The sequence below is a fragment of the Paenibacillus sp. PAMC21692 genome (genome assembly GCF_014303795.1).
Taxonomy (GTDB): Bacteria; Bacillota; Bacilli; order Paenibacillales; family Paenibacillaceae; genus Pristimantibacillus; species Pristimantibacillus agaridevorans.
Map to the genome: position 1 here is coordinate 57,672 of NZ_CP060293.1, position 47,329 is coordinate 105,000.

Sequence of the window (47,329 nt, forward strand, 5' to 3'; positions counted from 1 at the left end):
TGCGCGTCAAATCGTTTTCGTTTGCCCGGTTCATCGTCGTATGCCCGTACATCTCCCAGCATGTCGTTGCTCCATTGTCGATCATGAAGCCATAGTTGTATCGCATATCTTCGAGCATGCGGGTTACGTTGCCTTCTTCCTTCATAAGCGCTTCATAATAGAAGAAAGACATGAACGGGCTTCCGATCTCCACGAAGCCGTCCGGCGTTTCCGACAGATATCCGGTCAGCCGCCCTTTGCGCTCTCCCTTGGCCACGCCAGATAGCAACGCCATCACCTGCGTCTGCATGCTGAATATATCGGAGCGCCTTCCGTCCATATGGATGCAGTCCAGATAAGCCCCGCGCTCCTCGCTCCACAGATGGCCATTAATAGCTTCAGCCAGCTTCGCGGCTGTCTCCTCGCACCAGCGCCCGTCCTCTTTCGCGCCTCCCGCCCAAGCAACCAGACCGGCTGTTTGCCTGAGCACTTGCTCGAACAACAAGTTCTGATGCGTGACGACACCATCGTTCGGCTGATCGATCGGAGCCCAGTCGAGCAGGTTCCATCCTTTGATCTCGAGCAGCCCCTCTCGGTTCAGCCGCTCCGCGTAATGGCGAAGCATGAACAAGATGTGCGGAAGCATCTCTGCGCCGAACTTCCGGTCGCCTGTATGCTCCGCATATTCCACGCAAGCAGCTGCCCAGAAGAAGGTCCAGTTCGGAATGACGCTGGTCCATCCGCTCGGAACCTGATCCACGTACAGCGGCGTCTGGAAGGCGGATCCCGGCACCAGCCGCAGACAACGCTCCGCAAGCTCAGTACCCCCGAACAAATAATAACCCACCAGCGCTTCGTTGCGGCTGTCGCCTACCCAGAACGTCTGCTCATAGGCAGGGCAGTCGACAAACGTGTCCTCCATGCACAGCTTGGTCGTATGTCTGGCCATTTCCCAGATCTCGTTGAGTTTGGCATCCGAGCTCTGGAATGCGCCGATCTGCGGCGCCGGATAGTTGCTTTGCAGCACGCGGACGTCGTGGATACGCACTGGCTTCGTCGCGCCGCGGACCGTTACGATCAAGTAACGGAAGCCTCGGCGGATAGGCGAGCTATACCGCTGGTAGCCTTCGCCAGTTATATATCGCAGCGTATTATCTAGTCCGTAGGTGTGTTGAACGTAGTCTCCTTTGCGATATTCCACGCCGTACCAATCGATCGTCACGCCCGGTTCCGCCTCCAGCTCGAACTGCAGGTATCCGCTCCATTCCTTGCCGAAGTCCAGAGTAAACTCCGTATCGCCATCGGCGAATACCGGCACGATTCCCGGATCCGCCGAAGATACGGCGGCTTGAGCGAGAGATAGCGGCACGGCATAAGGCTCCGACACCCGCTTCGCGAATTGAGGGGCGAAGGCGTCCTCGTCATTGGCGTATAAATAAGGGATAGGCTGGGCGGGGAATCCGCGGCCGGCCAACTCCTCCAATGTAGCGCATTCCGCGACAGCCTCCGAGAGGGCCGAACTTGCCGCCTTCCACTTGGAGAACAACTCCGTCTGGTCCTCGAAGTCGACGATCGTGAAGGCTCCAAGCGAACCAATGGATGCGAACTGTGATGCTGTTTCCTCCCGCCATGTCGATGCAGTTTCATCCTTAAGAGGTTCTCCCGTCGCGATCAGACCATCGCGGGCGGGAAGCGGCTGATGCCACTCGATCGGTTTGTCGCAATCGATGCCGATACGCTGCATGCTGCCGTGATCCGGACCAAACGCCGTGTACAGAAGGAGATGATCGCCCGCGGGCAGCGTCGTTCGGAAATGTCTTAGCGGCGGAGCGAGCTCCGGCTCGAGGATTTCGTTGCCTATTCGCAGAGTGCCGCGGACCTCATTGCCGATGTCGAAGCCGCCGACGTTCAGCATGATAAGAACCTCTGCTTCTTCCTGCAGGCGCAGCGTCGTGGCGAATGCTCCTGCATAACACAGCGCGTTGGCATTCTCCTGCCCTCTCGGCTTCATTAGCGCATAATTATCGATGAAAGCCGTCAACCGGTAAGGCTGCACCCTGTTCAGCGACAACACGCTGACAGGCAAGACGGGCTCCTCCGTCAGGAAGGGAATATCGCGAGGCTGCGGCGACGTCCAAGGCTCCATGCCGACCTCCCCGATGACGTCGGCTCTCGCCCATGAGCGATCATCATAATCGTTGCCGCTCCAGTTCGCATCGTATTGCCGGGCATCGATACGCTCCGCGAACGCTTGCTGACACGACATGCGCGAGATGCCCCGTCCATGGCCGCCGTGCCTTGACGTACGCCATTCTCCATCAGTTGCGGCTAGCGTCTGCGGCTCCCCGCCTTTATGAGAAACGGACAGCTCCGCCAACAATCCGCCTCTGCCGCGCAAATAATAAAAGTTGCTGATGCCGAAGTGCATCACCTGGACGGCAATCGTATTCCGTTCCCCTTTGCGGAGCAAATGCCCTACCTCATAAGCATCGTAAAAAATAGTAGACGGGTAATATCGCGCCGGTCCTCGTCCGATGCGCTTCCCGTTTACGTAGATTTCGTACCGCGAATCCGCGGTGATCCATAATGTCGCTTCCGCCTCCGGGGACAGCCCGGCAGGGTAATCGAAGGAATGGCGGAACCACCTCCATTCGTTACGGGGACTCTCCTCCTCGCCACCCCAGATCCACTTCGCCTTCCATGCCCCTTCTTTGAGCACTCCAGTCATGTTGCGTCCTCCCTCTCATCGATTCCACGAATGACATCGCTTAGTTTCCATTGTAGAATGGGTACAAAGGCATTTTTATCCCCTATTCAGACATTACTAGCCGTCAAACGGACATACGAATGAAGCTTTGGAGGTCTTGGACGTATGACTTCGCAACGAACCATTCAACATTATATGGAGCATCATTTCTTTGGTCGGCATCCCGACATCTATGTGCAGGAAGCCGTAGAAAACCTGTGGCTGTCCGAACACGATCACGACTTCGTCGAGCTGGTGCTCGTCACCGGGGGAAGAGGTACGCATTACGTGGACGGCGTCCCACTGCAAGCGGAGCGAGGCGATCTGTTCGCGATACCTGTAGGCATCAGCCATATTTTTCGCCCTTCGGCGAGCAGCCTCCGTTCCTCGCGGAGTTCTTATGGCGAGAGGTTGGAGGTGCTGAACTGCCTGATCAGTAAGGCTGCGCTGTCCAGACTGTCCGCTTTTCTTGGCGACGACGGGATAGCGGAATTCCTGAATTGGCTTTCCGGGAACAGCTATCATGACCATGGCCAAGACCATGACGCCAAAAGACGGAGCTGGCTGCGTGTCCGGGATGACTCCGACGAGCTTCGCGGCCTTTTCACCCGCCTTCATGCCGAATACATGGGCCCCGCAGAGCCCTTGTCGCTATGGAGCGGCGTACTAAGTCTGCTCGCCGCCGTCTACCGCCATGCCGACCTTCTTGAGGACGGCGAAGTCGCGGCGTCATCTGCCGAGGCTGCCACCTTTGCGAGAAGCCGCCCTTCTGCCGGCGCACCCGTACGCAAGGCGCTCGCCTATATGCGGGCGCACTACGCGGAGCCGTTGACGGCCGCCGTCGTCGCTCGTGCGGCAGGCATCGGCGAGCGGCAGCTGTCGCGCTTGTTCGCCGCGGAGACAGGCCGTCCGTTCCGCCGGCATCTGGAGGCCATGCGCATCGACGCCTGCTGCCGCTATCTTCGCGAGGGCAGCGTGGCTATCATGGACCTGCCTCCCTTGGTCGGCTACGAGCAGTGGAAGTCGCTGAGCCGCGTCTTCCGCCAAGCCATGGGCTTGTCGCTCGGCGAATACCGCAAGCAGGCGATGCGCAACGAATAATGCGCCCGCACCGGAAGTTTCGACACGTCTCTCTTCCAATTTATCAAGATGGTGATTGCAAATGCGATCGATACGTATAAAAACCGCCAGTCCATCCCGGAATCGGGTTGTACTGGCGGTTTTTGCCGTTATAGCTCGTTATAAACTTCGATCTCTCCCAGCTGAAGAACATAATGCCCGTTATTGTCCGGGCGCAGCCCCGATGCGGAAATTCGTATTTTATTCGTCGTATCGGCGTACCCCCAAGTATAGGCAAGCGCCGCTCCCGAGACAGGCTGAGCTTCGTTGGTCCGGATTACCCGATCCTGCCAATTGACTCCATCCCACACTTGAATCTTAAAGTCTTTCGGGTATCCGTAAGGCTCGGTACGGCCGACAAGAACGACCTTGTTAAAGGCGACCGGAAGCCCCATATCGATTTCGATCCATTCGGCATGGTCGCTCGTTATTCCCGTCTGAGTCGAAAAATTCGTCATTCTGTTTCCGTCCGTAAGCCTGCTCTTCGGCCAGCCCGAATATTCGCTGCTTACCGTGACCACGGCATGAAGGGCCAGGTTCGAAGGAGCTATCGGCAAAACGTACAATCTGCCTTCTCCCGGAGCAAAGGCAGACGACATTGCGCCCGTGGCCGGATTGTAATTCGTGGCCACTTCGCCTCCCGTCGTTTTGGAGATTTCCGTGACCGTGCCCGGTTTGGAAGAAAGCGTGAACGACACGGTTCTCGAATTGACCGTATCCCGGTTAGTCACCATGACATATCGGCGTCCGTCGGCGTCCGTCGAGTATCCGATTACTAACGGATCCGAAGGATTGGACGGCTGAAGGACAAAGCTCGAAGGCAGCGCGGTCGTGCCCGCAGGCAGCGTTCCGGTATGGTAAACGGCCTGAGAGGTCAGCGACAGTAGCTTAGGCCCAAGTTTCAATACCTCCGCGTTAATATTTTGGACATGCGTATACGAAGCGTTTTTGGTCCCGTCCGGCAACAAAATGCCGTCATGGAAAGATTCTCCTTGTCCGGACGGGGTCTCGTAGGTGAAGTAATTGATCCCCTTAGCCCCATAGGCTAGGCTCGTGTATACTTGGTACCTCATTTCTCCTTCCGTAGGCGCCCGAAGCGCCCCGGCGATGCCGACCGATTGAATATAGGTCCAGAAGTCTATCGATGCCGCCAGGGACTGCCTGCGGATGATTTCCATATTCGAATAATAGTCGGCGCTGATCCCGCCGCTTAAGCTGAACGGATAATGATCGTACATCATGAAATCGGGGTCTTTGCTAGCCCAGCGGTAAACGTAATCTTCGTAGGAGAAGGCCGTCAGGTTTTGATTCAACGTAAACCAGAAGTCGCCATCCGTGGAGCTCCCCGCCACGTAAGCCGTGCCGTCTTTCTCCCATTCCGTTCCGCTCGCCGACTTCACGACCCAACCGACCGAATTGTCCCCGCCGCCTCCATGGGTAAGCTCCCAGTAATAGGACGTATGCGGGCTTACGGATGCATTTAAAGTAAACAGCGGATAATCCGTGCTCGCCCCCGACAGCGTCTGCTGCGCGATCAACGCCGTTTTGGCGGGAGAATTCCACAGCTTCAGAGTCAAGGGTTCGTTCGCCCCCCATTGGCTCTTGTCGATATTCAATTGAATCGTGGTTATCTCGGTCGTCTTCGAATTGGTCTTGAAAGACTGTCCTACCGATTGGGCCGGACTTGCGAATACGCCCGTCCGCCCGCCGAAACCGAGGTTGCCCGCATAGGTAGGAAGCAAGTTCACGTACGTCAAATGATTGGGATCTGCCTGCCTGAAGAGCTCTGCCGTTCGTTGCAGTCCCGTCATGGCTTCGGCCGAGGGTTCGTCCATGAGATTATATCCGAGAAGCGCCGAATTCGTTTTGTAATGATCGGCGATTTCCTGAATTTCCGCAGCCGAAGGCTCCGACCCGCCGCTATACATCTTCTGGCCGTAATGCAGCTTGAACCAGAAATCATAAGTACTGATCGGCGAGCCGCCCTGATAAGCCATACCCCCGCTATACACGTCCGTTATACTTCCGGCCACCAGACCGATGTTAGCGGAGTCGTTGCTCGTAAGCTCCATATAATACGAAGTACTGGGGCTCAACCATTTGTAAAGACCGAATATGGGATAATCATCGGCTACGGGCCCCGTAATGGAGGCGCTGCCGATTAGATTCGTCTTGCCCGGAGAATCGTAAAGACTTAATGTAAGTGTTTTTCCGGCCGTCCACTGCGTTTTATCGATATGAAGTTGAACGGTATCGAGAGCCGTATCCGGATGCGCCGGAGTCGTAAACGTTTGCCCTAACGACTGAGTGTTCGATACGAACTTTCCGTCGTTGCCCAATGTTTGTTCCTCATAGAATTTATGCGAGCCTAATCGATTATCCTGGATGACGCATTTCAGCCCTGCCGCCGCGCACTGCGTTAATGCCGCGTCGGTCAGTTCATAACCGTAAATTCCGTTAGACAGAAGCACGTAAGTCGCGTTCATATCCTTGATCTCTTGATATTTCGCGCTCGTGGTGTTCGCGGCATCCGGAGACCAGAATATGCCTATGGGAAACGGATCGACATTGGGCGCAACCGCATGGGCGAGAGGCCCGCCGATTCCCGTCGCGAGTACGCAAACGGCCAACGCCGCGCACCAAATAGAAATCCTCTTCCTAACGCTAAAAGATACGGCTTTTCTCATTAATAATTCCTCCTCCATGTTATAATAGCGCTTTCATTTATTGCGGAAAGAGATGCGGAGTTCTGCGCTTGGAGAAACCCCGCATCTGAATCATAAACTTATTCCAAATCCGGAACCGTTTTCAAATTGTTCGTTCTTTCCTCCGAAATCTCTTCGTACCCCAGTTTCACTTCCGTTTCTTGCCACTTCGCGATAATGTCCCGGATTTCATCCTCGGATTTCGCAAGCACGCCGGACACGACCATGTCTTTCCAACGGGTCGCGTAACCTGCGCCCTTCTTCAGTTCGATCGGTCCCGGGAGGACGTACGGGGCTTTATCGGTTATATAGCTATAGACCGGCTCGCCTTCGACATAACCCATATTTTTTAACGTTTCTACGACGTCCGGCCTTTCGTCGTACGCGGTCGGAGCATAGTATTTCACCTGAAGATCAAAGTTGGGAGAAGGGCTGTAATAGTAGATCCCTTCCGGAATTTTAGCGACGAGGCTTCCGTTGAATTTTTCGATGCTGGCCTGGGTATCTACGATTTTATTGTTCGCATCGTACTCCCAATCCTTTCCTTCTTCTCCGAAGGTGGTCAACTTCCAACCCTCTTCTCCCATCGTGTATTCCATAAACTTGATAAACGCATTCAGATCTTCATCGCTGATGCTCTTTTTAATAATCCAGTACGAGTTGACTCCCAACAAGGCTTTCTTAATAAACGTCGGGTCTAGCGATGGGTTCGTCTTACTGCTGAACACGGTCGTTCCGACGAACAAACCGTCTGGATCCACGCTCGCCAAACTATCGTTGACCGTCATGACGTGCGTGCCCCATGTTCCGAACAATCCCACACGGCCGCTGGACGCCTTCTCGATATATTGTCCGTACTTCATCGTCAAGCTTTCCTTGTCGATCAAGCCCTCTTTAAAAAGCGAGTTGTAATAGGCCACAAATTCGAACAAATTATCCGAGAAAACCATGTCATGCCGTTTGACTTTACCGTCTGTTTTATCCGTAAACCAATCGTTTAGGCCAACCGTAATGTTGCCTGAGCCCGCATACGAGTATTCCGGATTATCGAACATGTACTTATTGTTCCAGAACATCTCTCCGAAATCGATCGAAGGAATGACCTTCTGCCCGTCGGGCAGCTTGATGTTATCCCTGAACGCGATCAACGTATCCCGCAATTCGTCCGTTGTCTTAGGTACGGGCAGGCCAAGCTCATCGAGCCAATCTTTCCGAATGAGCGGCGCGGTAGCCGGCTTGGTCCCCTTGGGCGATTCATACCCCTGGGGCACGCGGAACAGCTTCCCGGTCTCCACGTCTTTGTTTAACGGCAGCAGTTGGCTGACTTGGGCTTTATACGTCGGCATCCGGTCCAGGATCTCGTTCCAATCCAATAGAATGTCGTTTCGTCCCAACGCATCGATCGTTTGCGCCGCCAGCGTGGAGCTTGTCGTCATTAAGATGTCCGGCATGTCCGCCGCTTTCGTGGCCGCCCACAATTGAAGCTTCTTATCCGCTTCGTCGGAGCTTCCTACTTTGAATACGTTTAGCTTCACGTTGAAGCCCAGTTCTTTCTCGAGCACGGGTCCGATTCTGTCCTTCGATTCTTCGACGGTCGGCCATCCCCAGTTGAACATGGACACGGTAAGCTCCGACGGAAGGGCCTCCTCCGGGGGCTCGGCCGAAGCGGTCGCCTCCTGTCCGGACGAAGACGCCGCGGGGCTGGACGCTTTGGGCGCATCGTTCGTTTTGGCGCAGCCGGCCAGAACGCTTGAAGTCGCGAACGCCAGCATAGCCAGCGAAACCAACATTTTCTTTTTCATCGTCATGCTAACCTCTCCCTTTTGATTTCATTATATATAAATACCGTGAGGTACTCATACCGCCTATCCGATTAACCTTTGACCGATCCTAGCATCATGCCTTTGACGAAGTACTTCTGAAGAAAAGGATAGACGACGATAACCGGAACCGTCGTGATGACCAGCATGGCCATTTTGACCGACTCTGCCGTCACGGTCGCTTTGAAGCCCGCATCCATCTTGGAAATAGACGCGATGTTGGACGCTTCGTTGGTCTGAATGATTTTCAGCAGCACGTTCTGAGCGGTCCAGAGATCTTCGCTGGTCATATAGGTAAATCCGGAAAACCAATCGTTCCAGTGGAATACCCCGATAAACAGCGCAACCGTCGCCAGCACCGGCGTGCTCAGCGGAACGACGATTCGCCAGAAAAGGGAAAAATCGCTCGCTCCGTCGATAACCGCGGATTCTTCCAATGCGGCCGGAAGTTCGTTCAAAAAGGTTCGCAAAATCAAAATATGAAAGGTCGCGAGCAAATGGGGCAACACGTAAACCATAACGTTGTTGACCAAACCCAGCATATCCATAACGACGTAAGTCGGGATAAGACCGCCGGAGAAATACATCGGAATCAACATCCACCAAGTCAGGAATTTGCGGAATACGAAGTGCTTCTTCGTTAGGGCAAAAGCGAACATCGCGGTAAGGAGCAAATGCAGGACGGACCCGACGATGACCCGGAACAACGTAATTTGGTAGGCGTTCAACAGCTCCGACGTTTGGAAAATCGCTTTATAATTTTCGAAGGAAAAAGATCTCACCCACAGATAGAGGCCTCCGCGCTGCGCGTCCAGCGGATCGTTAAGGGAAACGATCAAGACGTAGTAGAACGGATAGATGCAGGCCAGCGTGAAGAGCAGCATGACCAGGCCGTTGATCACGGCGAACAGGTCTGGTTTTCGTTTGTTCATAGCCTTGCCTCCGTAATCATATGATGGAATCGCTTTTGGCGGCTTTCGCCAAATAATTGCAGACGATGAACAAGGCCAATCCGATAAAAGCTTGGAAGATGCCCATGGCCGTCCCGATCGAATACCCCATTAAGCCCATATCCTTCAAGTAGCGGAGAACGAGAGTGTCCAGAATTTCGGCCTGCTGCTGAACGGTTACGTTCGACATCGTCCACATTTGATCCTGACCCGCCCTTAACAGGTTCGAAGCATTGAGAATGAACATGAGCACGATCGTGTTTTTGATGCCGGGAAGGGAGATGTGCCAGATTTGCCTGAACCGATTGGCTCCGTCCATCTTGGCCGCCTCGTACTGCTGGACGTCGATCGCGGACAGGGACGCGATAAAGATAATCGCGCTAAACCCCATGTTTTTCCACGCTTCGGTAAATAGAATGATCGGATAGAAAGCGTCTTTATCGGCCATGAAATGAAACGGCTCTTTCAGGATCCCAAGGGAGACGAGCAGGTCGTTCACCACTCCGCCGTCTATGGACAAGAGTTTGTACCAGATTCCCGCCGCGATGACCCAAGAGACGAAATACGGCAAATAGGAGGTCGTCTGAACGAATTTCCGGAACCATCCCGTGCTAATTTCATTGATCAGGAGGGCAAAAACGACCGTCGCCGGGAAGAGCAGGATTAATTTCAAAGCGCTGATCAGGATCGTGTTCCGAAGCGCGTTATTAAAATCGGGCATATCGAATAACGTTTTGAAATTATCGAATCCGACGAAGTCGCTTCGAAATACGCCTTTGAAGACGTCGAAGTCCTGGAACGAAATGACGATGCCGTACATCGGAAAATAGGAAAACACGAGAAAAAACAGAAATCCGGGCAACGCGAACGCGATCAACCATTTTTGACGATAAAGCTTGTTCATACCTTTCACCTGCTTACTTAAAGAATAGTTCCACCGAAATGTAAGCGCTTTCTTAATGAGCTGAGAAGAATCCGCCGTTCCTCGCATCGCCTTGGCTCTTCTAAAGCGATGCTTGTGACGGACTCGACTCCTCGCCGTTTGCGCCTTGCTTATACTTCTACTTTAACGCATCGGACAACCGCTTATCTTGCACGAATCTTACGCGTTTTTTGGACTTTTTTTACTCTTGTTCCGCCATTCGCTCGGCGTCGTTCCCGTTGTTTTTTTGAACACCCGATTGAAATACTGTTGGTCGGAAAATCCGAGTCCGTGGGCAATTTCCGCGATTTCCAGCGCCCCGTTCCCGAGCAGCTCTTTCGCCTTGTCGATCTTGAGCCCGGTCACGTATTTGACGAAGCTCTGACTCGTGGCGGCTTTAAAGACGCGCGAAAGATACGAAGGATTGATGGAGAATTTATCGGATACCGTCTGCAGGGTGATCTCTTCCTCGATATTTCTGGACACGTAACCGATGATTTGATCGATGACCGACGAATGGAGAGCGGCATTCCGAAGGGTGCCTCCTTCCGATCCCGGAGCGGAACGAAACACTCTCTCGATCATCGTCTCGATCGACTTCACGATCGCGCCGCGATCCTCGAGTTCGTCCAGGGCTCTCCCCGATAGAACGTCCGGATCGATCCGATCGACGAAATCGTAGCCGTTTTTCAAACAGAACCGGATGACCAGATTAACGTACTCGTTAAACAGGTAGTCGATCGAAATCTCTTCCCGGCATTCGGCTAGCGAACGTACGAATACATCCTCCGCGGTATGGCGGAGAAGGTCGATCGTTTTCGCAAGACTTTTGTTTTCCAGGCTTTGTTCGGCCAGCTTGAATTTAAGCGCGAGCGATTGCGAAGCGCTATTGCTGCGAGCCTCGTTCGCGGCATACGGGAAGATGCGATCCGTTCCGAAACAAAATCTGTTTTTCAGCGCCATGGCGGCTTGCCGGTAAGCCGTCCTCGGATCGCCGCAAGGTCGGCTTATGCCTATCGTAACCGCCAAGCCGTGCCGGTCGCCGAGCGATGCGCGAAGCCGATGCGCTTCCTTGGACGCAACGTCGGCTAGCTGATTTTCGTCCTCGCCGCCGAATATCAGAATGAACGAATCCTTGCCGAAGTAATTTTCCATCATCCAGCCGTATCCCGTTTCATCGTCGAATCGATTGCGCAATTCCCGGTAAACTTCGCCATCGACCGGTCGTTCTCCGGCATGGAGCTTAACCGAGGCAATGAGACAGGAACCGTGTCTGAGAATGGCGTTTTCCCGTTCCGCATCCTTCTTCTCGATCTCATCGTCCCGTCTGTCGGTCAACAGATGATAGATTTCCTTTTCCATCGCCATGCGGCGATTTTCCCGGCTAACCGTTTCGATCCGAATGCTCTCTTCCTTCGCCTGACCGGCTGCCGCGATCGCGTCCCGCATCGCCTCCACCACGGAAATGAGGTCTTGGGCCTTGACCGGCTTGAGCACGTAATCCGTCACCCCGTGCTTCATCGCTTTGACGGCGTAGTCGAAATCGGCATACCCGCTGGTCACGATAAACCGGATGTCCGGATATTCTGCCTTTACGGCCTCGATCAATTCCAACCCGTTCATGACAGGCATCCGGATATCGGTCAGGATCAGGTCCGGGATTACGCCGCCTTTGATCAAATCCAACGCTTCCCTGCCGTTGCCCGCCGTTAAAACGCTTTCGAACGAAACGGAGCTGCCGTGCAAAAAATAAACGATTTTGTCCTTGCTCAATTCTTCATCGTCTACAACCATGACCTTCATCTGGATGCACCTCATTTCATTTTGCGACCGGTAATGACGACCTTTGTCCCGCTCCCCTTGGCGCTTTCGATCGAGATTCCGTAATCGCCGCCGAATAACAACTTAAAACGCATGTTCACGTTTTTCAGTCCCACGCCCCCGCGAGTCTCGGAATGAGACAAAAAGGCTTCTCCATCGATATCCTGCATGATCTTGCGAAGCTTGGACTCCTCGATTCCGATTCCGTTGTCCGTCACTTCCAGAACGATCGTATCCTCCGTTTCGAAGGCTTTGATCTCGATGACGCAGGCCATGGACATTTCGTTAAACGCATGTTTGATCGCGTTCTCCACGACGGGTTGAAGCGTGAACCGAATCGTGCGGTAGCCCGACATTCCTTCGTCGATCTCATAGATCACGCTTAAACGGCTGCCGTAACGAATTTGGATAATTTCAAGATAGTTTTTGACGTGTTGGATTTCGGTTCCGATTTCCACAACGTTATTGCTGGCGATGTTCATATTGTAGCGGTAAAAATCGGCCAGCTTTTCCACCATTCCGTTGATTCGCACGTAATCCCGTTTAATGGCCAGCGAGCTGATCGCGTCGAGCGTGTTGTACAGGAAATGCGGGTTGATCTGGTCCTGCAAACTTTTGATCTCGGCCTCGTTGCGCAACACTTGGTTCTCGAGCACGTTCTTGATCATCGCATTAAAGCTTCGGCTTAGATCGCCGATCTCGTCGTTCCGGTTAATGTCGCTTCGGATCTGGTAGTTCGATTTCTCTATGTTTTTCATCGTCTTGGACAACCTTTTGAGATCCCGCGTGCTCCTCGTCACGAATAGATGAACGGCGAGAATCAGGATGGCCATCACGATGATTCCCGTCAGCATGATGATGATTTTCGAATCGTTGATTTGTTTGTCGATCTTGTTTTGGTTAATCAAAGAAACGACGTACCAGCCCGTCGTCGCGGAATTTTTAACGTTGGCGTAATAGCTTGACCCATGGAGACGAAGCGTGTCGAATTCGGCTAACCGGCCGATGTCCTTGTTGCTGAATTCGTCGTAAGCCGAGACTTCGGAATTCAGGCTGAAAATGACCTTCCCGTCCTCCGTCGTAATTAAAATATCGTCGAACGCCTGGTTGTTGACCCCGTTAAGGAATTGCGAGAACAGGTCTTTGTCGGCGCTCAGCACCATGAAGTCTTTTTCCCCGGGCAGGTTGTCCCATAACTTGATTGCCTGGGAAAATAACGTATTGTTGTCCTTGCCCGGCAAGAGGGAGAATCCCGGCAGCAGCACCATCGATTGCTCGGAATCGGTGATCTCGCGGTACATGTTCGTATTCAGGGCATTGCGAATATACTTGAAATCCTCGCCGTCGTTTAAATCCGTCGTCAGAATTTCCTGCCTGTCGAAGAGGATGACCGATAACGATTTGTAGCCTTTGAAAAAAATCAGCGATCGGATGTTATCGTAAAAACGATTGTAAGCCGTATACCCCTCGAAGGTTCCGACGAATTTCTTGTCCGCGATCACGGGGAGGTTCGCGTCCTCGGAGAGAATCATCAGCACTTTCTGCATATCGTCGACGTAGCGGTCGATGCTGTTGCTGATCTGCGCGTTCAGGCTCGTAACGTACTGATTGATGTTTTCCTTCGCGTACTTTTCCATAAAATGCGATAATAGAGCGCTTAAAACGGTAATAAACACGATGCCGATTATCGTGTTAAACAGGATGAATTTATTGCGTAAGCCAAAAAAGAGGAGTTTAATCCTCTTTTTGATCGTGTCGACGCTATTCGCTTTTATACGATGACCTCCCGGAAAACAAACGTCCATCTCTTCTTGCATGCTCAGAGAGACGTAAGCAGCGTCCCTTTTCTGTCATTATATCATCGTTTTTGCCATCGTTAATCGAATCGCAGCACGATTTCGGCATTTCCGTCGAATCGTTCGATCAAGACGGTTTGCCCGGTAGGGCAGTAGGTTCCGCCGAAGGTCCGAGAGGGAATCGCGCCTTCCGGATGCGGGAGCCGGATGCTCACGGTGTTCGGTTTTCGGTCCGACCGGCAGACGACTTTCGCCACGATCTCATGTTGCTCCAAATTCGATTCGACGCTCAGCGTGACGGCTCCGAAATAAGTCGCGATTCCGTCCAACTCGATGATATTGCCGTTCTCCAGCCATTTGCTCGGAATTCCCGGCAACAAGTTCAACCGATCCTCCCCGTCTTCCATGTAAAGCATCCAACGGGTCTGCATGAGGAACCAGCCTTCCTCGTGCGTCTTATGCGGGCTGGCGTGCCAGAAGTGCTCCCAGAACGTATACGTCTCCCGGTCGGCCAATCCGGAGAAGCCGTTATAGTAGGCTTTCAGGAACGCTTTAACCTCGCCGCGTTTCAGATGCACCCACGGATGAATGCTGTAGTAGGGCTGGCTTAAAGCGACGTTGCGCGTACACATCAATTCCTGATGGTAATGCAACATGAATTCCGCCGCGGCTTCGTCCGGACGAACAACCTCTTGAAAGACGAGATATAGCGGGCCGAGAAGGGAATCCCGAGTGGCGACCGAACCGTGCGTCAGCCATTTGCCGCCTTCCCCGTTAACGGAAAGCGGTCCTCTGTGCTCTACCCAAGGAGGAACGGTCGGCACCCAGCTACCGTCGGCCAGAGGGACGACCGGGGAGTTCGCCATCGCGACGAACAAAGCTTGCCGGATATCCTCTTTCATGGCCTGCGCCTCTTCTTCGATTCGCGCGGAACGGTCGGGATCGGCGTTCGCGAGCATCTCCGACAGCCGGCTCATCCCCATATACGCATACCCGTTTAACATGAAGGAACGGAACGGGTCCTCCGGATCCGCCGTCTTCCCTTCCAGCATGCCGTATCCTTTGCCCCGAAGCGCCTCCGTTTTATTGCGTTCTCTCCACCTCGCCAAATAATCGAACGCCTTTAGCAGACGGTCCTTGATCTCCAGAAGCCAAGCTTCGTCCCGGGTATAACGGTAGTGCTCTCCGAGGCTCCATAACGAGGCTCCCGTTTCCAGCATATATCCGCCGTAGTTTTGAATCAGGCCATCCTCGTGCTGCTTATCCAAGAAAAACCGCAGCGCCCTCTCCGCAACGTCGTTCCAACCCATGGACTCCATGAATTGGATAATCGGCGAGCTCTCCGAGCCGATCGCCGTATACACGCCGATCGTCGGAACGATCGTCCCGCCGGGCTCCAGGCCGTAAGAGACAAGATCGAGATGGAGCAAGCCGGCCTTGACCATCTCTTCGATCCGCTGCTCGGGAAGCTTTACTGTCGCCGCTCGGGAAAGCTTCTCCCGCCAGAAAGCGCGGCACTCCGTCCATCTCTCTTCGAAAGATTGCCGCCGCAACCTTTCGGCGCGTTCCTCGGAGATCGGGCGGTGGGGCAAGTAGAATTCGAAAGCGATCGACTCTCCCGGAGCCAGGAGAACGGCCGTCTCTTCCGTTCCAAGCGGTTGTCCGCCCAGCTTGGATACGCAGCAAACCCGATTCTCCGAGTAGCGGACAAACCCGTTGCATCCGTCGAACTCGTATTGCTTGTCGTCGTTTAAGACGAAAGCGTTGGGAACGACGTTCTTGAACCAGGCGTATCTGGGCACTCGGGCTTTATTCGTAGCCATCGCCCGGAAGTAAAGCACCGTCTCCTCTTCCTGGTTCATCTCCTCCGGAAGGAGCCGTTCCCGCATCGCCGCCTGCTCTTCCGTCAGCATATGAAAGTGGCCAAAGCCGTCGGCGGCCAAAAAGTGGGTGCCCCTTAACGTATCGACCTTCAAAGGGCTGCTTTCGTAAGAAGCGAAGGATACCGTGTCGTAGACCACGTCGTTATCCGCGATCGTGGCGTGCAGAATGGGGAGCGATCCGTCCTCGAGCCTGCGGGAGACGCCGTCCACGCAGCCGACGCCCCGGCCAAGCATATACCGATAGCAGACGGGCTTGTCCTCGTTCTCCGGCAGCTTCGCTTCGAAACCGTGAAATCTCGGCTGCACCCAATCCCACAGCCTCTCCTCTCCGCCGACTCCGCGAAACCCGACGCCGAAAATCCGCATATCGCGCGACAACCCGAGCCAGGTCTGCGAAGCGAGCTCCCGGGTATGTTCGGCGGCGTTCTCGTAGGTTTCTTCCGGTTCGTCCTCGATCCTTTGCAGTTCGGTAACCAGGTTCAACGCCTTGACGTCGCGTTCGATTTGCCCGTATGTCCGATCGTCTTCGGCTTGCGTAACGGCGACTCCGTAAGCGGGGATGTAGATCGGATAAGCCTTGTTGACGTCCCTCAGGAAAAAACTGAACGGATGCTCGGGCGTATCGATCTTCACCAGAATCCCCTGCGAGCCGGTCTCTTCTTCCGTTTCAATGGTTACTTCCAGCCGCGCTGGGCCGCCGTCCGTGGAGAAGATAGCCTCATCGGACTTGCCGCTCCCCCGTACGATTGCCGTAACGACCGTGCCGACGGTCGCCGTAACAGCCCCCTCGATCGGCGCTATCTTCCATTCTACCGCGAATCTCGCAATCATCTTTTCCAGTCCCCCATTATCCCAAGGATGAACGGCTGCGCCCGTCGATTCAAATCTGAAAGCGCTAACACCAATACTTCTACTATAGGCCGCGAAGGACGTATCGGATAGCACAAATCTTGCGATTTCTTTTGGACTTTTTTGACCTGCATGATTAGATCAATCGGCCGTTAGGGCGAAGCATTTTTTCATTTGACCTTCTTTGACTTTTTGAAAACAATCCGTTATGATAGGAATACGAAATTTCTACTTATCGTTTCATGATGAGTTTATGCTTACGAAGATGCGTTTGCTGCGCAAACACTTAAGGAGGATTGGTTAAGAATGAATTTTGTGCCTATGGTAATTGAGCAAAGCAACAGAGGGGAACGCTCGTACGACATCTACTCCCGCCTGCTGAAGGACCGCATTATCTTCCTTGGCTCCGGCGTGAATGACGTAGTCGCCAACTCCATCATCGCGCAAATGCTGTTCCTTGCCGCGGAAGATCCGGAGAAGGACATTTCCCTTTACATTAACAGCCCTGGCGGCTCCATTACAGCTGGCATGGCCATTTACGATACGATGCAATATATTAAGCCGGACGTGTCCACGATCTGCGTCGGCATGGCCGCTTCCATGGGTGCCTTCCTGTTGACTGCCGGCGCCAAGGGCAAACGTTACGCGCTGCCGAACAGCGAAGTCATGATCCACCAGCCGCTGGGTGGAGCAGAAGGCCAAGCGAGCGATATCGAGATCCGCGCCCGCCGCATTCTAAAGATGCGCGACAAGCTTAACAACATTCTGGCGGATCGTTCCGGCCAGCCGCTTAGCCGCATCGAACAGGATACCGACCGCGACTACTTCATGAGCGCTGCCGAAGCGCAAGCATACGGACTCGTCGATAAGGTTATCGAGAGAATCTAAAGTAAGGCATCACCTAGAAGAAGCAGATGCTCCATTCGTCTGCTTCTCTTTTTTTTCATCTGTACGCCACATCTGTGACAAAGATCACTCCCCGCCATCGTGCGGCAAGCTATTATGGTTTTAGCAGGATGTTCCATCGCCTGTGGCCACAACCAGCCCATTATGCATCAAGAGGTGGTACTCATGGAAGTAGAAGCGTTAAGCAAGGTCGAGCAGCTCGCCCTAAAGAAGCTGCGCATATACAAAAATAGCGTCTGGCGTTATCTGTCCCGCTCCATGCTGGCCAGTATGTTTATCGGGTTCGGCGTTATCGTCGCCTTCAAGACGGGCAGCTTCTTCTATTTGGAAAATTCGCCGCTGACCTATCCCATGGCCGCAATCACGTTTGGCGCAGCCATCATCCTGATCAGTTACGGCGGAGGCGACCTGTTTACGGGTAATACTTTCTACTATACCTACGCTGCTTTGCGCAAGCGCATGAGGTGGTTGGATACCGTCAGGTTGTGGGTACTTAGTTACTTAGGCAACATCCTGGGCGCCGCCGCGTTCGCCTTGCTGATCTGGACGACCGGCTTGTTCTCAAGCCCCGACGTTCATGCTTTCTTGCTCGAGGTTGTGCACAAAAAGATGACCGCGCCGACTTCGGAGCTGTTCTTCCGGGCCATTCTTTGTAATTGGCTGGTCTGTCTTGCATTTTTCGTCCCCATGTCGATGAAGAGCGACGGAGCCAAGATGTTCGCCATGATGCTGTTCGTCTTCTGCTTCTTTATCTCGGGCTACGAGCACAGCATTGCCAACCTATGCACCTTCGCCATCGCATTCGTGTTGGATCCCGGAAACTTCTCTTATTCGGGAGGCTTCCACAACATCATCCCCGTCACGCTGGGCAATCTGATCGGCGGAGGCATCCTTATGGGATGGATGTACCATTACGTCAACAAGCCGTTCTACGAGGATTAAACGCAGTATCGTACGGCGATTGCCGTAAATCCCAATACAAGGAGCGAATTCATTCCATGAAAAAATCCAAAATCGTTATTATCGGCACCGGAGCCGTCGGCTCGACAACGGCATATACGCTTCTGCTTCGCAACCGCGTGGACGAACTGGTGCTCATCGACGCCAACCATAACAAGGCCGCCGGAGACGCGCTCGACATGAATCACGGCATGCCGTTCCTCGGTCAAGCCTCCGTCTGGGCCGGCACTTATGAGGACTGTGCAGGCGCCGACATCATCATCATTACGGCAGGCGCCGCACAGAAGCCAGGCGAGCCTCGCACCGAGCTGCTAAAACGCAACGTCGCCATCTTCGACAGCATTATCGAGCAAGTGCTTCCGTATAATGGAGACGCCATCCTGTTGATCGCTTCCAACCCTGTCGATATTATGAGCTACATGGCGTATAAGAAAGCAGGGCTGCCGATACAGCGCGTCATCGGCTCCGGCACGCTTCTCGACAGCGCGCGTTTCCGATACCTGATCGGCCAGAAGCTGGATATCGATCCTCGCAGCGTGCATGCGCATATCGTCGGCGAGCATGGCGACTCCGAGCTGCCGCTATGGAGCTTGGCCAACATAGCCGGATCGAAGCTGACATTGTCCGAGGAGGACCGCGAAGACGTATTCGTCAATACTCGCGATGCCGCCTACCAGATCATCGAAGCCAAAGGCGCGACCTATTATGCCATCGCGCTGGCGCTTGATCGGATCTGTACTGCGATCCTGAGCGACGAGGGCGCCGTACTTAACGTCTCGACCTTGCTGAGCGACTATCACGGCGTATCCGACGTCTACCTGGGCGTACCTTGTATCGTCGACCGCAGCGGCGTCAGACAAGTGATGGACATTACGATAACGGAGCAGGAGCGGGAACTCTTGCACAAGTCGGCGGACAAGCTCAAGGGGCTAATTTCCACGCTGCAGATTTAAGGACATCCCCTCATAAACGCAGCAATGGCGGTGAATGGGTTATGTTGCTACCCGTTCACCGCCATTTGTTGTCTTCATGGATTGTTTAGGCTGCCTTAATTGCCGAATACGGACTACATGGACGCCGGAGCGGCAACGATGCCGCCTTGGTGCAGAACGCTTTGCGCGTGCGCGTCCAGAGGTCGGTATCCTTTCTCCAGCAGTTCCTTGATGTACATCTTGTTATAGATGAACGAGAAGATGATTCCGGGAACCCAGGCTCCGAGGCCCAGCGTAAATATCCCGATCGCCGTAGCCGTAATAAACATGATCGCGGCCCACTTCAGATCTCCCCTAAACAACGCCGGGAAAAAACCGAAGAAGAAGGTTGTCCAGCTGAATCCAACCTTTACTTCCTTCACTCCGCCTGCCGCATTTACCAATCTTACGTGCATGTTCGTCAACTCCTTCTATGTATTGACATTATTATAGGAAATATTACCTAAATTGTCGATTGTTTTTTTGGTAACTAATGCGCTTACATGTAAAATAATTTACAAATATAGTCCCGCTGCCAGGGTGTCTTAGAGCCCGCCCAACGCAACCCCTGCGCACGCAAATAAGAGCCCTCTATGCGACCCTCTGCGTCGCACAAAAGACTCCCTTGCTTTGCTCATGAAAGGACGGAAATCCCGTCCGAGCGTACCCTTATTGGTTCTCGAGCTCTTCTTTGCTGACCAATGCGACTAAAGCGTTTACAGCCTGTTCCGCATCCGATCCTTCCGCACTTATGGAAATTTCAGTTCCGGAGCTGATCGCAAGGCTCATAATGCCCATAATGGATTTAGCGTTTACTTTCTTATCGTCCTTCTCTACGAATACCTCGGAGGAGAATTTGTTCGCTTCTTGAACGAATAGCGCTGCAGGCCTAGCATGAAGCCCAGTCTTCAACCGAACGACAACCGGAAGCCTTGTCATGGAAACATACCCCCTATATTATACTGAATCATCTAGCGGAAACGCTTGTCTAAGCCCTTTATGCGGGGACGTCGTTCCGCGTTGAATTCTGAGGCTAACATAAGCGCCGTGCGCTTAATGACAGCTTAGAATTGAACATATACCGTCAGAAAAGCCAATTACAACTTATTATATCATTTTACAGGCTGTAGCACTAGGCAAAAGTTGAACCGGACCGTATTTTTTCGGCCATTTCGTCAATTTTGCGAAGACGGTGATTGACGCCGGACTTGCTTACTTGCCCTTTCAGCATCTCGCCTACTTCCGTGAGGTTAAGGTCGGGATGCTGCATCCGAATGACCGCGACCTCGCGCAGCTTGTCAGGCAGGCTGTCGAGTCCGATCTCCTTCTCCAGTAGCTTTATGTTATCGATCTGCCGAACGGCAGCTCCGATCGTTTTATTCAAATTGGCGGTCTCGCAATTGACGATCCGATTGACGGAATTTCGCATGTCGCGCATAATCCGAACGTCCTCGAACTTGAACAACGCTTGGTGCGCGCCGATGATGTTCAATAGTTCGATGATCTTCTCGCCTTCCTTGATATAAAAAATAAAACCTTTTTTTCGCTCGATGCATCTCGCGTTCAAATCGAATTTATTCGCCAGATCGACGAGAGCGCCGCAATGCTCTTCGTACATCGAAGCAATTTCAAGATGGTAAGACGAACCCTCCGGATTGTTAACAGAGCCTCCGGCAAGGAAGGCGCCGCGCAAGTAGGAGCGTTTGCAGCAAGGCTTGCGCACGATCTCTTTGTCGATACCATCATTGAACATAAAGCCTTCGGAGACGATTCGAAGTTCGGCCAGCGTCTCCTGCACCTTGGCGGGGAGACGTACGATATAGACGTTATTTTTCTTAAGCCTCATCTTCTTGCGCACGAGCAGTTCTACATGCAGGTCGAAGTGCTTTTTGATCAGTGAATATATTCGGCGCGCGATCGCGGCATTCTCCGTCGAGATGTCAAGAACGACCTTGCGGCTGGATAAGCTGACCGAACCGTTCATCCGTATAAGGGCCGATAATTCGGCGCGCTCACAGCAGCTGTCCGCTTCTACCATCGTCAGCTCTTTTTTTGTTTGGGCCGCAAAAGACATTCTGCCTCACCTCTTTCGTAACATCCAATTCTCCACCAGCTTGTAGATATGGTGGCTTAACCGCTCCGCGTCGTGACGCAGGAACGTACGGAACAACACAAGCTTGTCGGCGATAACCTTGTACCCTCTGCGGGTGACCTCGTCAATGTCCAACTGGACGGCCTTGGCCCCAAGCTCGGCGTACTTGCTCTCCACCTGCGGCGGAATCTCGCCGTCGTTTACGATGACATAATCGAATAAATGATGGCCGATATGGGCGTGAATGGCGTCCAGATGATTGCTGACCGTATAATTATCCGTCTCGCCCGGCTGCGTCATCACGTTGCAGACGAACAGCTTGACTGCCTCCGACTCCACGATGGCCTGAGCCAGCTTGGGAACGATCAAGTTCGGCATGATGCTCGTGTACAGACTGCCGGGGCCGATCAAAATGGCGTCGGCCTGTTCGATGGCTTCCACAGCTTCCGCGAGCGGCACGACATCGGCAGGCTCCAGGAACACGCGCTTTATCGCCTTCCCCGCTTTGGGAATTTGCGATTCCCCCGTCACGATAGTTCCGTCTTCAAGCTCCGCCTTAAGCACGATTGCACGATTTGCCGCCGGCAGCACACGCCCGCGTACGGCCAGCACTTGGCTAAGCTGACGAATGCCCGTCACGAAGTCTCCGGATAGATCCGTCATGGCGGCCAGCATCAGGTTGCCGAGGCTGTGTCCCGCAAGTCCGTTGCCATTTTTGAAGCGATACTTCAGCATGTCGGCAAGCAGCGGCTCCACGTCGGCGAGCGCCATCAGTACGTTGCGGATGTCACCCGGCGGCGGAATCTGCAGCTCATTTCTTAATATGCCGGAGCTGCCGCCATCATCGGCGACCGTAACGATCGCCGTTATGTCGAGCGGCTTCTCCTTCAATCCTCGCAGCATGACGGAGAGACCCGTGCCGCCGCCGATGACGACGATCTTGGGACGACGAACAATCTTTTGGATCGTCTGCATGTTCTCCCCCCGAATCAATGCTTATCACGCTCCGAATCCCGATGACTTACGCGTACCCGCTCCGTGTCGCTGCTCCCGAGCACCTTGCCCAAATATTCCGCAATGGCTACGGAGCGATGTTTGCCGCCTGTGCATCCGATGCCGATCACAACCTGGCTCTTGCCTTCCTTGCGGTATAACGGGATGAGGAACTGCAGCATATCGATCAGCTTCGCGAGGAACTGATGCGTCTCCGGCCACTTCATCACATACTCGTAGACATCGGGATTCTGGCCCGTGTTGGGACGCAGATGCTCGACGTAATGCGGATTGGGCAAAAATCGAACGTCATAGATCAAGTCGGCATCGATCGGAATGCCGTACTTGAAACCGAACGAGGTTACATTAACGGAGAGGTTGCTTTGCTCCACATTCGTGAAATGGGTGATGATACGTTCCTTGAGCTGCAAAGGTTTCAGGCTGGTCGTATCGATAACCTGGGAAGCCGAACCTTTGAGATCCTCCAGCAAGCGGCGCTCGTTATGGATGCCATCCAGCGGAAGTCCCTGAGGCGCCAACGGATGCCGGCGCCTGCTCTCCTTGTAGCGCTGGACGAGCACTTCGTCCGTAGCGTCCAGGAACAGGATCTCGCAGCTTATGGTATGATGATCTTTGATATACGCCAATGATTCCGACAGCGCCGTGAAAAATTCGCGTCCCCGCAGGTCGATAACGAGCGCAACTTTGCCGATCTTGCCGTTTGACTGCTCGATGAGCTCCGCGAACTTGGGAATGAGCACCGGCGGAAGGTTGTCGACACAGAAGAATCCAAGATCCTCCAGGCTTTGCACCGCAATGGTCTTGCCCGCGCCCGACATGCCGGTAATGATCACTAGCTTAGCAAGCGTTGCCGTCGTTTCCATGCGTACACCTACTATCCTCTAAGAATGAGTCCTGCAGCGCCTACGACGCCCGCATCGTTGCCCAGCGTAGCCGGTACGATCTTGACGCCTTCCTTGGCTTGATCCTGCGTATATTTCTCGAACACTTCGCGAATCTGGTTAAATAAGAAGTCGCCGGCCTTCGATACGCCGCCGCCAATAATAAAATATTGCGGGTTTAATACGATGGAGAGCATCGCCATCGATTTGCCGAGATAATAAGCAGCGCGGCTCACGATGCGCGCAGCCACCTCGTCGCCGGCTTTCGCCGCGTCGACAACGTCCTTCGCCATAATGTTCTCCACCTGCGCAAGCGTCGTCCGGTCGCCGCGGGCCACGGCGTCCTTCGCCATACGAATGATGCCTGTCGCGGATGATACGGTCTCCAGACAGCCCATCTTGCCGCAGCCGCACTGGATTGCTTCCAAATCCGGAACGATCGCGATATGGCCGAGCTCGCCCGCCATGCTGTTGAAGCCCTCAACGATCTTGCCGTCTATAATAATGCCGCCGCCGACGCCAGTGCCGAGCGTATAACATACGCAATGCGCTACGCCTCTGCCTGCGCCTGCCCATGCTTCGCCCAGCGCCGCAACGTTCGCGTCGTTGTTCACTTTAATGGTTTTGCCAAGTTCCCGCTCAAGGAAACCCTTTAAATCCGTATTCTCGATGTACAGGTTTGCCGAATATTTCACGTAGCCCTTCGAGATGTCCAAGAAACCCGCGATACCGACGCCTACGCCGTCCACTTGCTCCCAGTCGTAATTAGACTGTTCTACAATGTTGCGCGCGTACCTCGCGATATTATGAAGAATAGCGTCCGTACCTTTATCCGTTTCCGTCGCCCCTTCATAGGTATGAAGGAGTTGCCCTTCTGCGTCGCACAGGCCTACCTTAATGGTTGTGCCGCCGACATCGACGCCCACGTAAATCTTCTCAGACATGACAATAGCCACCTCGTTTACATAATTAACATTCTCTGTTCCAACTATAAGCGTTGTTTCCGCGTCGGTCAAGGTGAAACGGCTTTCCCCATCCTATGGCGGGCAACGCGTTTCGTCGCCAAAATGAAGAGGACCGCCGCCTGATTATTGCCGACTTCTCAGGTGCAGTCCATCTATGCGGCCGCGGCGAGGACAGCCCAAGCTGCCTGTTGTGCCCAGACGAGCGTCGCGCTGGTCACGCTTTAACGTTCCTCGTCGTTCCCGCCGCCGCATGGTTGATTACAGCGACTGGCTCCAGTCATGCGTAATGGATCCTTCCAGGAACCGTTCGCAGTCGAGCGCGGCCATACAGCCGCTGCCCGCTGCCGTGATGGCTTGACGATACTTGCTGTCCTGCACGTCGCCGCAGGCGAATACGCCCGGAACATTCGTCTCCGAGGAGCCTGGCTTGACCTGAATGTAACCATATTCGTCCGTGTCAATCTGTCCGCCGAGGAATTTCGTGTTCGGCGTATGGCCGATCGCGATGAAGATGCCGTTCGTTTCGATAACCTCTTCTTCCCCCGTTGCATTGTCGCGCACCTTGAGGCCCGTTACTCCCATGCCGTTAGCCACGACTTCCACTGGCGTGCGGTTAAGGCTCCAACTGATCTTCTCGTTCTCGCGGGCGCGCTCCTGCATGATCTTGGAGGCGCGCAGCTCGTCGCGGCGGTTGACCAGCTCAACGTTCGTAGCGAAGCGCGTCAGGAAGTTTGCTTCCTCCATGGCGGAGTCGCCGCCGCCGACCACGATGATCTTTTTGCCCCGGAAGAAGAAGCCGTCGCATGTCGCGCAAGTGCTGACGCCTTTGCCCACGTTGTCCTTCTCGCCCGGAATGCCGAGATACTTAGCCGACGCCCCCGTGGAAATAATGACGCTCTCTCCGACGATCTCGCCCTGGCCTTCCACTTGCAACTTGAACGGACGCTGCGACAGGTCGATGGAGTTGACCCAACCCGTCAGAAATTTCGCGCCGAAGCGCTCCGCTTGCTTACGCATATTGTCCATGAGCTCAGGGCCCATAATACCTTCGGGGAAGCCCGGGAAGTTCTCGACCTCCGTCGTCGTCGTCAACTGCCCGCCCGGCTCCGGTCCTTCGATAATGAGCGGGTTCATGTTGGCGCGCGCCAGGTAGATGGCAGCCGTTAGTCCGGCTGGTCCCGTGCCGATAATAATGGATTTGTACATTGATTCTCACCTCATGCCAAATTTAGTCTTCGTTGGGTTCGTGCGAGGAGAAAAACGAGCTGATGCTCTTCATTTTCTCCTTGATGCCGCATGCGCTGTCGATCAGCTTTACGTGTTTGCTTACCGTCGCGATCGATGTTCCATAACGAACGGACACCTCGTGGTAAGAGATCGCGCGACGATGCATCTTGGCCGTCAAGTATTCGAGAGCCGCCGCCCAGCCTTCCGATTTCGTCAGCTTGGGAACGTCGGGATAGACGCGCGACAAATACTCCACCCATAATGTCATCATATCATGCTGCTGGACGAGATCATAATGCTTGCTCATCCGGCTCAGCGCGGTTTGGGCCACTTCCTCCCACTTGTCATGCCATTCCGGCAGCCTCGACGGCACGCGGTTCGGTTCGATGGTCGTCTCCTTGCCTTCCAGCACGACCTTGAGCGGCTCCTGCACGCCGATCGTGCGCAAGACGAAAATCGCGATTTTTTTCAAATAATCGTCTTCGTCCGACTCCAGCAGGAATGCGCGCAATACGTCCTTCACTTCGTTATCTGCAATCATGCCGAACGCCTGAATAACCTGCAGCTTCGTATGCTGGTCCCCATGCCGCAGCGCCCAGAAGAATGAGGAACGGACAAGCGGATCGCTCTTTAGATGATCGGGAATGCCGTCCGTCGACTTTTCCCATAGCTTGAACTGCTCCTCGAAGGGCAGATGGTAATGATAGCTGATAGGCGCAGCGGCGCGTCCCTGACGGAGCTGTTCGAGCTGCTGCATGTAATAATGGGGAACATCGGAGCTCGGGTCGAGCTTCATCGTCGTCTTCCACAGCCGCTCGGCGTCGTTAAGTCTGCCTATGTTGCATGCCGCTACCGCGGCGTAATGGAACAGGCACGGATCTTGCTGTACCTCGGAGTCCTTGGCGAGACGGATGAAATGCCGGTAGGCAATCTCATGTTCGCCCAATATGCCCATCGTCGTCGCCAGCTTGAACACATGCTCCTGATGAAACGGCACTGTCTTGGTCAGCAAATCCACCAGCTCCGCGAGATTGTCTTTGTCTCCTTCGTGCTGATAGAAAATCGCTAGATTGCAAAGCGCGTGCAAATTGCCAGAATCCTGGGCTAGCACACTGCGAATGGCTTCCTTCGCCTTGTCGAACAATCCCATATAATAATAAGCCAGCGCAAGATTATTGCGAGCCGCAAGAAATTCGGGCTGCCCCTCTACGATATCCTCCAGAATGCGCACGGCCTCGGTAAACTTGCCTTCCTCCAGCAGCGCGCGTGCCTGGTCGTGCTCCACCATGCCTTCGCGAGCCTTAATGCTCTTAAGCGCCATCGGCCGCTCCAGCTCGAATTGAAGCAGATCCATCATCTCTTCGGCTTCATCCAGGTATTGTCCTTCGGGATCCTCTTGCAGGTATTTAACGAGCGATTGCTCGGCGGCCTCATACATTTCCATGTTGGCGAAGTTATTGGCCATATAGAAGTGGCATTCCGTCATCATAGGGTCAAGATCGTCCATAATTCGGCTCAAAATCTCGTTGGACTCCTTATAGTTGCCCATCTCCGACAGAATACCCGCCATATTGCAATGATTCACGGGATTGTCCGGTTCGTATTCCACGGCTCTACGGAAATATTTGAGTGCCTTGTCATAATGGAATCGGTCCAGCGAGCGTACCGCGCGCTCGAAGAAGAATGTGGCGTCCCACTGTATAGAGATAATGTTCGTATTCGCGCCTTCGCCGACCGCCATTCTTTTTTTGTTCATTTGCAAGGCACCTCCTTTTCTATCCTTCGTCAGCACGATTATACCATAGCCGGGCATGTCCCAACATGCTAGAATATGTGGGAAAATCGCGGACAGCCTCCAGGCCGCCCGCGATTTTCGCAATTGGAATACTTATAGAGGTTGTTCAAAAAGTCCGCTTTTGATCACGAAGTATGCCACGAGGCCTACTCGACATCGAATCTTGAATTCAGGCGAAACTTCCGGTGCTCACGTAGCTTCCACTACGCTCCGCTCCTCAGTTTCTACCTTCATCCAATCTTCTCGGTGCTGAAAACCGAACTTTTTGAACTCTTACTTATAATGTTCCGATTATACGCCTTTGTTCTTGAACAGCGTGCTGATGGAGCCGCCGTCCAGAATGATCCGAGTCGCTTCCGCGAGCAACGGCGCAACGGACAAAATTTTAAATCGTTCCGGCGTCTCCTCGGGCAGCATGATAGAATCGGTCACGATCACTTCTTTTATAGATGGATGGTCTAAACGCTCGATGGCCGAGCCGGAGAACAGCGGATGCGTGGCGCAGACATATACATCCTCGGCCCCGCGTTCCTTAAGGCTTTCGACTACGTTCACGATCGTACCGCCCGTATCGATCAAGTCCTCGATAATGATCGGCGTCTGCCCTTCGACGTCGCCGATGACATGCGTAATGGAGGACTCGTTGTGCGCGGAGCGCTTCTTGATCATGATGGCGAACGAGGTGTCCAGGTAGTTGGCGAGCTTCTCCGCCGTAGACGCGCGGCCCGCATCCGGAGATACGACAACCGGGTTCTTAATGTTCTTGGACTTCAGGTAATCGCTGATCAGGTCCAGCGCCGTCATATGGTCCACAGGAATGTTGAAGAAGCCCTGGATCGCCGGAGCATGAAGATCGATCGTTATGACGCGAGTCGCTCCGACCGTCGTCAGTACATCCGCCAGCATCTTCGCCGAGATCGGCTCTCGTGGCGCAGCCTTCCGTTCCTGACGAGCATATCCGTAGTACGGCATAATGATGTTGACCGTCCTTGCGGAAGCACGCTTCGCCGCGTCGATCATAACCAACAATTCGACAAAGTGCTCATTGATGGGATGCGAGAACGACTGAACGAGAAAGACGTCGCAGTTCCGAATCGTCTCTTCGTAGTGAACGTAGATCTCACCGCTCTTGAAACGGGACAGTTTGATGGAACCTAGGTTCAAACCAAGCTCTTCGCTAATTTTCTGAGCCAATACCGGGTTTGACGAACCTGAAAAAATACGCACCTTGTCGCTTAACATGATACCCTCCTGAGCGTTTCGACCAAATAATTTATTACTCCAATCAAGCTTACCTGTCCTATTATACATTGATTTATGAAGATTTCAAAAATGTAAATGCACTATTTTTCGACAAAGTCATGAATTTGGGCGATTTGACTGCCCTTTTATCGCATTTTGTTCGTCGTCGGTTTACCGTGACGGTTGTTCAGCTCGCTCATAATGTCGTCGAGAGGCAGCCCTCGTTCGCGCAGCAGCACCATTAAGTGGAAAAGCAGATCGCCGGCTTCGCTGCGAAGTTCGTCGTTGTCCTGGTTCTTCGCTGCGATAATAACTTCAGCGGATTCTTCTCCGACCTTCTTGAGAATTTTATCCACGCCTTTATCGAACAGGTAGGTCGTATACGCGCCTGCCGGACGCTCCGCATATCGCTGAGCGATGATGGTCTCCAGCTTGCCGAGAATGCCGAAACGGTCGGAGGACTCTTCTTCATCGGCGGAATCGGCTTGCTGCGCGCCTGACTCAAGCTCGATGCCGTTATAGAAGCAGCTATACCGTCCCGTGTGGCATGCAGGCCCCTGCTGAGCTACGCGAACCAATAGCGTATCTCCGTCGCAGTCGTAGCTCATCGACTCGATGCGCTGCGTATGGCCGCTTGTCGCGCCTTTATTCCACAGCTCGTTACGGGAGCGGCTCCAGAACCAGGTCGTCCCGGTCGAGACGGAGAGCCCCAAGGATTCCTCGTTCATGTAAGCGAGCATGAGCACTTCCTTGCTTTGCGCATCCTGGACGATCGCGGGAACGAGGCCGTCCTCGCTCCACTTGATGGCAGCCTTCAATTCATTCATGTTGCTTGTCGTCACCTGACCTCAACTCCTTTGCTCCGCAGATCGTTCTTCACTTGCGCTATCGTGAGTTCTTTGTAATGGAAAATCGTAGCCGCAAGAGCGGCGTCCGCCTGCGCATCCTGGAAAACTTCCGCGAAATGCGCAATGTTGCCGGCACCGCCGGAAGCAATGACCGGCATGCCTACGCTCCGAGAGACGGCCCCCGTCAGCTTCAAGTCGAAGCCGTCCTTCGTGCCGTCGGCGTCCATGCTGGTCAGCAAAATCTCGCCCGCTCCCAGACGCTCTACCTCGCGCGCCCATTCCAAGGCCCGGATACCCGTCGTCTGCCTTCCGCCATGCGTATAAACTTCCCACTCGCCCCACTCGGGATTATACTTTGCGTCGATTGCGACGACGATGCACTGCGATCCGAAGTGCCGCGCTCCGTCTGAAACGAGCGTTGGATTTTTGACTGCGGCCGTGTTGATGCCGATCTTGTCCGCCCCCGCTCGCAGAATCCGTTTCATGTCGTCGACATGAGAGATGCCGCCGCCCACGGTGAACGGAATCGTAATTTCGCCCGCCGTACGCTTCACGACCTCAATCATCGTCGCCCGTCCTTCCACCGACGCCGATATGTCGAGAAACACGAGTTCGTCCGCTCCCTCGCGATCGTAGGTCGCCGCAAGCTCTACAGGATCGCCTGCATCGCGCAGGTTCACGAAATTAACGCCCTTCACTACTCGCCCGTCCTTCACGTCCAAGCACGGTATTATTCGTTTCGCCAGCATAGGATATCCCTACCTTTCCATCTTTCATCGAAATGCGCGACAATGGCCGTCTCACCGAGTTAACATTGTTTCGCTAACGGACACAGGAGTCGCTATTTCGATAAAAACGTATGTTTTGTAAATCTAAAGGACACAAACGACGCTATTTCATCCAAAATGGGGGATACACCCTCCGGTTAAAGTCAATAGGGTACCTGATGTCCGTTAACTATTTCAGTTGATTGAATTTGACCAATTTAGCGTCTAATGTGTCCGTTGTCCGTTGGCAATTAATCCCCAAGAAGGACAGTTTTCCTTATTGTCGGATTAATCGCTTAATCGGGACCCGCTAACGATGCGTCAGCCGGAAATCATTGGCCTTCGTAGCATCGGTCATTCGTTGTTTCGTATTTCGTTGTTACGACACATTCGCTACTATTTTGGGGCTGCCCGTCAACGCCAGGAAATTATCCAGCAGCTGCATGCCGAGCTCTCCGCTTTTCTCCGGATGGAACTGCATGCCGTAGACGTTATTCCGACCTACTATCGCGGTTACGTCGCCATTGTAGTCTGTTGTCGCCAGCAGGTCGGAAGCTTGCTCCGGCTTCGCGTGGAAGGAGTGGACGAAGTAGACATGCCCCTCTTCTAGTCCGCGAAGCAACGGCGATTCGGTTTGTCGGAACTGCAGCTTATTCCAGCCCATATGCGGAATTTTGTAGCTGCCGTTGAAGCGGATGACTCGGCCCGGCAGCAAGTTCAGCCCTTCATTGCGGCCGTATTCCTCGCTTTCGCCGAACAGCAGCTGCATGCCGAGACAGATGCCCAGCAGCGGCTTGCCCGATTCGGCATAAAACTTCACCACGTCGTCGAGCTTCGTATTACGCAGGTTCTGCACCGCGTCTCCGAACGCGCCGACGCCTGGCAAAATTGCGCCCTCGGCCTCCACGATCGTCTCTGGATCCGCCGTCACGATAGCCTCGTAGCCGAGTCTTTCTACTGCCTTGCTTACGCTGTGCAGGTTGCCCATCCCGTAGTCGATGATTGCGATCATGCTACAATACTCCCTTCGTCGAAGGCACTCCTTGCACGCGTGGATCGATGCTGGTCGCCTCGTCAAGCGCGCGTCCCAGCGCCTTGAATACGGCTTCGATCATGTGATGCGTATTTTGTCCATAGTGTACGATAACGTGCAGCGTAATCCGCGCCTCAAGCGCCAGCTTCCACAGAAACTCGTGGACAAGCTCCGTCGAGAAGCTTCCGACTTGGGCGGATGGATACTGAGCGCGATATTCGAAGTGCGGCCGGTTGCTGACGTCGATCACCACTTGCGCAAGCGCCTCGTCCATAGGCACGAACACGCTCGCGTAACGCTTGATGCCGCGCTTGTCGCCCAGCGCTTCGCGCAGCGTCTGCCCCAGGCAGATACCGATATCCTCGACCGTATGGTGGTCGTCGATATCGATGTCGCCTTGCGCCTCTACGCTCAGATCGAACTGTCCGTGCTTCGCGAACAGGTCCAGCATATGATTCAGGAACGGTACATCCGTCTCCAGCTTCGCCGCGCCCGTACCGTCTACCGCAAACGCCAGCTTGATGTCCGTTTCATTTGTTTTGCGCGCTACCGACGCTTCACGTTTGTTATTATCAGTCATCTTCGTATCCTCCTGCTTGGTATATGTTTTATCTACTCTATATCTGACGTGCGGCGAGGTTTTAAGTCGGTCCCGACGACTTAGCTCCCCTCATACGCACCATCCGAGGCATTTAAGTCGGTCTCGACGACTTAACTCTCCTCGTACGCACCATTTGGGGCATTTAAGTCGGTCCCGACGACTTAACTCCCCTCGTACGCACCATTGCGGGCATTTAAGTCGGTCCCAACGACTTAACTCCCCCTCATTCGCACCGTTCCGGACATTTATGTCGGTCCCGACGACTTAACTCCCCTCGTACGCACCATTGCGGGCATTTAAGTCGGTCCCAACGACTTAACTCCCCCTCATTCGCACCATTGCGGGCATTTAAGTCGGTCCCGACGACTTAACTCTCCTCGTACGCACCATTGCGGGCATTTTAGTCGGTCCCAACGACTTAACTCCCCTCGCACGCACCATTGCGGGCATTTAAGTCGGTCTCGCCGACTTAACTCTCCTCGTAATCACCGTCACAGGCATTTATGTCGGTCCCAACGACTTAGCTCCCCTCGCACGCACCATTGCGGGCATTTAAGTCGGTCCCGCCGACTTAACTCTCCCCGCACGCACCATCCGAGGCATTTAAGTCGGTCTCGCCGACAAACTGCCCCGCCAGACGGCCTTTTCAAGCAACTATGTCGGGCCCACCGACATAGAGCCTCGCCAGTCGGGCCGACCTATGCGCCCGATCCGCCTTCCTTCTCCAAACGGATCTCGATCGCGCGGGCATGGCCTTCCAGCCCTTCGTGGCGCGCGAGCGTCATAATTTTGTCGCCATTCGCGAGCAGCGCTTCCTTGCTATAGTAGATCAGGCTCGACTTCTTCATGAAGTCGTCTACGTTCACCGGAGACGAAAATCTCGCCGTACCGTTCGTCGGAATAATGTGGTTCGGACCCGCAAAATAATCCCCCACCGGCTCCGAGCTATAAGGACCTAAGAAAATCGCCCCCGCGTTTTCGATGTGACCCAGCAGCCTCATGGGATCGGCCGTCAGCACCTCCAGATGCTCCGGCGCGAGCTGGTTCACGACCGCGATGCCCTCATCGATGGAGTCCACCAGCAGCACCGCTCCGTAGCTGTCGATGGAAGCCCGCGCGATCTCCGCGCGCGGCAGCGTCGCCAGCTGACGCTCTACCTCGGCGGCCACGGCCTTCCCCAACGCCTCGGACGGCGTTACGAGCACGGCCGAGGCCATCTCGTCATGCTCCGCCTGCGACAACAGGTCCGCCGCGATATAGGCCGCATCGGCATTCTCGTCGGCAAGCACGACGATCTCGCTTGGTCCGGCGATGCTATCGATATCCACAGCGCCGAACACCGCCCGCTTCGCCAGCGCCACGTAAATATTGCCCGGTCCCGTAATCTTGTCTACCGGAGCGATGCTCTCCGTGCCATACGCAAGCGCAGCGATGGCTTGAGCGCCTCCGACCCGGTACATCTCCCGCACGCCCGCCTCAGCGGCAGCGACGAGTATATACGGGTCGATACCCGCTTTGCCGCCCGTTGCAGGAGGCGTCACCATGACGATCTCCGGCACGCCGGCCACCTGCGCCGGAATGACGTTCATCAGCACGGACGAAGGGTACGCCGCCTTGCCGCCGGGCACATAGACGCCGACACGCTTCAGTGGCCTCATAATCTGCCCCAGCATGGTACCGTCCGATGATAAGTCCATCCACGAATTTCGTTTTTGCTTCTCGTGGAACGTCCTAATATTAACGGCAGCCTCGCGAATCGCCGTGAGGAACCTCTCGTCTACATCGCTGTATGCCGCTTCGATTTCCTCTCGCGTCACACGAAGCTCTTCCGCGCCCATCTTCACGCCGTCGAACTGCTCGGAGTACCGCAACAGAGCAGCATCGCCCTCCGCCTTCACGTCTCCGACGATCTTCAAGGCGCTGGCATTCTGCTCGGGCGTTCCGTATTCCACCTCGCGTTTCAATCCGAATTGCTCGGCTCGCATTATTCGCATCCCGCTTCCGCTCCCTCCATCTTAATTTGTCTCCACCACTCGCCTGTGCCGCCCTAAACTTTAGCCGAAATCACCTCATGAAGCTTGTCGCATAAGCTTTGGATGCTGTCGTTCTTCATCCGGTAGCTGACGCGGTTCGCGATCAGTCGGCTCGTAATGCCGAAGATGGATTCCATCTCGACAAGACCGTTCTCCTTGAGCGTCTGCCCCGTCTCCACCATATCGACGATACGGTCGGCCAACCCGATCAGCGGCGCCAGCTCGATGGAGCCGTTCAGCTTAATAACCTCCACCTGTTGACCTTGCTCGCGGAAGTACGCCGATGCCACGTTGGGATACTTCGTCGCCACGCGCGGATGAATCGTCGGCTTCCAGTCCGGCAGACCAATGACGGACATGCGGCACTTCGCGATTCCGAGATCCAGCAGCTCGTAGACGTCCTTGTTCTCCTCCATCAGCACGTCCTTGCCAACAATGCCGATATCCGCCACGCCGTATTCCACGTAAGTCGGCACATCGACCGGCTTCGCCATAATGAACTCCATATTCGCTTCCGGCAGCTCGATGATCAGCTTGCGCGTATCGTCAAAATCGCTCGGAATCGGCAAACCCGCTTCTCGAAACAGCTTGGATGCCTGCTTGTAGATCCGCCCCTTAGGCATCGCGACCTTTAATATTTCCTTACTCAATCCGTTCATCTATACGCCGCCTCCTTCTACGCCAAGGAACACGCCAAGCTCGCTATACCGCAAGCCCTTGTACGAAAATGCCGCTGCCCCTGTGCCGTTGTCCGCATCCCCTATAATCTCGGCTTGTTTGACCGCGACTACGGCAGTCAACTCGCGATCCAGGCTCTCTACCCGCTCCGTCACGACAGCTGCTCCCTGACCGCGAAGCCGCTGGGCTTCCGCCAACGCTTCCTTGCGGCCTGCCGTGTTGTAAACGATCAGCGTACGCTCTTGGGCAACATTATCCTCTGCTCCCAACAGTTCCAAGATACGCGTAGTCTTAAGCGCGAAGCCTGTCGCCGGCGCCGGGCGGCCGAACTGCGATAACAGATTGTCGTAGCGCCCTCCGCTAACGACAGGGAATCCAAGATCCGCCGCATAACCCTCGAACGTCATGCCCGTATAATACGAGAAGTCGCCGATCATCGTCAGATCGATCAGAACATGATCGCATACGTCGTACGCCTTGAGCACTTCCCATGTCTCGCATAGATGATTGATCGCGTCCTTGGCGGTCTCTCCTCCGTGCAATTGCATCGCCTGTTCGCAAATTTCGGCTCCGCCGCGCAATCTCAAAATACTTTCCAGTTCGCGGCGAACCGGTTCCTCCAGAGACAGCTTGCCAAGCTGCTCGCGGTACCCGACATGGTCTCGGCCAAGCAAACAAGCCTTCAGCAGTTCCTGCTCCTCCTTGCGGTTCTGCAGCGCTTCGCCGAGCAAGCCATTGAGGAAACCTACGTGGCCGATTGCAATCTTGAAGCGCTCCACGCCCTGAGCCTTCAGCGACGCAATCGCCAACGCGACCACCTCGGCGTCCGCCTCCGCCGACGAATCGCCGACGAGCTCCACGCCCGTCTGGAAAAACTCCGCCTCCCGGCCGGCTTCCTCCTCGATGGAACGGAATACGTTGGAATGATAAGAAAGCCGCAGCGGGAAGCTGGACTCCTTGAGAAGCGACGATACAACGCGGGCGATCGGCGCGGTCATCTCGGATCTCAGCACCAGCGTCGTGCCTCTATTGTTAAGCAACTTATATAGTTTCTGATCGGATGTAGAGCTTGCAACACCAACCGTATCATAGAACTCCATCGTTGGAGTAATGATTTGTTCGTAGCCCCACTTCTCCATGCATGCGAGCGCCTCGCGCTCGATATGGCGCAGCTTTTTGACTGCATCTGGCAAATAATCCTTGACGCCGATTGGCTTTTCGAACATTTTTGGCTTAGACATATCCGGGTCTCCTTCGGTTTGCTGATTTGTCTTTGAGGAGCTTCTTTAAAGGTTTTTCACATTTATCTCAATCAATCACCTTAATTACTTTAGTGCGTTAAATTGCTAATATGGTACCTTGCTAATAAAATAAAGAATTCAATCGATCTTAGCATGCACATCCGCCTCTCGTCAAGCTAACCGCGCAAAAAAATAGACGTCCAATCTGGCTCCTCCCGCTCCCGAACGGAAATCGGCGCAGCCTGCTGGACGTCTAGCTTTCGCCATCTCCAGCCATGTTGCTGGCTGACGATGGTTTTGATTCGATGAGGCGCATCGGATTGCCTCCTACGAAGGCGGATGCGGGTACGTCCTTATGTACGAGCGTACCGGCGGACACAATCGCATGATCGCCGATTTTCACGCCGGGCAAAATGGTGCAATTCGCTCCGATCATGACGTGATCGCCAATGACGACGTCTCCGATCCGGTATTCGTTGATGAGATATTCATGAGTCAATATCGTCGTGTTGTAGCCGATAATCGAATTGCGTCCGACTGTAATACGTTCGGGAAAGAATACATCCACCATCACCATGAGCGCGAAAGCGGTATGCTCGCCTACCTTCATCCCGAGCACCTTGCGGTAAATCCAATTTTTCCAAGATAATTCAGGGCAATAACGAGCCAACTGGATCGCGATAAAATTGCGGACGGCTTTCGCGCGGCTGACCGTTTTATATACCTGCCACAGCGCGTTCGGGCCGTCCACGGAATGCCGATCAACGTTCCGCAAGGATCTCCCGCTCCAATCCGGCGAAGGCGTACAGCTCCCGCATGTCGTCGATGACATAAGCCGCTCCGGCATCGCGCAGAATTTGTCCGCCTTTCATCGACCATGCCACACCAACCGGAAGAACACCGGCCGCCGACGCCGCCCCCATGTCAACCGTGCTGTCTCCAAGCATCAACGCCGTCCCCGGATCGGCTCCGAGCAACTCCAACGCCTTGAGCACCGGCTCGGGATGCGGCTTTGCATTCGCAACATCATCGATCGTGATAACGACGTCCATGTAAGAATGGATGCCGACGAACTTAAGTCCCCGCTCCGTTGTCAGTCTCATCTTCGTCGTCACGACACCCAGCTTGACGCCATTCGCTTTAAGCCTCTCGAGTACTTCCTTCACGGCTTCGAACGGCTTCACGTAATCGTCATGCAGCCTAAGATTAACTTCGCGATAGGCATCCACGAGATGATTGACATCCTCTAGTCCGGAGAAACGCCTCATCTGATCGACCAGCGGCGCCCCCATGCTCGGTATAATATGGTCCCGGCAGAACCCTTCGGGCACAGATCCCTTGAGCGCCTCCAGAAACGAAGTAATAATCAATTCGTTCGTATCCAATATAGTACCGTCCAGATCGAACAGCATCGTGCGAATATCGTTCCTTACCTCCATGCTTTGTTTACCTCCTGCTGTCTGTTAACTATCTTTGCGGGTATCGTCCGGTGTTATAATGGGGTTCTCTGAATCATCTTGCTGGTCAGCCTGCTCGGCTACTACACTCGACTTGTCTTTCTTAGCAGCGATTTCGTTGTTATCGGAATCAGCGCCAGCACCTTCGATCAGACCGTTGCGTTCAGGCTTGGTCGTGACGATCGGATCAAGGTACCTGACAGTTGCATTGCCCGTTGCACGTCTAATCATAATGAAGGCGATCGCAGCGACGATCAACAGCAGCGCCAACATTTGCGAAATTCTAATATTGCCGTAAGCCGGATCCAGATACCCCTGATCGAACACTCCAGTCATTGGCGTCCATAGTGCATTAATGAAGTCTGCGACCCACTTCGGTCCGATAAATGCCAGACTGTCTATGCGAAGCGCCTCAATAAAGAAACGGCCGATGGAATACCAGATAAAGTAAGCGGCCATAAGCTCGCCGGCGCGCAGGAACTTCTGACGGCGCAGGATGAACAGAATACCCAGTCCCACCAGACTCCACAGCGATTCGTACAAAAATGCGGGATGGCGGAATGCGCCTTCCGGAATTGCGGAATCCACAATGAACATATGGTTTACGATGAAGGAAGGAATGTGCAGCGTGTTGCGCAGAAATTCCTCGCTGACCGGTCCGCCGTAAGCTTCTTGGTTCATAAAGTTGCCCCAGCGACCGATCATCTGGCCAATTAACAGAGCCGGTACGCAAATATCAACGATGCGCCAGAAGCTGTAGCCCTTGTACCTGGAGTAAATAATGCCGCAAATAAAGGCGCCGATAATCGCGCCGTAAATAGCGATGCCGCCCTCCCATATTTTGAAAATATCGAGCGGGTTATCCTTATAATCTTCCCACATAAACGCCACATAATAAATTCTCGCTGCAATTATAGCCGACGGAGCGCCAATCAACAGCAAGTCCATAAAGAAATCCGGCTTGATGCCGAACCGTTTGCCCTCGCGCACCGCGAGCAGTAGCCCCGCCAATGCGGCTAGTCCCAAAATGATGCCGTACCAGCGAACCGACAGCGGCCCGAGTGTAAATACGACAGGATCAATCGCAAGCATGCTCATCGTTTTCAATTTCCCCTTTTCTACCTTTAGTGAATTGAGTTGCCGCCTTGCCTTTCCGAAAGCGCTGACGGTCCCGTTGGGGAGGCGCCAGCGCCCTCCTTCAATCAATCATAGTCGTCCATGTCGTCCGCGATTGTCTCTGTCAGCTTGTTCGTGAATTGCAGCGCGGCATTGTAGCCCATCCGTTTCAGTCGGAAGTTCATGGCGGCCACCTCGATAATAACGGCAAGGTTACGCCCCGGGCGAACCGGTATCGTTACCAGAGTTACGTCGGTGTCGATAATCCGAGTCGTCTCCTCGTCCAACCCCAGCCTATCGTATTGTTTGTCCTGTTGCCAGTTCTCCAGCTTGATAACCAGGCCGATCCGCTTCTGCGAACGAACGGCACCCGCTCCGAACAACGTCATGACGTTAATAATGCCAAGACCGCGAATCTCTAACAAATGCCGAATGAGCTCAGGCGCTGAGCCATGCAGCTGACCGTCCGAAGTTTGTCGGATCTCGACCGCATCATCCGCGACAAGGCGATGGCTGCGTTTTACCAGCTCAAGCGCCGTCTCGCTCTTGCCGATTCCGCTGCCGCCGGTAATCAGCATGCCTACGCCATACACATCTACCAAAACGCCATGAATCGTGGCTGTCGGAGCAAGTTTGCGCTCAAGGAAATCCGTAATGCGGCTTGTCAGAATCGTCGTGGCGATATTGCTGCGCAGCACGGGGATATTCGTTTCATTCGACTGGTCAATCAGCTCCTGCGGCGCATCCAATCCCCTGGTCAGAATAATACATGGCGTCTCTTCATTACATAACCGAATCATTCTGTTCTTGCGATCCTCGCTGTCGAGCATGCTAAGGAACGAAATTTCAGTCTTGCCAAGCAGCTGCACGCGCTCCACGGGATGATAGTGGAAGTAGCCGGCCATCTCAAGCCCTGGTCGATACAGATCATCCACTGTAATATTGCGCTTCAAACCGTCTTCGCCCGCCAATATTTCCATCTGGAAATGGCGAACCAGCTCGGATACTTTCACTTTCTTAGCCAATGGTTCGGCCTCCTTCTTAAAGCAGCTATGTGATAGGGCGTTATGTATGTGTATTTCCAATGTCTTCATCGTAAAGCAAAAAGACGCCAAACGCAACGTTTCCGCCGCGTGGCGTCTTCTTCTTATTTGATGGGAATCGCAATTCCCTTAAAAGCATGACCGAGATATTGATCGATCTCGATAGTCAAAGGCTGAACATACTCTTCGTTCGGGATGTGGAAATAGTAAGTGTACACGACGGAAGACTTGCTGCCGAACGATACCACAATATCACTATTCACTTTCCCGCTGCGAATAGGTACTTGTTTACCGGTTACATCATATGCATATCCTTCATACTCAAATATTCTCAAGGCCCTTGGAACTTTTTGTGGATCATCCGCCTGCGACAATTCAAACGACAGATCTATCGCTTCACCTGACTGCCTCACCTCGCCAAGCTTCAACCGTCCATCAGGCGCCTCTAGCAGCTTCCCTTGTTCCGTATCGATTACAACCTTCATACCGCGATCGGACATCAGCAATCCTTTCGCCTTCAACGTTAGAGTCTCCGGCTTCTGGAAGTACGAGCTTTGGAAATGACGGACGATCTCCGTGTCGAGATCCCCCATTCCCGATTTCGTCTGATAGCTCAGACCTCGTTCATCCACAAGCTCCAGATCGATAAAGTCGTTCAGCCTTTTTTCATTTCCGGATGCACTTTTAAACGTAATCGACACCTGCAGCGGCGTTATAACGGCTTTCTTGATCTCGATCCGCTGCCCCTCAACCTCGATCGTCTGATTCAAGTCAATGACTTCGGTCATCTCATCGAATCGGCTATGATCGATCGGAACCTGCACCTCCAGCCATTCGCCGCCTAACTCCAGCTTAAACTGTATTTCATGCGGCACCGGTTCGCCAGGCGCCATCATAATGTCCAGATAATCCTGTACAACACTATCCTTGTTATCCTTTTCCCGAAAATAATGAGCGGAACCGATTGAGGCCACCACATTTCCGCCGTTCTCATTTTTGAGCTCATAGGACAGAGACGGTGTATCCTCCTCACCAATCCCCGGTCCTTCAGCCGTATACAACAACACAACCCGCTGTGCATCCGCTATAACGCCGTTCACCGTAAATGTATATCCATTCCGTTCGTCGGACTTGCCCACGACCTGAATGTATTCGTTGTCGATCGCCGATTGCAAGGAACCATCGTAGCTTACCAACTCCACAAATCCGGCGAAACCGGGTATATCTTTGACAATAGCAGCGAAGCCAGGAGAGATTCGTACAAAAGCCGTTAATACAAACAACATCGCAAGGACTGCGGCGCTTAGCTGAAGGCTCATTCGCTTCCCGCGCTGCCGCGCACTTCTTCTGCGCCCTTGTTCCATTCCATCAGCCAGTGCTTGATCCAGCTTCGAAGTTAACAAAGACTCCTCGCTTAATTGGATGCTCTGTCTCACCAGATCCGCATCTTTTATTAAGACGGCAACTACCTCTCGGTCTGCTTGTTCTATATCCCTTTCATCGATTCCAGTATCGTCCGAGCCCTCTTCCTCTTCCAACGCTCTATCCTTCTTCAGCCAATCGCTCATGCCGAATCCCCCTCCCTTTCGCCGATTTCCGTTCTTAATTGCTTCAGTGCTTTGTGAAGCCAAGTACGTATTGTCCCATCCGGCTTCTCCATCATTTCTGCGATTTGCGTAATGGTCATGTCCCTGTAATACTTTAATACAATCACCATTTTGTAATGGGGAAGCAGCTTTGCCAACTGCTCCTCTATACCGAGACGTTCGATCGATTCCTGACCAGGGCCTGCAACATCTTTTATTGCCGAATCCGAAGGCATTTCCCGCTTTCTTTTTTTTCTTTCGTCCATACAGACGTTTATTAAAATTCGAATCATCCAAGTTGTGAAATATCTATCGTCTTTCAAACTTTTTCTTTTGCTCCAAACGCGGCACACCGTTTCCTGTATGGCTTCCAGAGCGTCATCCTCATTACGCAAGTAAGCAAAAGCAATGCCGTACATTTTGTCATTTTCCGACTGAATTCGTGCCAGCAGCATTTCTTGGCTCCAATTCTTCAGCCCTTGGACATGCCTTGAATCCTCATTCTCTTGCACGACATCCCTCCTTAACTATCTGTCTCGTCACTTTCCCGTTATGTATTAGACTCTTTAGGAAAGAAAACGGTTTTCCCCTCCGAAAAAACAAAAGAACCTCAGGCTTTCGCCCAAGGCTCTCTATTATAAGGGGGATAAGAATTAGCTTTCGAAGATGTTCAGTTCGGACTCTTTGTCGAAGAGGTGAACTTTGTTCATGTCCAGGGCCAGCTTTACGCTTGCACCATCACGGATTGCGGAACGGCCGTCTACACGCGCGATTACCGTGTCGTTGCCAATACCGTTCAGGTACAGATACATTTCGTGACCAAGGTTCTCGGCAACCTCTACGTTTGCGTTTACGATCGTGCCAGGGGAAGCTTCCAGGAACACTGGCTCTTCGTGGATGTCCTCAGGACGAATGCCGAGGATGACTTCTTTGCCGATGTAGCCTTTGGAACGAAGCGTTGCTGCTTTGCCTTCTGGTACAACCACGTCTACGCCGGAAGCTTTGAACTTAACTGCGCCGCCTTGCTCGCTCAGCGAGCCCGTTACGAAGTTCATGGAAGGAGCTCCAATGAAACCTGCAACGAAGATGTTAACCGGATGATTGTACAGTTCCTCTGGGGAAGCTGTTTGTTGAATGAAGCCGTCTTTCATAACGACGATGCGATCGCCCATTGTCATGGCTTCGATCTGGTCATGCGTTACGTAGATCGTTGTTGTTTCCAGACGTTTAGTCAGCTTGCTGATCTCCGCGCGCATTTGGCCACGAAGTTTGGCGTCCAAGTTGGAGAGCGGCTCATCCATCAAGAATACTTGTGGTTCACGAACGATTGCGCGGCCCAAGGCAACACGCTGACGTTGACCGCCGGAGAGAGCTTTTGGTTTACGGTCGAGCAAATGCTCAATATCAAGAATTTTAGCAGCTTCACGAACGCGTTTGTCGATGTCTGCTTTTTTGAATTTACGAAGTTTCAGACCGAACGCCATATTTTGGTACACGTTCATATGCGGGTACAAGGCGTAGGATTGGAATACCATCGCGATGTCGCGATCTTTAGGAGCTACGTCGTTCACGAGACGGTCGCCGATGAACAATTTACCTTCCGAGATTTCTTCAAGACCTGCGATCATACGAAGCGTCGTCGATTTACCGCAACCGGATGGTCCTACCAATACCAAGAATTCTTTGTCCTTGATATCAAGATTTACGTCGGTTACAGATGCTTTATCGGAACCCGGATATTTTTTGTAAATGCCTTCTAAGCGTACGCCTGCCATGATCAATTTCCCCCTAAGAAAAGAATTTCGATATGCATCTATCTTATCCCACAGACGGGCAGATGACTATGCACATACTTTACAAAAAAACTAATTCCTTTTCGTAACTTTGTACAATAGCAAAATGATCTTAACAAGCACGGCATCTCTAAACTGCCGAACATCAAGCCCGGTCTCCTGCTTGAGCTTGTCCAGCCGATATAAAAGCGTGTTCCGGTGAATATAAAGCCTCTTCGCCGTCTCGCTCACATTGCAATCCAAAGAGAAAAACGTCTCTAGCGTAGCCAGCATCTCCGGCTCCACAAATAGATCGGCACGTTTCAGCGATTGCTCCAGGTACTTCGCGCGATAGCTCTCCGGAATCGTGTTCAACAGCCTTTCGAGCTGCAGCATCCATGGAAGATGAATATTCGTTCCCACATGGAATTTCCGTCCGAGATTGATCGTTTCGCGCAGCAGCATCGTCATCTCCACCATCCCTTTGGACGGTGTTACCGGAAGCCCGACGGCCAGATGACACTCGCCCAGCCACTCGCTTGCCAACATCTCATGCAGACCGGACGTTATGGAAGCAAGGCTGTCCTCCATCGATTCCTCTTCTGTCGCATCATAAGGTTCGGCATCCTCATCTCTGAGCAATGCCATCGGTCCCCAGATCAACCATTCCTGACTCTTAAGCGGAATAAGCAGAATATCCTCCGACAGAAACGACTTGAGAAGCTTCTCAAGCTCGGTGTAAGCCGCCGCCTTCGTCGTTGTTGTCTGCTCCGTTATTAGAAGGAAAGGAATCATGTCGTAATACAATCGGCTGCCCACTGTGAGATGATCGGGCAAGGAATAAGCCGGTTCATCGGAGTCCAGCTGCTGCTGGAGCCACTCGCTTAACCGCTCAGCGAATCGTTCCGAATCGCTAATGTTAGCATTCGGCTTCGCGGACGGGTTGCGCACCGTCATGTAAAGCGTCCAACTGATCAGATCCTTTTCCTTCGTCGTCAATGAAGTGTCCGCGATTTCAAGCACGGACAGCTCCTGTTTTTGTCTGCCTGCAATAAACCAGGTCGACGAGTCTGCCTTTTCGATTCTTGTACCGGGGGCAAGTGCTTCGCTCTTATCGGGCTGCCACTTGGCATCGGCTTCTTGTACGAACGTTTCCCATTCCTGGACCGTTCTCGTTTTCAATTGAATAGGGCTATTCAGAATGTGCTGCAGCGGCATCAACCAGTCTGTCTTGCTCATTACTTAATCTCCACTCTCCATGAATAGACGCTTTTTTATCATTGTACCATAACCCCGCGATGAATATTAATTAGCATCCGTTTGACCCTACTCCCGATTCATGATACTCTACTGCCAAACGATTCCTGGGGGCACTATAATCCCCAGTCACGAAGGAGAACTGCTCTATGTCTACAATCGCAATCATTTCCGGTAGTCCCAATGCAACTTCCCGTCTCAACGGCATCATCGATTACGCCCGTAAGGAAATAGAAGCCCTTGGTCACACGACTAATACGATAACCGTAGTATCTCTGCCAGCTGATGATCTTGTCCATGCCAGATTCGGCAGCGCCTCCATTGTAGAGGCCAACCGGATCGTCGAAGAGGCGGATGCCGTCATAATTGCCAGCCCAGTATACAAAGCCTCCTACACTGGCGTATTGAAAGCTTATATCGACCTGCTCCCGCAGAAAGGGCTGGAAGGCAAGCTTGTTGCCCCGCTCTTCATCGGCGGAACGCTTGCTCACTTATTGAGCATCGATTATTCATTAAAGCCGGTCCTGTCTTCCATGGGTGCAAGACATTTCGTTCGCGGCGTCTATGCGACAGACGAACTGGTGACACGCATTCAAGACGGCTCAGTCGAAACCAAATTCGAGCTCGGCGCCGAGCTGCAAGGACGTCTTCAAGAGACGGTAAAGGAGCTCGATGCAGAATTGCGTATGAGAGCGGCGTTTAATAAATAGTACATGGCGATAATAAAAGGGCCGACGCATGATGAAATGCGTCGGCTCTTTTCAATATCGTAACGGACACCACAGCCGCTATTTCGCAAAAATGGGGCCTGTTCAAATTGTAACGGACACAGACGACCTTACTTACGTCAAAACCGCATAGAATGGGCAGAAATGCACCAAATAGCGTTATCTGAGTCCGTTAGATTTTCAATATCGCGAAAATGCTGCAAATAGAGGCTCTGAGGTCCGTTAGCGAAAGCAGAACGTTTCAACTCCGTTACCCACAATGAATCGACAGCCTCTTGATGTCCGTTAGATTTATAAGCTAATATAAGCTACATGCGAAGATCGCCATGTTGCGTCATTTCCATAAAACAAAAAAAAGAGGCTTCGCCTCTTGTCTGGTTAATTAGAAATAAAAACTGGTGAGCCATGAAGGACTCGAACCTTCGACACCCTGATTAAAAGTCAGGTGCTCTACCAACTGAGCTAATGGCTCCTGTTAAGGAACTGGTGGAGGATGATGGATTCGAACCACCGAACCCGAAGGAAGAGATTTACAGTCTCCCGCGTTTGGCCACTTCGCTAATCCTCCACGTTATAAATCCTAATGGTGGCTCGGGACGGAATCGAACCGCCGACACGAGGATTTTCAGTCCTCTGCTCTACCGACTGAGCTACCGAGCCTTACTTGCTATTTTAAAGAAATGGCGGAGCTGACGGGATTCGAACCCGCGGTCTCCTGCGTGACAGGCAGGCATGTTAGGCCTCTACACCACAGCTCCAGGAATTGAATGGTGGAGGATGACGGGATCGAACCGCCGACCCTCTGCTTGTAAGGCAGATGCTCTCCCAGCTGAGCTAATCCTCCATATGGTAGCGGCGAAGGGGATCGAACCCCCGACCTCACGGGTATGAACCGTACGCTCTAGCCAGCTGAGCTACACCGCCACATGTTTCCCCGAATTGTGTCTCTTGCAGCGCTCGGGGTCGCTTGCAAGGTCAGGAAATGACATCGCCAAATGTCATGTGCAAATCTGTTGTTTGAAATGGAGCTTGTCCACCCGAACAACCGGATTGCGCCCTGAAAACTGGATACGAAAGTGTGCTGAATCTTTAGCTTGCTTACCGGCTGTATGACCAAATAAGCGATTAGGATAAGCCCTCGACCGATTAGTATTCGTCAGCTCCACACATTGCTGTGCTTCCACCCCGAACCTATCAACCTCGTCGTCTTCAAGGGGTCTTACATACTGGGAAATCTCATCTTGAGGGGGGCTTCACGCTTAGATGCTTTCAGCGCTTATCCCGTCCGTACTTGGCTACCCAGCGGTGCTCCTGGCGGAACAACTGGTACACCAGCGGTACGTCCATCCCGGTCCTCTCGTACTAAGGACAGCTCCTCTCAAATTTCCTACGCCCGCGACAGATAGGGACCGAACTGTCTCACGACGTTCTGAACCCAGCTCGCGTACCGCTTTAATGGGCGAACAGCCCAACCCTTGGGACCTACTTCAGCCCCAGGATGCGATGAGCCGACATCGAGGTGCCAAACCTCCCCGTCGATGTGGACTCTTGGGGGAGATAAGCCTGTTATCCCCAGGGTAGCTTTTATCCGTTGAGCGATGGCCCTTCCATTCGGTACCACCGGATCACTAAGCCCGACTTTCGTCCCTGCTCGACTTGTAGGTCTCGCAGTCAAGCTCCCTTATGCCTTTGCACTCTTCGAATGATTTCCAACCATTCTGAGGGAACCTTTGGGCGCCTCCGTTACATTTTAGGAGGCGACCGCCCCAGTCAAACTGCCCGCCTGACACGGTCCCCGTACCGGATTCACGGTACCAGGTTAGAACTCCGATACGATCAGGGTGGTATCCCAACGGCGCCTCCACCGAAGCTGGCGCTCCGGCTTCAAAGGCTCCCACCTATCCTGTACAGATCGTACCAAAGTCCAATATCAAGCTGCAGTAAAGCTCCATGGGGTCTTTCCGTCTTGTCGCGGGTAACCTGCATCTTCACAGGTATTAAAATTTCACCGGATCTCTCGTTGAGACAGCGCCCAATTCGTTACGCCATTCGTGCGGGTCAGAATTTACCTGACAAGGAATTTCGCTACCTTAGGACCGTTATAGTTACGGCCGCCGTTTACTGGGGCTTCGGTTCACAGCTTCGGGTTGCCCCTAACCGCTCCCCTTAACCTTCCAGCACCGGGCAGGCGTCAGCCCGTATACTTCGCCTTACGGCTTCGCACAGACCTGTGTTTTTGCTAAACAGTCGATTGGGCCTTTTCACTGCGGCCCCCTCGGGCTATTCACCCTACCGAGGCACCCCTTCTCCCGAAGTTACGGGGTCATTTTGCCGAGTTCCTTAACGAGAGTTCTTCCGCGCGCCTTAGCATGCTCTGCTCGCCTACCTGTGTCGGTTTGCGGTACGGGCACCATCACCTGGCTAGAGGCTTTTCTTGACAGCCGGAGTACATGACCTTCGCTACTGCAATTTTCGCTCCCCATCACAGCCCAGCCTAACGACTTGCGGATTTGCCTACAAGTCAGC

General features: G+C 53.4%; 37 protein-coding genes, 6 tRNA genes and 1 rRNA gene (2 of these 44 only partly in view). 5 read left to right on the forward strand and 39 right to left on the reverse strand.

The features are described 5' to 3' along the window. Positions 1-2,707: the 5' portion of a family 78 glycoside hydrolase catalytic domain gene (locus H7F31_RS00245; RefSeq protein WP_187102513.1), read on the reverse strand. The gene continues 299 nt to the left of window position 1, outside the view; 2,707 of the gene's 3,006 nt are visible here — the first part of the coding sequence; it begins with the start codon at positions 2,705-2,707; its stop codon lies beyond the left edge, outside the window. Between the two features lie 144 nt (positions 2,708-2,851). On the opposite strand from H7F31_RS00245, the gene H7F31_RS00250 reads away from it, so the two are divergent. Further along, positions 2,852-3,826 carry a helix-turn-helix domain-containing protein gene (locus H7F31_RS00250; protein ID WP_187102514.1) on the forward strand — a complete coding sequence of 325 codons (975 nt, stop codon included), beginning with the start codon at positions 2,852-2,854 and terminating at the stop codon, positions 3,824-3,826. A 128-nt stretch (positions 3,827-3,954) separates the two neighbouring features. On the opposite strand, the gene H7F31_RS00255 is transcribed toward H7F31_RS00250, so the two are convergent. From H7F31_RS00255 to H7F31_RS00285, 7 genes are all read right to left on the reverse strand, one after another. Continuing rightward, positions 3,955-6,531, reverse strand: a complete 2,577-nt coding sequence (locus tag H7F31_RS00255) for a discoidin domain-containing protein (RefSeq protein ID WP_187102515.1) — start codon at positions 6,529-6,531, stop codon at positions 3,955-3,957. Positions 6,532-6,629: 98 nt separating this feature from the next. After that, entirely contained in the window at positions 6,630-8,357 is a 1,728-nt protein-coding gene (locus H7F31_RS00260) for a type 2 periplasmic-binding domain-containing protein (RefSeq protein WP_187102516.1), read from the reverse strand. A gap of 65 nt (positions 8,358-8,422) precedes the next feature. Beyond that, positions 8,423-9,301 carry a carbohydrate ABC transporter permease gene (locus tag H7F31_RS00265; RefSeq protein ID WP_187102517.1) on the reverse strand — a complete coding sequence of 293 codons (879 nt, stop codon included), beginning with the start codon at positions 9,299-9,301 and terminating at the stop codon, positions 8,423-8,425. Between the two features lie 16 nt (positions 9,302-9,317). Further along, a complete protein-coding gene (locus H7F31_RS00270; protein WP_187102518.1) occupies positions 9,318-10,223 on the reverse strand; it encodes an ABC transporter permease in 906 nt (301 codons plus the stop codon). Between the two features lie 198 nt (positions 10,224-10,421). Next, complete coding sequence (locus tag H7F31_RS00275) at positions 10,422-12,044, reverse strand: response regulator (protein WP_187102519.1); 1,623 nt, start codon at positions 12,042-12,044, stop codon at positions 10,422-10,424. Between the two features lie 11 nt (positions 12,045-12,055). Next, complete coding sequence (locus H7F31_RS00280) at positions 12,056-13,867, reverse strand: sensor histidine kinase (protein WP_187102520.1); 1,812 nt, start codon at positions 13,865-13,867, stop codon at positions 12,056-12,058. Between the two features lie 71 nt (positions 13,868-13,938). After that, complete coding sequence (locus tag H7F31_RS00285; RefSeq protein ID WP_187102521.1) at positions 13,939-16,572, reverse strand: glucosidase family protein; 2,634 nt, start codon at positions 16,570-16,572, stop codon at positions 13,939-13,941. 324 nt (positions 16,573-16,896) lie between these two features. Here H7F31_RS00285 and clpP point away from each other — a divergent pair, with 324 nt between their 5' ends. The 3 genes from clpP to H7F31_RS00300 all read left to right on the forward strand — a co-directional run bounded on the left by clpP (position 16,897) and on the right by H7F31_RS00300 (position 19,409). After that, positions 16,897-17,478 (forward strand): ATP-dependent Clp endopeptidase proteolytic subunit ClpP, encoded by a 582-nt coding sequence (gene clpP, locus H7F31_RS00290; RefSeq protein WP_108993888.1) that lies wholly within the window; start codon positions 16,897-16,899, stop codon positions 17,476-17,478. 183 nt (positions 17,479-17,661) lie between these two features. Then, positions 17,662-18,438 carry a formate/nitrite transporter family protein gene (locus tag H7F31_RS00295; protein ID WP_187102522.1) on the forward strand — a complete coding sequence of 259 codons (777 nt, stop codon included), beginning with the start codon at positions 17,662-17,664 and terminating at the stop codon, positions 18,436-18,438. A 56-nt stretch (positions 18,439-18,494) separates the two neighbouring features. Beyond that, on the forward strand, positions 18,495-19,409 hold the full coding sequence (locus H7F31_RS00300; RefSeq protein WP_187102523.1) for an L-lactate dehydrogenase: 915 nt from the start codon (positions 18,495-18,497) through the stop codon (positions 19,407-19,409). A 113-nt stretch (positions 19,410-19,522) separates the two neighbouring features. Here H7F31_RS00300 and H7F31_RS00305 read toward each other — a convergent pair whose 3' ends face one another. From H7F31_RS00305 to H7F31_RS00420, 24 genes are all read right to left on the reverse strand, one after another. Next, positions 19,523-19,843 carry a hypothetical protein gene (locus H7F31_RS00305; RefSeq protein ID WP_087571756.1) on the reverse strand — a complete coding sequence of 107 codons (321 nt, stop codon included), beginning with the start codon at positions 19,841-19,843 and terminating at the stop codon, positions 19,523-19,525. A 253-nt stretch (positions 19,844-20,096) separates the two neighbouring features. Continuing rightward, entirely contained in the window at positions 20,097-20,366 is a 270-nt protein-coding gene (locus H7F31_RS00310; RefSeq protein WP_068678916.1) for an HPr family phosphocarrier protein, read from the reverse strand. 193 nt (positions 20,367-20,559) lie between these two features. Continuing rightward, a complete protein-coding gene (gene whiA, locus H7F31_RS00315) occupies positions 20,560-21,501 on the reverse strand; it encodes a DNA-binding protein WhiA (protein ID WP_087571755.1) in 942 nt (313 codons plus the stop codon). A gap of 6 nt (positions 21,502-21,507) precedes the next feature. Next, positions 21,508-22,494, reverse strand: a complete 987-nt coding sequence (gene yvcK, locus H7F31_RS00320) for a gluconeogenesis factor YvcK family protein (RefSeq protein ID WP_087571793.1) — start codon at positions 22,492-22,494, stop codon at positions 21,508-21,510. 14 nt (positions 22,495-22,508) lie between these two features. Further along, on the reverse strand, positions 22,509-23,396 hold the full coding sequence (rapZ, locus tag H7F31_RS00325; RefSeq protein WP_187102524.1) for an RNase adapter RapZ: 888 nt from the start codon (positions 23,394-23,396) through the stop codon (positions 22,509-22,511). Positions 23,397-23,407: 11 nt separating this feature from the next. After that, complete coding sequence (locus H7F31_RS00330; RefSeq protein WP_187102525.1) at positions 23,408-24,358, reverse strand: ROK family glucokinase; 951 nt, start codon at positions 24,356-24,358, stop codon at positions 23,408-23,410. 279 nt (positions 24,359-24,637) lie between these two features. Further along, positions 24,638-25,585 carry a thioredoxin-disulfide reductase gene (trxB, locus tag H7F31_RS00335; RefSeq protein ID WP_087571753.1) on the reverse strand — a complete coding sequence of 316 codons (948 nt, stop codon included), beginning with the start codon at positions 25,583-25,585 and terminating at the stop codon, positions 24,638-24,640. Positions 25,586-25,607: 22 nt separating this feature from the next. Then, positions 25,608-27,362: a tetratricopeptide repeat protein gene (locus H7F31_RS00340; protein ID WP_187102526.1), complete on the reverse strand. Its 1,755-nt coding sequence runs from the start codon at positions 27,360-27,362 to the stop codon at positions 25,608-25,610. Between the two features lie 330 nt (positions 27,363-27,692). Next, positions 27,693-28,643 (reverse strand): ribose-phosphate diphosphokinase, encoded by a 951-nt coding sequence (locus H7F31_RS00345; RefSeq protein ID WP_187102527.1) that lies wholly within the window; start codon positions 28,641-28,643, stop codon positions 27,693-27,695. Between the two features lie 146 nt (positions 28,644-28,789). Continuing rightward, positions 28,790-29,470, reverse strand: a complete 681-nt coding sequence (hisIE, locus tag H7F31_RS00350; protein WP_187105144.1) for a bifunctional phosphoribosyl-AMP cyclohydrolase/phosphoribosyl-ATP diphosphatase HisIE — start codon at positions 29,468-29,470, stop codon at positions 28,790-28,792. Positions 29,471-29,481: 11 nt separating this feature from the next. Beyond that, the gene (hisF, locus tag H7F31_RS00355; protein WP_187102528.1) at positions 29,482-30,240 is read right to left on the reverse strand and encodes an imidazole glycerol phosphate synthase subunit HisF; all 759 of its coding nucleotides are present in this window, start codon (positions 30,238-30,240) and stop codon (positions 29,482-29,484) included. Between the two features lie 397 nt (positions 30,241-30,637). Further along, a complete protein-coding gene (hisH, locus tag H7F31_RS00360; protein ID WP_187102529.1) occupies positions 30,638-31,270 on the reverse strand; it encodes an imidazole glycerol phosphate synthase subunit HisH in 633 nt (210 codons plus the stop codon). 1 nt (position 31,271) lies between these two features. Then, on the reverse strand, positions 31,272-31,871 hold the full coding sequence (hisB, locus tag H7F31_RS00365) for an imidazoleglycerol-phosphate dehydratase HisB (RefSeq protein ID WP_187102530.1): 600 nt from the start codon (positions 31,869-31,871) through the stop codon (positions 31,272-31,274). A gap of 719 nt (positions 31,872-32,590) precedes the next feature. Continuing rightward, positions 32,591-33,886 (reverse strand): histidinol dehydrogenase, encoded by a 1,296-nt coding sequence (hisD, locus tag H7F31_RS00370; protein ID WP_187102531.1) that lies wholly within the window; start codon positions 33,884-33,886, stop codon positions 32,591-32,593. 53 nt (positions 33,887-33,939) lie between these two features. Then, entirely contained in the window at positions 33,940-34,584 is a 645-nt protein-coding gene (gene hisG, locus H7F31_RS00375; RefSeq protein WP_108993894.1) for an ATP phosphoribosyltransferase, read from the reverse strand. Continuing rightward, the gene (locus H7F31_RS00380; protein ID WP_187102532.1) at positions 34,585-35,844 is read right to left on the reverse strand and encodes an ATP phosphoribosyltransferase regulatory subunit; all 1,260 of its coding nucleotides are present in this window, start codon (positions 35,842-35,844) and stop codon (positions 34,585-34,587) included. It lies immediately after the preceding gene. Positions 35,845-36,097: 253 nt separating this feature from the next. Beyond that, on the reverse strand, positions 36,098-36,619 hold the full coding sequence (locus H7F31_RS00385) for an acyltransferase (protein WP_187102533.1): 522 nt from the start codon (positions 36,617-36,619) through the stop codon (positions 36,098-36,100). After that, on the reverse strand, positions 36,606-37,283 hold the full coding sequence (gene ppaX / locus H7F31_RS00390; protein WP_187102534.1) for a pyrophosphatase PpaX: 678 nt from the start codon (positions 37,281-37,283) through the stop codon (positions 36,606-36,608). The genes H7F31_RS00385 and ppaX overlap by 14 nt, the downstream gene beginning before the upstream one ends. A 24-nt stretch (positions 37,284-37,307) precedes the next feature. Then, on the reverse strand, positions 37,308-38,399 hold the full coding sequence (lgt, locus tag H7F31_RS00395) for a prolipoprotein diacylglyceryl transferase (protein ID WP_187102535.1): 1,092 nt from the start codon (positions 38,397-38,399) through the stop codon (positions 37,308-37,310). Between the two features lie 104 nt (positions 38,400-38,503). Further along, positions 38,504-39,442: an HPr(Ser) kinase/phosphatase gene (gene hprK, locus H7F31_RS00400; RefSeq protein ID WP_315970545.1), complete on the reverse strand. Its 939-nt coding sequence runs from the start codon at positions 39,440-39,442 to the stop codon at positions 38,504-38,506. Positions 39,443-39,564: 122 nt separating this feature from the next. After that, positions 39,565-41,028, reverse strand: a complete 1,464-nt coding sequence (locus H7F31_RS00405) for a DUF4179 domain-containing protein (RefSeq protein ID WP_187102537.1) — start codon at positions 41,026-41,028, stop codon at positions 39,565-39,567. Next, the gene (locus H7F31_RS00410) at positions 41,025-41,465 is read right to left on the reverse strand and encodes a sigma-70 family RNA polymerase sigma factor (RefSeq protein WP_187102538.1); all 441 of its coding nucleotides are present in this window, start codon (positions 41,463-41,465) and stop codon (positions 41,025-41,027) included. Before H7F31_RS00410 ends, H7F31_RS00405 begins: the two co-directional genes overlap by 4 nt. Before the next feature lie 234 nt (positions 41,466-41,699). After that, a complete protein-coding gene (locus H7F31_RS00415) occupies positions 41,700-42,821 on the reverse strand; it encodes an ABC transporter ATP-binding protein (RefSeq protein ID WP_087571738.1) in 1,122 nt (373 codons plus the stop codon). 90 nt (positions 42,822-42,911) lie between these two features. Next, complete coding sequence (locus H7F31_RS00420) at positions 42,912-44,057, reverse strand: PucR family transcriptional regulator (RefSeq protein WP_187102539.1); 1,146 nt, start codon at positions 44,055-44,057, stop codon at positions 42,912-42,914. 167 nt (positions 44,058-44,224) lie between these two features. Here H7F31_RS00420 and ssuE point away from each other — a divergent pair, with 167 nt between their 5' ends. Beyond that, positions 44,225-44,785 (forward strand): NADPH-dependent FMN reductase, encoded by a 561-nt coding sequence (ssuE, locus tag H7F31_RS00425; protein WP_187102540.1) that lies wholly within the window; start codon positions 44,225-44,227, stop codon positions 44,783-44,785. A gap of 414 nt (positions 44,786-45,199) precedes the next feature. Here ssuE and H7F31_RS00430 read toward each other — a convergent pair. The 7 genes from H7F31_RS00430 to H7F31_RS00460 form a co-directional block, all read right to left on the reverse strand. Continuing rightward, a tRNA-Lys gene (locus tag H7F31_RS00430) sits at positions 45,200-45,275 on the reverse strand. A 12-nt stretch (positions 45,276-45,287) separates the two neighbouring features. Then, positions 45,288-45,371: transfer RNA gene (locus H7F31_RS00435), tRNA-Tyr, on the reverse strand. A 16-nt stretch (positions 45,372-45,387) separates the two neighbouring features. Next, positions 45,388-45,463: transfer RNA gene (locus H7F31_RS00440), tRNA-Phe, on the reverse strand. 21 nt (positions 45,464-45,484) lie between these two features. After that, positions 45,485-45,561 (reverse strand) — tRNA-Asp (locus tag H7F31_RS00445). A 10-nt stretch (positions 45,562-45,571) separates the two neighbouring features. Further along, a tRNA-Val gene (locus H7F31_RS00450) sits at positions 45,572-45,647 on the reverse strand. Positions 45,648-45,650: 3 nt separating this feature from the next. Further along, positions 45,651-45,727, reverse strand: a tRNA-Met gene (locus tag H7F31_RS00455). Positions 45,728-45,929: 202 nt separating this feature from the next. After that, a 23S ribosomal RNA gene (locus tag H7F31_RS00460) occupies positions 45,930-47,329 on the reverse strand (it continues 1,533 nt past the right edge of the window).

Coding starts and splice junctions, on each gene's coding strand:
- H7F31_RS00265 (WP_187102517.1), bottom strand. CDS start 9,301: ATGAACAAACGAAAACCAGACCTGTTCGCCGTGATCAACGGCCTGGTC.
- H7F31_RS00255 (WP_187102515.1), bottom strand. CDS start 6,531: ATGAGAAAAGCCGTATCTTTTAGCGTTAGGAAGAGGATTTCTATTTGG.
- H7F31_RS00405 (WP_187102537.1), bottom strand. CDS start 41,028: ATGAGCGATTGGCTGAAGAAGGATAGAGCGTTGGAAGAGGAAGAGGGC.
- ssuE (WP_187102540.1), top strand. CDS start 44,225: ATGTCTACAATCGCAATCATTTCCGGTAGTCCCAATGCAACTTCCCGT.
- H7F31_RS00295 (WP_187102522.1), top strand. CDS start 17,662: ATGGAAGTAGAAGCGTTAAGCAAGGTCGAGCAGCTCGCCCTAAAGAAG.
- H7F31_RS00305 (WP_087571756.1), bottom strand. CDS start 19,843: ATGCACGTAAGATTGGTAAATGCGGCAGGCGGAGTGAAGGAAGTAAAG.
- trxB (WP_087571753.1), bottom strand. CDS start 25,585: ATGTACAAATCCATTATTATCGGCACGGGACCAGCCGGACTAACGGCT.
- H7F31_RS00330 (WP_187102525.1), bottom strand. CDS start 24,358: ATGTCTGAGAAGATTTACGTGGGCGTCGATGTCGGCGGCACAACCATT.
- whiA (WP_087571755.1), bottom strand. CDS start 21,501: ATGTCTTTTGCGGCCCAAACAAAAAAAGAGCTGACGATGGTAGAAGCG.
- H7F31_RS00310 (WP_068678916.1), bottom strand. CDS start 20,366: ATGACAAGGCTTCCGGTTGTCGTTCGGTTGAAGACTGGGCTTCATGCT.
- ppaX (WP_187102534.1), bottom strand. CDS start 37,283: ATGGAGGTAAGGAACGATATTCGCACGATGCTGTTCGATCTGGACGGT.
- H7F31_RS00410 (WP_187102538.1), bottom strand. CDS start 41,465: ATGTACGGCATTGCTTTTGCTTACTTGCGTAATGAGGATGACGCTCTG.
- H7F31_RS00275 (WP_187102519.1), bottom strand. CDS start 12,044: ATGAAGGTCATGGTTGTAGACGATGAAGAATTGAGCAAGGACAAAATC.
- H7F31_RS00280 (WP_187102520.1), bottom strand. CDS start 13,867: ATGGACGTTTGTTTTCCGGGAGGTCATCGTATAAAAGCGAATAGCGTC.
- H7F31_RS00415 (WP_087571738.1), bottom strand. CDS start 42,821: ATGGCAGGCGTACGCTTAGAAGGCATTTACAAAAAATATCCGGGTTCC.
- H7F31_RS00420 (WP_187102539.1), bottom strand. CDS start 44,057: ATGAGCAAGACAGACTGGTTGATGCCGCTGCAGCACATTCTGAATAGC.
- lgt (WP_187102535.1), bottom strand. CDS start 38,399: ATGAGCATGCTTGCGATTGATCCTGTCGTATTTACACTCGGGCCGCTG.
- hisD (WP_187102531.1), bottom strand. CDS start 33,886: ATGCGAATAATGCGAGCCGAGCAATTCGGATTGAAACGCGAGGTGGAA.
- H7F31_RS00300 (WP_187102523.1), top strand. CDS start 18,495: ATGAAAAAATCCAAAATCGTTATTATCGGCACCGGAGCCGTCGGCTCG.
- H7F31_RS00345 (WP_187102527.1), bottom strand. CDS start 28,643: ATGTTAAGCGACAAGGTGCGTATTTTTTCAGGTTCGTCAAACCCGGTA.
- H7F31_RS00270 (WP_187102518.1), bottom strand. CDS start 10,223: ATGAACAAGCTTTATCGTCAAAAATGGTTGATCGCGTTCGCGTTGCCC.
- clpP (WP_108993888.1), top strand. CDS start 16,897: ATGAATTTTGTGCCTATGGTAATTGAGCAAAGCAACAGAGGGGAACGC.
- hisB (WP_187102530.1), bottom strand. CDS start 31,871: ATGACTGATAATAACAAACGTGAAGCGTCGGTAGCGCGCAAAACAAAT.
- rapZ (WP_187102524.1), bottom strand. CDS start 23,396: ATGGAAACGACGGCAACGCTTGCTAAGCTAGTGATCATTACCGGCATG.
- H7F31_RS00380 (WP_187102532.1), bottom strand. CDS start 35,844: ATGTCTAAGCCAAAAATGTTCGAAAAGCCAATCGGCGTCAAGGATTAT.
- hisH (WP_187102529.1), bottom strand. CDS start 31,270: ATGATCGCAATCATCGACTACGGGATGGGCAACCTGCACAGCGTAAGC.
- hisG (WP_108993894.1), bottom strand. CDS start 34,584: ATGAACGGATTGAGTAAGGAAATATTAAAGGTCGCGATGCCTAAGGGG.
- hisF (WP_187102528.1), bottom strand. CDS start 30,240: ATGCTGGCGAAACGAATAATACCGTGCTTGGACGTGAAGGACGGGCGA.
- H7F31_RS00285 (WP_187102521.1), bottom strand. CDS start 16,572: ATGATTGCGAGATTCGCGGTAGAATGGAAGATAGCGCCGATCGAGGGG.
- yvcK (WP_087571793.1), bottom strand. CDS start 22,494: ATGCAGACGATCCAAAAGATTGTTCGTCGTCCCAAGATCGTCGTCATC.
- H7F31_RS00250 (WP_187102514.1), top strand. CDS start 2,852: ATGACTTCGCAACGAACCATTCAACATTATATGGAGCATCATTTCTTT.
- H7F31_RS00340 (WP_187102526.1), bottom strand. CDS start 27,362: ATGAACAAAAAAAGAATGGCGGTCGGCGAAGGCGCGAATACGAACATT.
- H7F31_RS00260 (WP_187102516.1), bottom strand. CDS start 8,357: ATGACGATGAAAAAGAAAATGTTGGTTTCGCTGGCTATGCTGGCGTTC.
- hisIE (WP_187105144.1), bottom strand. CDS start 29,470: ATGAATGAATTGAAGGCTGCCATCAAGTGGAGCGAGGACGGCCTCGTT.